Source organism: Dyadobacter sp. HNCC25DJ187 (assembly GCF_056895255.1).
In genome coordinates this window covers 230,687-288,357 of sequence record NZ_JBXHAT010000001.1, presented here as the reverse complement: position 1 = coordinate 288,357, position 57,671 = coordinate 230,687, and the positions used below count along the sequence as shown (strand labels likewise).

At 43.2% G+C, this 57,671-nt stretch carries 45 protein-coding genes (1 of these 45 cut by a window edge); 15 read left to right on the top strand and 30 right to left on the bottom strand.

Translation table 11 applies throughout. The features are described from left to right. The first annotated feature begins 295 nt into the window (after positions 1-295). Entirely contained in the window at positions 296-733 is a 438-nt protein-coding gene (locus AC1XUE_RS01115; protein ID WP_483354084.1) for a hypothetical protein, read from the top strand. 17 nt (positions 734-750) lie between these two features. Here the strand turns inward: AC1XUE_RS01115 and AC1XUE_RS01110 are convergent, their stop codons facing one another. The 9 genes from AC1XUE_RS01110 to AC1XUE_RS01070 form a co-directional block, all read right to left on the bottom strand. Then, positions 751-1,974, bottom strand: a complete 1,224-nt coding sequence (locus AC1XUE_RS01110) for a hypothetical protein (protein WP_483354083.1) — start codon at positions 1,972-1,974, stop codon at positions 751-753. 86 nt (positions 1,975-2,060) lie between these two features. Beyond that, on the bottom strand, positions 2,061-3,221 hold the full coding sequence (locus AC1XUE_RS01105) for a PepSY-associated TM helix domain-containing protein (RefSeq protein ID WP_483354082.1): 1,161 nt from the start codon (positions 3,219-3,221) through the stop codon (positions 2,061-2,063). Positions 3,222-3,326: 105 nt separating this feature from the next. Continuing rightward, a complete protein-coding gene (locus AC1XUE_RS01100) occupies positions 3,327-5,723 on the bottom strand; it encodes a TonB-dependent siderophore receptor (protein ID WP_483354081.1) in 2,397 nt (798 codons plus the stop codon). Between the two features lie 100 nt (positions 5,724-5,823). After that, complete coding sequence (locus tag AC1XUE_RS01095) at positions 5,824-6,507, bottom strand: hypothetical protein (RefSeq protein WP_483354080.1); 684 nt, start codon at positions 6,505-6,507, stop codon at positions 5,824-5,826. 56 nt (positions 6,508-6,563) lie between these two features. Further along, complete coding sequence (locus tag AC1XUE_RS01090; protein WP_483354079.1) at positions 6,564-7,070, bottom strand: RNA polymerase sigma-70 factor; 507 nt, start codon at positions 7,068-7,070, stop codon at positions 6,564-6,566. A 197-nt stretch (positions 7,071-7,267) separates the two neighbouring features. Beyond that, positions 7,268-7,552: a hypothetical protein gene (locus tag AC1XUE_RS01085; protein ID WP_483354078.1), complete on the bottom strand. Its 285-nt coding sequence runs from the start codon at positions 7,550-7,552 to the stop codon at positions 7,268-7,270. Between the two features lie 207 nt (positions 7,553-7,759). Next, on the bottom strand, positions 7,760-8,968 hold the full coding sequence (locus AC1XUE_RS01080; RefSeq protein WP_483354077.1) for a GTP-binding protein: 1,209 nt from the start codon (positions 8,966-8,968) through the stop codon (positions 7,760-7,762). Positions 8,969-9,111: 143 nt separating this feature from the next. Continuing rightward, the gene (locus AC1XUE_RS01075) at positions 9,112-11,421 is read right to left on the bottom strand and encodes a glycoside hydrolase family 95 protein (RefSeq protein WP_483354076.1); all 2,310 of its coding nucleotides are present in this window, start codon (positions 11,419-11,421) and stop codon (positions 9,112-9,114) included. Between the two features lie 28 nt (positions 11,422-11,449). Continuing rightward, complete coding sequence (locus tag AC1XUE_RS01070; protein WP_483354075.1) at positions 11,450-12,517, bottom strand: Gfo/Idh/MocA family protein; 1,068 nt, start codon at positions 12,515-12,517, stop codon at positions 11,450-11,452. Positions 12,518-12,720: 203 nt separating this feature from the next. Here AC1XUE_RS01070 and AC1XUE_RS01065 point away from each other — a divergent pair, with 203 nt between their 5' ends. After that, complete coding sequence (locus AC1XUE_RS01065) at positions 12,721-13,491, top strand: IclR family transcriptional regulator (protein ID WP_483354074.1); 771 nt, start codon at positions 12,721-12,723, stop codon at positions 13,489-13,491. A 3-nt stretch (positions 13,492-13,494) separates the two neighbouring features. On the opposite strand, the gene AC1XUE_RS01060 is transcribed toward AC1XUE_RS01065, so the two are convergent. The 9 genes from AC1XUE_RS01060 to AC1XUE_RS01020 all read right to left on the bottom strand — a co-directional run bounded on the left by AC1XUE_RS01060 (position 13,495) and on the right by AC1XUE_RS01020 (position 28,386). Beyond that, positions 13,495-14,118: a DUF3826 domain-containing protein gene (locus AC1XUE_RS01060; RefSeq protein WP_483354073.1), complete on the bottom strand. Its 624-nt coding sequence runs from the start codon at positions 14,116-14,118 to the stop codon at positions 13,495-13,497. Positions 14,119-14,134: 16 nt separating this feature from the next. Continuing rightward, on the bottom strand, positions 14,135-15,052 hold the full coding sequence (locus AC1XUE_RS01055) for a sugar phosphate isomerase/epimerase family protein (RefSeq protein WP_483354072.1): 918 nt from the start codon (positions 15,050-15,052) through the stop codon (positions 14,135-14,137). Then, positions 15,040-16,119 carry a sialidase family protein gene (locus AC1XUE_RS01050; protein WP_483354071.1) on the bottom strand — a complete coding sequence of 360 codons (1,080 nt, stop codon included), beginning with the start codon at positions 16,117-16,119 and terminating at the stop codon, positions 15,040-15,042. Before AC1XUE_RS01050 ends, AC1XUE_RS01055 begins: the two co-directional genes overlap by 13 nt. A 49-nt stretch (positions 16,120-16,168) precedes the next feature. Continuing rightward, positions 16,169-17,713, bottom strand: a complete 1,545-nt coding sequence (locus AC1XUE_RS01045; protein WP_483354070.1) for an MGH1-like glycoside hydrolase domain-containing protein — start codon at positions 17,711-17,713, stop codon at positions 16,169-16,171. A 5-nt stretch (positions 17,714-17,718) separates the two neighbouring features. Next, complete coding sequence (locus tag AC1XUE_RS01040; RefSeq protein ID WP_483354069.1) at positions 17,719-20,748, bottom strand: DUF6298 domain-containing protein; 3,030 nt, start codon at positions 20,746-20,748, stop codon at positions 17,719-17,721. 157 nt (positions 20,749-20,905) lie between these two features. Beyond that, complete coding sequence (locus AC1XUE_RS01035) at positions 20,906-22,600, bottom strand: pectate lyase family protein (RefSeq protein ID WP_483354068.1); 1,695 nt, start codon at positions 22,598-22,600, stop codon at positions 20,906-20,908. A 62-nt stretch (positions 22,601-22,662) separates the two neighbouring features. Continuing rightward, a complete protein-coding gene (locus tag AC1XUE_RS01030) occupies positions 22,663-24,417 on the bottom strand; it encodes a RagB/SusD family nutrient uptake outer membrane protein (RefSeq protein WP_483354067.1) in 1,755 nt (584 codons plus the stop codon). A gap of 12 nt (positions 24,418-24,429) precedes the next feature. Further along, on the bottom strand, positions 24,430-27,558 hold the full coding sequence (locus tag AC1XUE_RS01025) for a SusC/RagA family TonB-linked outer membrane protein (protein ID WP_483354066.1): 3,129 nt from the start codon (positions 27,556-27,558) through the stop codon (positions 24,430-24,432). A gap of 408 nt (positions 27,559-27,966) precedes the next feature. Continuing rightward, positions 27,967-28,386: a hypothetical protein gene (locus AC1XUE_RS01020; RefSeq protein WP_483354065.1), complete on the bottom strand. Its 420-nt coding sequence runs from the start codon at positions 28,384-28,386 to the stop codon at positions 27,967-27,969. Positions 28,387-28,570: 184 nt separating this feature from the next. Between AC1XUE_RS01020 and AC1XUE_RS01015 the strand changes: the two genes are divergently transcribed. Next, positions 28,571-29,299 (top strand): outer membrane beta-barrel protein, encoded by a 729-nt coding sequence (locus tag AC1XUE_RS01015; protein WP_483354064.1) that lies wholly within the window; start codon positions 28,571-28,573, stop codon positions 29,297-29,299. On the opposite strand, the gene AC1XUE_RS01010 is transcribed toward AC1XUE_RS01015, so the two are convergent. Next, positions 29,296-29,463: a hypothetical protein gene (locus AC1XUE_RS01010; protein WP_483354063.1), complete on the bottom strand. Its 168-nt coding sequence runs from the start codon at positions 29,461-29,463 to the stop codon at positions 29,296-29,298. The two genes, AC1XUE_RS01015 and AC1XUE_RS01010, sit on opposite strands and share 4 nt — an antisense overlap. A 141-nt stretch (positions 29,464-29,604) precedes the next feature. On the opposite strand from AC1XUE_RS01010, the gene AC1XUE_RS01005 reads away from it, so the two are divergent. The 5 genes from AC1XUE_RS01005 (at position 29,605) to AC1XUE_RS00985 (ending at position 35,402) form a co-directional block, all read left to right on the top strand. Then, a complete protein-coding gene (locus tag AC1XUE_RS01005; RefSeq protein ID WP_483354062.1) occupies positions 29,605-30,462 on the top strand; it encodes a hypothetical protein in 858 nt (285 codons plus the stop codon). A gap of 34 nt (positions 30,463-30,496) precedes the next feature. After that, positions 30,497-31,255 carry a MotA/TolQ/ExbB proton channel family protein gene (locus AC1XUE_RS01000; RefSeq protein ID WP_483354061.1) on the top strand — a complete coding sequence of 253 codons (759 nt, stop codon included), beginning with the start codon at positions 30,497-30,499 and terminating at the stop codon, positions 31,253-31,255. Between the two features lie 34 nt (positions 31,256-31,289). Continuing rightward, positions 31,290-32,732 (top strand): S41 family peptidase, encoded by a 1,443-nt coding sequence (locus AC1XUE_RS00995; RefSeq protein ID WP_483354060.1) that lies wholly within the window; start codon positions 31,290-31,292, stop codon positions 32,730-32,732. An 87-nt stretch (positions 32,733-32,819) separates the two neighbouring features. Beyond that, positions 32,820-34,775, top strand: a complete 1,956-nt coding sequence (locus AC1XUE_RS00990) for an ATP-binding protein (protein ID WP_483354059.1) — start codon at positions 32,820-32,822, stop codon at positions 34,773-34,775. A gap of 3 nt (positions 34,776-34,778) precedes the next feature. Continuing rightward, complete coding sequence (locus AC1XUE_RS00985; RefSeq protein ID WP_483354058.1) at positions 34,779-35,402, top strand: response regulator; 624 nt, start codon at positions 34,779-34,781, stop codon at positions 35,400-35,402. An 81-nt stretch (positions 35,403-35,483) separates the two neighbouring features. Here AC1XUE_RS00985 and AC1XUE_RS00980 read toward each other — a convergent pair whose 3' ends face one another. After that, on the bottom strand, positions 35,484-36,437 hold the full coding sequence (locus tag AC1XUE_RS00980) for an aldo/keto reductase (protein WP_483354057.1): 954 nt from the start codon (positions 36,435-36,437) through the stop codon (positions 35,484-35,486). A 406-nt stretch (positions 36,438-36,843) separates the two neighbouring features. Between AC1XUE_RS00980 and AC1XUE_RS00975 the strand changes: the two genes are divergently transcribed. Further along, complete coding sequence (locus tag AC1XUE_RS00975; protein ID WP_483354056.1) at positions 36,844-38,364, top strand: GH3 family acyl-acid amido synthetase; 1,521 nt, start codon at positions 36,844-36,846, stop codon at positions 38,362-38,364. Here AC1XUE_RS00975 and AC1XUE_RS00970 read toward each other — a convergent pair. The 5 genes from AC1XUE_RS00970 to AC1XUE_RS00950 all read right to left on the bottom strand — a co-directional run bounded on the left by AC1XUE_RS00970 (position 38,341) and on the right by AC1XUE_RS00950 (position 41,543). Next, positions 38,341-38,964, bottom strand: coding sequence for a hypothetical protein (locus AC1XUE_RS00970; protein ID WP_483354055.1), 624 nt, complete (start codon positions 38,962-38,964; stop codon positions 38,341-38,343). The genes AC1XUE_RS00975 and AC1XUE_RS00970 overlap by 24 nt on opposite strands. 58 nt (positions 38,965-39,022) lie before the next feature. Further along, complete coding sequence (locus AC1XUE_RS00965) at positions 39,023-39,274, bottom strand: hypothetical protein (protein ID WP_483354054.1); 252 nt, start codon at positions 39,272-39,274, stop codon at positions 39,023-39,025. 558 nt (positions 39,275-39,832) lie between these two features. Continuing rightward, entirely contained in the window at positions 39,833-40,348 is a 516-nt protein-coding gene (locus tag AC1XUE_RS00960; protein ID WP_483354053.1) for a GNAT family N-acetyltransferase, read from the bottom strand. Positions 40,349-40,485: 137 nt separating this feature from the next. Next, positions 40,486-40,920, bottom strand: coding sequence for a hypothetical protein (locus AC1XUE_RS00955; RefSeq protein ID WP_483354052.1), 435 nt, complete (start codon positions 40,918-40,920; stop codon positions 40,486-40,488). A gap of 251 nt (positions 40,921-41,171) precedes the next feature. Then, positions 41,172-41,543: a hypothetical protein gene (locus AC1XUE_RS00950; protein WP_483354051.1), complete on the bottom strand. Its 372-nt coding sequence runs from the start codon at positions 41,541-41,543 to the stop codon at positions 41,172-41,174. Positions 41,544-41,747: 204 nt separating this feature from the next. On the opposite strand from AC1XUE_RS00950, the gene AC1XUE_RS00945 reads away from it, so the two are divergent. Further along, positions 41,748-42,479, top strand: coding sequence for an NUDIX hydrolase (locus tag AC1XUE_RS00945; RefSeq protein WP_483354050.1), 732 nt, complete (start codon positions 41,748-41,750; stop codon positions 42,477-42,479). 365 nt (positions 42,480-42,844) lie between these two features. On the opposite strand, the gene AC1XUE_RS00940 is transcribed toward AC1XUE_RS00945, so the two are convergent. Continuing rightward, a complete protein-coding gene (locus tag AC1XUE_RS00940) occupies positions 42,845-43,489 on the bottom strand; it encodes a hypothetical protein (protein WP_483354049.1) in 645 nt (214 codons plus the stop codon). A 185-nt stretch (positions 43,490-43,674) separates the two neighbouring features. On the opposite strand from AC1XUE_RS00940, the gene AC1XUE_RS00935 reads away from it, so the two are divergent. Beyond that, positions 43,675-44,004, top strand: coding sequence for a hypothetical protein (locus tag AC1XUE_RS00935; protein WP_483354048.1), 330 nt, complete (start codon positions 43,675-43,677; stop codon positions 44,002-44,004). Positions 44,005-44,379: 375 nt separating this feature from the next. On the opposite strand, the gene AC1XUE_RS00930 is transcribed toward AC1XUE_RS00935, so the two are convergent. Continuing rightward, complete coding sequence (locus AC1XUE_RS00930; RefSeq protein WP_483354047.1) at positions 44,380-45,507, bottom strand: glycoside hydrolase family 88/105 protein; 1,128 nt, start codon at positions 45,505-45,507, stop codon at positions 44,380-44,382. 318 nt (positions 45,508-45,825) lie between these two features. Between AC1XUE_RS00930 and AC1XUE_RS00925 the strand changes: the two genes are divergently transcribed. From AC1XUE_RS00925 to AC1XUE_RS00910, 4 genes are all read left to right on the top strand, one after another. After that, positions 45,826-46,233 carry a hypothetical protein gene (locus AC1XUE_RS00925; protein WP_483354046.1) on the top strand — a complete coding sequence of 136 codons (408 nt, stop codon included), beginning with the start codon at positions 45,826-45,828 and terminating at the stop codon, positions 46,231-46,233. Between the two features lie 117 nt (positions 46,234-46,350). Beyond that, complete coding sequence (locus AC1XUE_RS00920; RefSeq protein ID WP_483354045.1) at positions 46,351-47,436, top strand: efflux RND transporter periplasmic adaptor subunit; 1,086 nt, start codon at positions 46,351-46,353, stop codon at positions 47,434-47,436. A gap of 22 nt (positions 47,437-47,458) precedes the next feature. Next, entirely contained in the window at positions 47,459-50,665 is a 3,207-nt protein-coding gene (locus tag AC1XUE_RS00915; RefSeq protein WP_483354044.1) for an efflux RND transporter permease subunit, read from the top strand. Next, positions 50,655-52,088, top strand: a complete 1,434-nt coding sequence (locus AC1XUE_RS00910) for a TolC family protein (protein ID WP_483354043.1) — start codon at positions 50,655-50,657, stop codon at positions 52,086-52,088. Before AC1XUE_RS00915 ends, AC1XUE_RS00910 begins: the two co-directional genes overlap by 11 nt. 128 nt (positions 52,089-52,216) lie before the next feature. Here the strand turns inward: AC1XUE_RS00910 and AC1XUE_RS00905 are convergent, their stop codons facing one another. From AC1XUE_RS00905 to AC1XUE_RS00895, 3 genes are all read right to left on the bottom strand, one after another. Further along, positions 52,217-53,893: a RagB/SusD family nutrient uptake outer membrane protein gene (locus tag AC1XUE_RS00905; protein ID WP_483354042.1), complete on the bottom strand. Its 1,677-nt coding sequence runs from the start codon at positions 53,891-53,893 to the stop codon at positions 52,217-52,219. An 11-nt stretch (positions 53,894-53,904) separates the two neighbouring features. Continuing rightward, positions 53,905-57,327, bottom strand: a complete 3,423-nt coding sequence (locus AC1XUE_RS00900) for a TonB-dependent receptor (RefSeq protein ID WP_483354041.1) — start codon at positions 57,325-57,327, stop codon at positions 53,905-53,907. A 276-nt stretch (positions 57,328-57,603) separates the two neighbouring features. After that, positions 57,604-57,671, bottom strand: the end of a protein-coding gene (locus AC1XUE_RS00895) for a FecR family protein (protein ID WP_483354040.1). It continues 1,009 nt past the right edge of the window; 68 of the gene's 1,077 nt are visible here — the last part of the coding sequence; its start codon lies off the right edge, out of view — the gene reads right to left on this strand; the stop codon is at positions 57,604-57,606.

The following is a 57,671-nucleotide window of genomic DNA, read 5'->3' as shown; positions in this document are numbered from 1 at the left end:
ATAATCGATTTCTTTTATAAACTGATAGTTAAAATCTATTTTGCCTGGTCAGTATTGTGGTTACACTCGTTATAGCTTTGGTTAATCTGAGCTCTTACCAGCCTTGACATCTGGCATTATGCGGATGTAAATCACATCGAGGACATGACAGCAGATCTTCTGTGTAAGCATTTATTGATCTTGATTAAAAGCGAATGTAAAATCAGATATACCCTTGAACGGATCAGGTTTATACGCTGATCATCACAAACTTCTCAGGATGTTGTGTTATGTTTATTGTTCAAAGCGAATAATTATGAAACGACCTGACACCGACGTGACACGCCTGACGCCGACAAACGATTCTCTGACGATTATATTGAAGAACACGCATTTCAATGATCAAATACTGGTAGACAGTTCAAAAGTAAGTTTACATATAGATTACAGCTATCCTATCGCTGTCGCAGTAATAAGATTCACCGAAACTTATTACGACTTTATCCAACCTTTACGTTTTTCAGGCACCGAGCTTTCTACTTCAACCTGGCTGGATCAAAGCATAATCGCTATCAAACTTGTACTTTCGGATTCTGTGATTACGGATCAGCTTTCAACGGTGGTTTTTCAAATTAACCCGGTTGATAGCCTAAAATTGCGTGTGCATGTCAGTGCGCAAAATGAACTTACTGCATCCCATTTGAATGCCGTCGAAAATCAAATTTACGAAAACATGAATACATTTTTCATCTGATGACCCGCCCCAGTTTATCACTTTTGATGAGCAATAATACCATATCCGCGCACATTCTTGGCATCGATCAATGCGCCCGTTCTGAAGGCATCAGGACCGCCTTCACTATCGATTTCAAGAATGTGAACCGTTTTATCTGCATGACTTTTAAGGAAGGTGGTGTATTTACTGTCAGAGATCAAAGGCATTTTGGCAATACGTGCATCTGATTTCTGAACGTTGTATTTCAGGATCTTTTTAGACTCCAGATCAAGCCTTGCAAAAAAGTAATGATCATTTTCCGAGTCAGCCCATCCCTTCATTTTGGTATCATCAAATAAGATGGCCATCGCCTGATCCCCGCCCAAATAATCCAGTTGCATAATATTAGCTGGTTGTTTTAATGCAGCAGACAAATCAAACAAATAGTTGTTGTCGAACGAAGTCTGCCCCTGCCTGATCCTGAGAATCCCGCCATAAACTTTATTATCCGAGATTGTACCCATCACCGCACCACGACAAGCTGCAATATAGAGGTCTCCATGGGCCGATTTTATAAATCCGTTGGTAGAAACAATTCCTAGTTCAGCAGATATCTGATCTGTAGAAACCAATTGCGGGTTGGTCATACCCGGATAATCAAAAACAACAACATGAGCTCCTTTAGCAAAATTCCCCTTGAAGTCATAGTACACAGTCCCCATGATCAATTTGCCTGCATGTAAAACTGCACGGCCTATATTGGATTTCCATGCCATGTCATGACTTTGTTCCATATAGGGCAATTGATAAATTCCGCTGGCCGTTATTTTCAGATCCGGTATACTGATCGTAAGCCATTTGACTTCCGGTTCGCCCCATCTGACGGGATCCATGATTAATATTGTATTATTGTCCAGCAGGTTTTGAGAATATGCCTGCTCTGTTACATAACCTGCAACAGATATACCTGCCTTCTCAACAAGCAAGCCCTTAGGGTCAATTTCGTATTGGAAAAACTTTTTTTCTGGTTGGCTGTAAAAGTAAATATAGTTCTCAGAACGAATCAGGCTCTTAGCATCATATTGCCGTCCCTGATTGCTTACTTCGATTTTCTTTCCAAAAAGGCTATCGGTAGGTATCACACAACTCACGCCATCTATACTTAGGCCTAAAGAATAATGTTTCGGAGAACTGGAAGTATCACGCTGATTAGAATGACATCCTAAAAAAAGCAATAATCCCAAAAGATACCAGCGATGCCTGAACTGATGATAATGCATTGAATGTTGTAGAAAACTTTTTACACGGCAAATTAAAGCAACACTTTGCTTACATACAACAAAGAATACCGTACCTGATCAATGTTTCACACAACTTGCTTGTGTATCATTTTCTTGCGGGGAGCTCTTCCTGATTTTTTTCTTCCCAAAAATATAATAAGACCTGTTACGGGCAGAGAAGCTGCGATCAAACTAGCAAAAAAAGCCAATATTTTTCCCGTAAGACCACCGATGCTGCCAACATGTACAGCGTAATTGATGCGCCTTAATTTCTCTCCGTTTGACTGATCGCTGAAAAGTTGAGCAGCCAGAAATTTTCCGGTATACTGATCATAAAAAAAATCGTCTGTCCGTACATAATGCGCTCCGGTCATTGTTTCTACTGTAAAACGCAAAGGGTCGGTGACCCTGTGGGGACGATATGTTCTCACTGCCCGGGCATCGTTCTGACGTTGCGCTAATTGCAAAAACAACCTGTCTGCTACATGATAGAACGAATGTGTGGTGCTGCCCCTGCCTGATGTATCCGATTTAGGAATTTCAGTAGCAGCGACCGGCTTTTTGCCGCCATTGGCTATAAACTGAACGGAATCATTCATCCATTCGAAAGACCAGACCAGGCCTGTAATGGCAATAAATACCGCGATCCAGGTCATGTAAAAGCCTGGCACGTTATGCAGATCATAGTTGATCCTCTTTGGCTTTGCGTCCCACTTAACAGTAAATCTCTGCTTATATCCCTTTTTACTGGCGGGCTTCCATAGGATAATACCGGTGATCATTAATACCACAAACATCAGTGTTGCATAACTTACCATTTGCTGACCGGTTTCACCCATTCCCAACGATATATGAATATGGGTCATGAGTGTAAAGAATGCATTCTGATAGTCAAACTTGCTGACTACTGAACCCGTGTAAGGATTTTGGAGAACGGCATGGTACGTTCGCGTTGAATCCAGTGCCCACAAGGCACTCACTCTGTTTTCATTCAGATACACTGTGTAATACGCTCTGGCTATTTTCTTATCAGCAAGAACGGAATCTGCCACAGAGAAAATTCGCGAGGGCATTGCCAGCGGCTGATTTTTCTTTTCTATTCTCTGAAAAACACCATAATCCAACAGCGTACAAATTTCTTCTTCAAAAACCAGAATACAACCAGTGAGCCCAACCACCAGAACGACAGCACCGCTGAACAATCCAAGCCATAAGTGTATTTTTCCTGCCCATTTTTTTACAATCATATTTTCTAATCACCATCGTGTTTTTAAAATGATGTCCTGCCAACACGAACACTGGCAGGACATTTATCAGAGCGTACACCCATGTTCAGGTATGAAACAGGATCATTACAGACTATAACCTACCCGGAACACAAAACTCCGGGGCGCTCCTGCATAATAGCGCTCAGTAGCTCTTACAGCACCAGTGTAGTAGCGTTTATTGGTGAGATTATTTAGGTTAAAGTTAAGTGTAACACGGTCAATTTTGTAGGTAAGAGCGGCATCCAGCACGGTGTAAGAAGGTGTAGACAAAGCTGTTGCCTGTAGCATCGGCGTTTCAGATGAAAAGTTGGCTCCAAATCCAAACCCCAACCCTTTCAGGATTCCCTGCCCTACCAATTCGTATTTTGCCCATAAATTCCCTTGATGCTTAGGTGCCAGTCCGAGACGCTGCCCGATATTGACTTCATTCAAATCCTTCGAAATTTGAGCATTATTATAATTATACGCTCCGCTCACTGAAAAGGCCCTGCTCACCTGACCATTGAATTCCAGCTCAAAACCTTTTGAGGTAACTTCTCCAAGCTGCCGCCAGATACGGTCATTTGCGTCAATAACTCCGGGATTAGTAAGTTGGGTTACATTTGTTTTTTTGATCTGGTACACAGCTGCAGTAAGTAGCAGATTCTTACCAAACAGCTCCTGTTTTACCCCGAATTCGAATTGATTGCTATATTCAGGTTTGAGAGCTCCCCCGCCTTCCACGCTACCAAACACAAGAGATCCGGATGATACGGGCTGAAAACCCGTAATGTAGGAACCATATACGTGTGTATTGGAAGGCAGATTGTAGGTAACACCGACCTTTGGTAGCCAGGCGTTCTGTGATACATCGTTTTGTGTGGGTGTCTGATAGGCAAGACGGAACGTGTAAGACTCAAAGCGCAATCCAAGCAGTACCTTCAGTCTGTCTGTAAAACTCACCTGATCCTGAAAATAAATTCCATTAGCAAAATCGCGGGTTTTATTTTCACGATCATAAGTAAAAGCTGCTAGTGGATAAGTTGCACCATCCAATCCAGTACTACTTTTCGATGGATCATACACATTGACGCTCCCAATATCCGTGGTAGTATTCCGGTAGGTCCCCCAGTTGAAAAGTGATGCGTTGTAGTCATAGCCTATGAGTGCCTTGTGCGTAATTTTACCAGAATTAAAATCTGCAGTTAAATAAGCCGTGATATTGTCAGAATCTACTTTGGAGTCCCATTCAGCATATGCCACACTGATGCTGCTGTCACCATCAGACCAAGCACGATCTCCCATGTATATATTCGCCACATGCCTTTTGTCATCCCAGGCCAAGAGATCTTTAAGATAAGATACGTTCAGACTTACATTCTTGCCCAGCTTCTGACTGGCTGACAAATTCAGTGAAGTAGTAGCCGTTTTGTTACGATCTCCAATCTGTAAAACCGAAAAACCTACTGGTGTCTCATCTATAGATTTTCCTTTGAAAGGAAACAGGCCATCATTCTCCATGGTGGTAAGCCGGGTATGATTGAAATCTACATTAATACGGGTTCCTTCCTTGGGCAGGAAGGAAAATGAAGGTGCTATAGTTAATGCGTTGTCCTTCATGTTGGTGTACCAAGTATCACTGTTCTGACCAAATACATTCACCCGATATAATATTTTACCATCTTCGGTTACCTTTCCTGTAAAGTCCAGATCACCTCTTAAAGTGTTGAAGCTTCCTACACTAAACGATACAGCCTGTTTCTTATCTGCCAGTGGTTTTTTGGTCACCAAATTCACCACACCGCCCGGGCTCATATTACCAAACATGGATGATGAGGGTCCTTTCACTACTTCATAACTTTCAACAACCGGGGAAATAGCTGAAAAACGATAGTTTTCATTCAAAGTTCTGAGTCCGTTGATGAGCCTGGTGGTACTTACAAAACCCCGTATTACAACGGAACGCCCGTTGTTGGTCACCCTGACATTGGTGTTACGGGCTATGTCATCAAAGCGCACAGCCTGGCGGTCGCGGATCATTGCCTGTGTAATGGTAGATACCGTACTTGGAATTTCGGTAACCGGAATGGCACTCTTTGTGGCAGCAAAAGAGTAATCGGATTTATATCCGCTATCCCGTCTTCCAGTCACCTCTACCGTCTGAAGTTGAACCATATCTGTTTGCAATGTAATTCTTATCTCCGTTTGCTCGCCTGAAATAATTTCCACCTTTTCAGAAGCACTTGTGTAGCCGACCATACTGACCGTCAGCGTATGGCTTCCAACTTCTAGACCCGAAATAACAAACTGCCCTTCTGAATCCGTAATTGCCCCAATATTCCCTTTTTTGACCACCACTGTTGCTGCCAATGCCGCAGCTCCGTCTGAAGTGAAAACAGTTCCTTTAAGACCTCCTGTTTGTTGTGCCTGTACCTGTCTGATATTTATAAAAATGACACAGAGTAATGTCAATAACCCGTGGATAGTAATTTTCTTAAGCATCGAAGTATATTATATTTAATTAAACTGAATTGAAATAATAAAAATGAGCACGTTGGATGACCGGTAGTTCGATCCTGACCTTCAGCATGAAGATCGGCTGTCAGATACTATAATCTTTAAATGCCATGATACGAATTCTGGGCGGCAGATCCTGAACTTGTTCAGCATTAAGCACCAGGATCTCATCAGGTACATGCTGCTGACTTAATACGCCTACATAATAGGTTTGCTTTGGCTGGATTTTCACTCGTCTGCCTGAAGAGAATTCTGCACTTTGTGCGTTAAAATCTATAAGTAATTCCCCAGCTGATGAACTGACCATTTCAAGAGAGCCACTGAAATCGAGATTTCCCCGACGGCGTTTCAACTCTCCTTTTACACGACTATGAGGTTTCAGATAAAAATCCAGGGACGTTGTGGCGCTTCGGAACTGGTTGGCATGTATTCCTGCGGTGAAATTGATAGATGCCGGCTTATTAGCCCGAAAGAAATAACTTAACATCAAGGCTAATCCTATACATAAAGAAGCTGCAACCAAAAAGCGGAATGCAGGATGGAGAACAAATCTTTCAGTAGTAACTTTCGGTTTTTTCAAATGCTCCGACAATGAGGCCCAAATATCAGAGTCCATGTCAGACAACTCACTGTTGGTAAGCGCAGCAGTTTCATCATCGGCAGAATTTAACCATTGTTCTACCTGCTGTACTTCTTCCGGAGTGCAGTTACCTGATAAATACTTTTCTAAAAGATCCCTATCCATTGCTTTTGAAGACTGTTCTAACATGCCAGCCTTTTATAAGTTGATTAAAGCAACGGTTACCCTTAGCGGACAGGAAAAATTCAGCAGGTAAATTCGCTTAGCTGGCTTCGCAGGTATTTGAGTGCTTTAGATAGGTGTGCTTCAACAGTTTTCTCTGAAATATTGAGCATAGATGCTATTTCCTTATTGGATAATCCTTTATCTCTGCTCAAACTAAATACCAGCCCGCATTGAGGAGGTAGCTCAGATGTTAATGATTCAACCCGCAATTTTAATTCTGAAAAGCCAACATGCTGATCAGTTGTATTTGCCTGAGATTGTTGCTGCAACGCAATGAATGAGAGATGTTTTTGATGGAGAACTGCCGTGCGCAGGTGTTCCAGAGACGAGAGCTTTACGGCACGAATCAGATAATTTTCAATATCAGTATGTAGTTCCAGTACCTCGCGCCTCTCCCACACAGACAGGAAAACATTATGTACGATTTCACTGGCTACTTCCTGATCGCCAATGGCATTGTAACATATCGTACAAAGCTTTTTTACGGATTGTCTGTAAGCCTGTTCAAACCGCTCTCTGGAGATCATATCTTGTACTTAATCAAATAAATAGTGGTTTAAAACGCTTGACGATCACAAATGTATGCGAAAAAACCAACTATTTAGATTAATTACAATTAATAATTTATGCCTTAAATCTGGTACACGCCAAATGATATAGCTATGCGGGACGAGAATACAGCTATTTTTTTAGGTCACTCAGAACACATTCTATCAACATCTTGTCAGCTGGAGGCTACGTGTTGTAATTTCCAACTGTTACTATAGCAACTATGTTTTGTCCTGGCCAAAGAATATACGCTGTTCCCTTTTCCTTTCGCGGCCATACCAGCGTACTTAACACCTTTGGCAATGCGTGATTCACACCGCCAAAGGCAACCGTAATCGATACCATCAACAACCGATTGCTTTGTAAGCGATTGATATACATACGCTTCCGAAATGATTTGTTTTCCGTTCCACTTACTGTGAACGTCGGGGTATGTATCGTCGGTAATACGTTCAGCCATTTTGTTGGTCAGGACCGTATCAAGTCCTAAGCTGAATAGCCACTGGGTAATATACCGGCTGAGCATGGGCTCCGGCCAGACAGACTATTGAGCTGACTACCAGCAAAATCCGGGATAACATATCGTGCTGATATAAGTGAGTTCAAAACCAATTGTCTGCCGACTAATCCCTGACCAAATCTGATATCCTGTTCATATAATATCATTTTAATTCATTACGAATGGATCTTCGAACAAAGCTCCTGCTTCCATCTGCCTGATTTCTTCATCAGTGCATAAACAATCATTCAGTTCCAAACTAATTTCCAGCTGATCAATATCCTGACCAATCATGACAAGTTCATTCAGACGGTCTCCGAAACGTCCCCATCTTACTTCTATAGTTTTGCGATTTTCGATAAATGCCTGGTATTGCAAACGCTCTTTTAAATTCATACTCGCCCACCATACACCAGCAGATTCACTCCTTACAGACCCACCTGCCTGACTCCAGTTGAAAGCCTCTGCCGGCCGCGACGCCAGCCAGAATAAGCCTTTGCTCCTGATAACGCCTGCAGGCCACTCGTGCTGGATATAATTCCAGAAACGCTGAGGATGGAATGGCCTGGCCTGACGATAGACAAATGAGCTGATTCCGTATTCCTGGGTTTCAGGAATGTGTCCTCCCTGATCCGCTAACTCCAGCTCCCGGATCCATCCGGCTGACTGTTCAGCCTTCTCATAATCGAACAAACCTGTATTCACAACCTGCTTCAGATCAATTTTGCCAAAGCTGCTCTCAATGATTTTCGCTCCCGGATTCAACGCCCCAATGATGGCTGATAACTCAGCAAGCCGATGTTTGCTCACCAGATCTGCTTTGTTGAGCAGGATGACATTTGCAAACTCGATCTGATCGGTCAAAAGATTAACAATTGTCCGGTGATCGGGTTCATGATTCAATTCTCTTGACGTTATCGTATCTACAGATCCGAAATCAGAAGCAAAGTTCAACGCATCCACTACCGTCACCATGCAATCAATCGTGGCAAACCGTGATAAATCAATGCCGCTTTGTTCATCTGCAAAGCTGAAAGTTTGTGCCACAGGAACAGGCTCTGAAATTCCTGTACTCTCAATCAACAGGTAATCAAAACGATTTTCCCGCGCCAGTTTTTCGACCTCAATGACCAGATCTTCGCGTAGTGTGCAGCATATACAGCCATTGGACATTTCAATCAATTTCTCTTCTGTCCTGCTGAGTGAATTCTGGTTTTCAACGAGCTGCGCATCTATGTTCACTTCACTCATGTCATTGACGATGACAGCGACTTTTAATCCCTGTTTATTATGAAGAATGTGATTCAGCAAAGTGGTTTTTCCAGCTCCCAAAAATCCGCTGAGAACCGTGACAGGTATTTTTTTCGTGTTCATCATTATTGTTATACAAATGCAACATTGTTGCAAACATAACAAGCAAAGTTCCTTATTTGCAACAATGCTGCAAATTAAAAAATGTATTTTCAGCTCTCCTTTTGGCTGGCTCGTGGAATTCGGTCACCTGGATTTGAAGTTTTCAATCAGAGCAGGTTCAAACTACTGTTCAATTTGTAGGTTTTCCCTTTTTGAGTTGGTACTGTGATCACTTTGTCTTTGTAGCGGAGGAGACATTTTCCTCCTGCTTTTGATCTAATGGTTACCGTTTCCAGCTGGTTGTTTTTCCAGGACATATCCAGTTCATAAGCCCCTCGGGTCACCAATCCTGAAACCTGTCCTTCCGGTAGTGCAGATGGCAATGCCGGAAGCAAATGAATTTCTCCCAAGTGACTTTGAACAAGCGTTTCCAGAATACCGGCAGCACCACCGAAATTACCATCAATCTGGAAGGGAGGATGCGCATCAAACAGATTCGGATAGGAACCTCCGCCACCTTTTTTCACAGAAGCATCCATGATCGGATTAAACAATTTCTGTATCATCGTGTAGGCGTGGTCACCATCCAGAAAGCGGGCCCAGTAATTGATTTTCCAGGCCAGGCTCCATCCGGTTCCGTCATCTCCCCGAAATGTCAAAGATTTTTTGGCCGCGTCCAAAAGTTCCGGAGTTCCCGCAGGAGTAATCTCTTCACCAGGATACACGGCCCATAGGTGGCTCACATGACGATGATGACTGGTTGTATCGTCGATATCCGTCATCCATTCCTGCAACTGCCCGGCTCTGCCGATCTGATTTGGAGCAATCTTTGACTTTAAATCGCTTAATTTTCTAGCAAATTCGTGATCTGTATTCAAAACGGAACTCGATTCAATACAAGCCTGAAATAATCCGCGAATGATCTGGTGATCCATTGTAGGTCCGGCGACCAGCCCGCCTGTTTCCGGAGAATTCGATGGAGAACTGATCAGATAGCCTGTTTTAGGATCTTTAACCAAAAATGAGGTGAAAAATTCTGCTGCTTTTTTCATTAAAGGATACCCCGTCGTTTTTAAGAACAGCTTGTCTTGCGTGAAACGATAATGTTCCCATAAATGCAAACTCAGCCAGGCACCGCCTGTAACCCAGATACCATGATTAGAAGCATTGATCGGAGCAGCACCTCGCCATACATCAGTATTGTGGTGAACAAGCCACCCTTGCGCGTTGTAATATTCTTTCGCTACTTCTGTGCCTGTTATCGAAAGGTCTTTAATCATGTCAAACAGTGGTTCATGACATTCACTCAAATTAGTCATTTCGGCAGGCCAATAATTCATTTCTGTGTTGATGTTGACCGTATATTTACTATCCCAGGATGGCTTCAATTTGTCGTTCCATTTCCCTTGTAAATTGGCAGGATGCGTTCCCGGTCTGCTGCTTGCAATGAGCAAATAGCGCGCATACTGCACATAGAGTCCTAAGAATGAAGGGTCAGAAGGATTGGATTTAAATGCCAGTAATCGCTGGTCTGTTGGTAGTGCTGAATTGGAACCGGATGGAAGTGTAAGACTAAATCGGGAGAAAAGTTGCTGATAATCCTGAACATGCATGCTACGTGCCTGCTCGTAAGACGGTGCTTTAGCAAGTATGTTTTTTACGGTTTGCTCAGGGTTACCGCTTACATTGCTGTAATCAATATAGTTTGTCGCGGCTGTCAGGATCACTGTGGCCTTATCCGCATTCTTGACCGTCAATAGCCCATTTTCAGTTGATAGTTGCCCGTCGCTTATCACTTTTAATTTTGCCACCCCAAACAGAGCACCGTCCTGCACTTTAACAGTTAAACTTACTTCATTACCCTGCACTTTCACTTTTTTATCCTGATGGAGTGCATCCATTGTAACATGAAAGTTTAAAGTACCCTTTTTACTACTTTTCACATGCACATAAATAGCCTTCGAAGGGAAGCTTGCGAATGTTTCCCGGGTGTAACTGACCCCTTCGCTCTGATAAGTGACTGTACTTATGCCGGTAACGAGATCGAGCTCTCGTTTATAGCCGCTTGAATCTGTATGTGTCGGAAAATTTATATAAATGTCACCAAAAGGCTGGTAAGCCATCTGGCGTACAGGATCGCCCATCATTTCTTCGAAGGCAAGTTTTTCCGCCTCTTTCTGATTGCCCTCGTTGAGTAAAGCACGGACCTGATCAAGATGTTTGTATGCGCCTTTTTTTGCATAACTACGTGGTTTGCCGGTCCATAAAGTTTGTTCATTAAACTGAATACGTTCTGATTGAACACCGCCAAACACCATCGTTGCTAATGCACCATTGCCAATTGGCAGAGCATCCTCCCATTGTGTAGAAGGTTTGGTATACCAAAGCTTAAGGTCATTTTGTGCTTTTAGAGTATTCGTTAAAAGACAAATCAGCAGCGTGCAAGCCGAGCTATACTTCCAAAAAGAAAACGACATGAATCTATTTATTTTAAAGCTTGAAAAACTATAATACAGATATTCCTCCCAGCGAACTGGATTTGCAGGCGCATTCTACCCAATACATGGTACGCAGGGCGTCGTCAACCGAAGTGGGCAGGTGCATTGTGACATTTTCAGCGTAGCCCATAAGGCTGTTCATGCTACCAATAAATGCATCTGGAAACCAGGTTCCTGCAATCTCCGGAGCACGCCACTCTCCCTTTCCGTCCTGACCGGATAGATAGTATTCAAATGTGTCGGGCACGCCTGCAGGATAATTCAGCAATACGCCTAACCCTATTTTCACTGCCCCCTTCGTTCCCTCCATCTTAATGTAACTTTCTTGATGCCGGTTCCCGAATTCATGATCATGATTGGTATTGATAACCGCCCTGATTGTGTCGGTGTAATCGAAAATAATTGTACTTCTGGTTGAATCAAATGGTTTGAGTGGATGGGCAAAGGTCTTAGCAAGTACGGACACGGGCTCACCCAGAAAAGACCGGATCAGATCAATGTAATGAATACTGTGATACATGATTTCCAATCTGTCTGCATGTTTTGACAAAGGGAAAATCTCCCAAGGTGTGTGTGTTGTGAGTCTCATTTCCATATCATAAATCTGCCCCAGCAATCCCTGATCGACCAGATAACGCGCTGCAATTATGGCCGGCGCAAAGCGCAGCTGAAAATTTACACATGCGATCAGCTTTTTCTTCTTACATATTTCATAGATATGCTGCGTCTGTTCTATGTTGTTACCAAAAGGCTTTTGCAATAATACTGCGGCGCCATCAGGAAGGGACGGCAGGATATTCAGAAACTCATCTGGTGGAGTCGCAACATCATATACCGTATTGGACGGTAATATACTCACAGCCTCTCTGATATCACTGAAAATGCACTTCACTCCAAATGAATCGGCAAGATGCTGCGCCTTCTCTACGTTGATGTCTGTGATACCGGCAAGTTCAAATCCTGCTTTTTTGTAGGCAGGTAAATGAGCATCCCGCACCACTCCCCCAGCACCGACAATCATGATAGGCCGCTTTGGAGCGTTGTGTTCATATTGGGTAGGTAGTGCAATGTCCATGGCTGTCCGTTTTTCGTATTGTCGCCTTTAAAAGCAATCTGGTCTCGTGAAATAATGAGTCCTTTCCAAATATATTTAGTACTGATCTGTCTGGCAGCGGGGTTTATGGATGCGCGAGTATAATTCCATGGATATAGTAAAAAATTTATGAATAAAGTCTTTCTTTACATGTAAATGAAAATTTATTCTCACTATCAGCACAAATGAAGAACACAGAAGATAAATACCAGGCTCCGGCCCTGGAAAAAGGGTTGGAAATCATGGAGTATCTTTCACTTAAAGCGGTATCTCTTTCTCAGGCAGAAATCGCAGCCGGCATTCAGAAAAAGCCCAATGAAATTTACAGGATGCTGATTTGCCTGCAGAAAAAGGGGTATGTCATGCGTGATGAAATATCAGGAAAGTACAAACTGACACTCAAGCTCTTTCATCTTTCTCACAGGCACTCTCCTGTTGATGACATCAGACGAGCCGCACAACATCCAATGGATGAACTGGCTTCCGATATCAATCAATCGTGTCATTTGGGTATTCTTTATGCCGAGAAATTGATGGTCATTGCTCAGTCGCGAAGTCCTGGACCAGTATCTCTATCCATTGAAGAAGGAAGTTTGTTTCCGCTTCTGCATACCACATCCGGCCGGGTATTGCTCGCTTTCTCGAATCAACAGCAGCAAAGTTATATGCTCCAAAGCAATCAGACCTTTGTGAATCAGACTGGAAAAGATAAAAAACATACACTCGCGATGCTTGAAAAGATACGGCAAACAGGTTACCTGGTGAAAGACAGTGACTCCACCCGCAGCGTGACAGATATTTGTGTGCCTTTACTTACATCACAGGGTGATTTGCTGGCGACGTTGACGGTTGCAGCGCTTACTGCAAGTAATGAACCGTCGGCTGATTTTGAAACCGTAGTGGTCAAGACTCAGGCTGCCGCTCAGAAAATTCTGGTCCGACTTGGCGTTAATTAGTCATTATTTTTGCTCTTTAATTCTATCTTCCCATGCTTTTCTTTCCTTCTGAAGGTCATAACCACGGGCAGAAAGGTAATTGTTTATTCTACCCTTATATTTTCCAAAAACCTGATGTTTCTTATCTGAACTTCCCTGATCCATAGCCAGCTCACGCGCTTCAATCAACCAGGATCGTATCTGTTCTTTTTCTTCTGATTTTAAGGATGGAATCATATCCTGATAGGCCTTGTAGGTGATGGAAAGTACGCTGTAGGTCATTCCATCTTTTATTTTTTCAAGTTGTGGTCCATCCAATTCAGCAGCTAATGCCCTGACGTAAGCGTTATGCAATTCGTATAACTGCCGTTCGGTTTGTCGCACAGAAGCCGTATCACCATTTTTTTTGGCTGCAGCTACAAGCTGTTCTGTTGTATTCAGGTTTTTATACTGATGGACCATCAGGGACTGAACCTTCCTGAATTGAGCAGAATCCGCCAGGTTCAGCTCCTTCAAAATCTTTTCAGCTCTGAGTGTGATCACACGCTCATATTCTGCTGCCTTTTGTTCGCCTGGTGCCTGTGCCAGCAGTTCACCTGAAAAAAGGGTAGTCGTAAACAGAGTAAGTATTCTAAATTTGCCTTTCATCGTTAACGTAGTTTAACTAAACCTGAAAAATTGATTTGAGATATCTTGTATTTGCCCCATAGTTTCCTTTTACGTCCCGCGGTGCTGTTGCGTCTCTCGACCGTTCTACCACCAGCCATCCATCATATCCAATGTCATCCAGCGTTTTACGCACCTTTTTCATATTCAGTCTTGGGTTGTTTTCAAGCCATACGCCATCTTTATCTGTGCAGTGTATCTGGCAAATTCGATTTTTGCCTAAAATCCGAATTTCCTCGCACAGGTCTCTTCCTGCCTCCAGCGGATTGGAAAAGTTGAAGTAAATCTTTACTGCTTTCGATCTGACATCTTTTAACAAACTGACTTCCTTTGAAGCATCCAGGGCAGTTTCAATCCCTATTGTCACACCCGCCTTTTCGGCAAGCTTTCCTACTTTTTGAAGTCTGTCGACAATCATGGGACGTAATTCCGGATTTTTGATCAAATCTCCCTGAACTCCTAATGGTAAAAAAGCCACCTTGATATTCATATGCTGCATCGTGGTGATACAATCCTGAACCATCTGCTCCGCACCATCACGCTTTGCGAAAGATTGGGCATAAAATCCGGTCATGGCTAAAGAGCTAAATTCGAGTTTAAGCTCTTTAGCCTTTTGTAAATAGTCGTTTCTTACTGCCGAGTCGGCCAGTTTGTTATCGAAGGTCGGCCGATCTCCAAGCCCTCCCATATCGATTTCAATGCCGTCTGCACCGATATCGGCGGCCAGTTGAAGTGCACTGATTTTCTGCCTTTTCAGCAACATTAAATCGATGACACCAATTTTGTATCTGTCTGATCTGGGAAGTATATCCAGTCCGTTTGCGTACATCGGAACGGAAAGACCAAGCCCCGCCAACACAGCCAGAAAACTTCTTCTATTTAAATTCAGGTCATCCTGTTCCATTATAGTGGCCATTTTTCTGAAATAATTGGTTTGGTTTTTAGCTTCGATGGGTCAATTTTAACGTATTTGATCCGCTGCCGACGCCATGTATATACCACGTGCAGCATACCATCTTCTGATTGGATTACAGATGGATAGGAATACTGGCTTATCGGAGAATCTTCTAACACCAATGCAGCTTCCCAATGAATTCCATCTTTTGATACCGCCAGATTCAACGGTGTACGCGCTCCTTTCTTTTCTTTTTCCGGCGTTTTTACATGGTTGTACAGCAAAACGTGACGTCCGTCTTTGAGCGTTGTCGCATCCGTGCCCGAGTTATTATTGGGCATGTTTGTCAGTTCCATTTTAGACCATGTTTTGCCATCGTCCTTTGACCAGGACGTCGCAATCATTCGATTCCTGCTTCTGCATAATACCTGTAAATCGCCGTTTCTATGCATTAGGACACCAGGCTGAATTGCATTAATTAATCTATCGCTGTTAATTGAGTTAGTTTTAGTCCAGGTTTCACCCTGATCTTTGCTAAGTTCAAAATGCACATTCCAACCATTTCCTTCGGTGCTGGATGGTGCCAGTATTGTCCCGTCTGCTAACAATACCGGTTTGTTTTTGACCGGACCAAGAAATCCGTCAGGTAATTGCATTGGTTTTGACCAGCTTTCGCCATGATCCGAGGAGCGCGTCATATATCCCTTCCAGCCAGCTACATTTGGTCCTACTTTATAAAAAAGAAGTAAGTCTGATCCCGGAATTTGGAAAAGGACAGGATTCCAGCAAGCATACCGAAGGGTATCATTCAGCATCCCATTCGCCACTTCAACAGGTTTGCTCCAGGTATCATTTTCCATCCGGCTAAGCCAGATACCCACATCCGGATTACGTTCCTTGGTTCCTCCGAACCATGCTGAAACCAGGCCGCCGGGAGTTTCTGCAATAGTAGCAGCATGACTCTCCGGAAATGGGGCTGTTTCAAAAACAAACTCATCCCTCAGGATTCCATCCTTCCATTTTTGTGCAATTCCCTGGATACCGATTAGTGATACGAGTATCAAACATGTAATGAATTTATATCTCATAATCAGATAATTAACTTGCTTTGATTAAATTTTCACTTCATTGGAAACGCTAGTTATATGGTAGCGTAAGTTTAGTCAGCTTGGGTGAAGAACCCAATTTCCTGCCATCGATCAGGACTGTCAATCCGGCTCCTTTTTTGTAATGTGATCCGTCCTTGTCCCATATGATGGTCAGTGTCTTACCATGGTATGAGACATGATCCAGGCAAAACCAATCCCATTTTCCATCGGGAAGCAATGGGTTTATTTCAATTATGTTATCAGCTCGGGGCCTGAGTCCTACAAGACCCGTAATAATAAGATCGTTAAAAGTAGAGTGGTTATAATATCGGCTCCGTTCCTGATCGCCCTTTAACCAATACCCGGTTGTTTCATCCAGGTATTCACCAATATAAGGCCGTCCCCGGTGGTACTGCGATTCGACATAACGCTCCAATTGTTTGAAATAGGTCGTATCGGCAAGCCATTTATTATCAGGTAAATTCAACCTGTTTGCCATCGCAGTAAGTGTTTGAGCTGTGGCAAATGGCCATACAGCCCCGTCCCATTCACATTTACAACATCCATGACTACGGAATTCAGGATGTCTTTGTTCGGCAGTAGTAAGACCATATGGAGCCGAAAATCCTTTTGGCTCAGTAATTTGTTCCCAGGCAAGGTCCTGATTGGGCTCAGCGAGATCGAAATACCAGGGAATATACCCTATTGCTTCACGCACTTGCGCAAACTCGCCCTTTCCGCGTTTTTTGACAGTTTCAAAAAAGGCGTGTTCAGGATTCCAAAGTTTGGAAGTGATCAGATTTTTGATCGTATCGGCTTTGGATGTATACAAATCTTTATCAGCCGATTCTCCTTTCATCTCCGATATCGCCGCTATAGCCTTTGCATTTCCATACATATAACTGTTGATTGTTGGCCGCGCATTTTGTTCTTTTCGGCCCCCACTCAGCGATTCCTCCATCCCATCTTTCACATCCGTTTGCCAGAAAAGCCCACTTTCCGTTCTACGGTCTTTTTCCCATTGTGCATATTCCGATTTCAGATCAGGGAGCATACCGGTGACAAAGCTTTTATCGTGATTCACCTTATATCTGTTGTAGAGCGCATCGGCGGTCCAGCTACTGAAGTTGAGCAGTTTTTTCATTCTGGTTCCCTCGTTCCCACGATACCATATCTGCACGTAATCATCGAGATAGCGCTGATCGTGCAGCCAGCGACCTTCGTAGATATGATGGCCCAGCGCACAACTGATCATATTGTATTTGTCAGCATAATTCCGGTCGACTATAAATTCCGTAAGGATAAATCCCTGAGGCGTCTTGTGAATATGCTTCCGAAAACTCCACCATCGATAATAATAGATTTCACGGAAGTTCTCCTGTGGACAGTCAAAAAGTGGGATATTTGATTTCATCCAGTTCCAGGATTCCGAATTAGGTATGGCGTTTACCTTATTTTCGTCTTCCATGGTATTGAAATAGCTGACGTGCTTTTCGAAATCAGCTGCTTTAAGTACCGCTGGTCCTGTTACCTTACGGCTGCAGGAAAGTGCAAGTAACCCCGCAACCGTACACATTAAGAATGAAAATCTCATTTTTTTTATTTTTTTGAAATCCATAAAATGACTGGCTCTCCCGTGGTTGCTTTTATCATGATACCGTCTTTCGGATTGGTATTTTGAGCTTTTTTTTCAACCATTCCAGTTTTTGCGTTAATAGCCTTCACGGTTACGGTCGATTTAAACCCTTCCAAATTTATTTTGACATCTTGCCTGCCACTATGATAAACCATCATAACATTTCCCGGATCGGCAAGTGTATAGGTCTGGTTTGCCTGTATAGCTGTGCTCTCACGCAGTTGAGCCAACTGTCGGGAGATGGAAGGTTCAGAAATTGCCGGAACATCTGCTATAGATCCGCCTGCCAGAAGTACCGCCCAGCCGTTTGTCTGGGAGCCAGTTGCCGAATAGATCACAGCTTTGTCCGGATACTTTTGACGATAGGTAGAAACTGCATCGTATACCGAATGAAAATCTACCTTACCAGACTTTGTAATACGTGCATGCTGACGAGGCGCCAGATTTTGACCACCTTCAGGCGCATAGTATCCACCATCTGCTTTCTGGTGCCAATATCTGATATCTATGACATCGACTGTGGAAGCATATTGAGGATTTTCCAGAATGGAATCCTGCACATCCTTCGTTGTACTGAGTGCCACCAACGTGTTACTCTTATTCTCATTTTCCCATTCGGATATGGTATTGAGCCAAAACTGAACGAATGACAACGGACCGGTGTATTCGGCACTGATGAATTGAATCACAGCGTTGATATCTTTGAAATTGTCCAGACATTGCCGGATGTAGTTCTTGTGCAGCTTGTATCTATTGGTATTTGTTGTATCGTAAAATTGATCTGCCAGAAAAATACGTTTATCGCCCGCATACGGAGCCGGCTCTGCAAAACCTGTTTCATTAATATTGTTTGCTGTACGCCATGGAAAATCGGCATAGTGAGCCCCTGCTTCCAGAATATTGTGCTGAAAATAATTCTGATGGTATAGCACAAGTCCTTTCTGGCTGGCAATAGTTGCAAAGTCTTTCAGCCGCTTCCAATACCAACTGTTATACCGATTTAAATCGTACTTACTGAGCTGATCAAAAGCACTTCCCTGACCACTTCGGGCAAAGGGTTGCTCATAAAATGGTGGCCATACGTTTGCGTCAATCCTTCGGATCCGTTCATGATCGTCGCGTCGCCTGTCATACCAGAGGCCATAATTATGATCAAGCACAGTCGTGTGTTTACTAACCATCGTATCTGCCACCTCACTGATCACGTCCGTGTAGCCTGTGCCTGTTCTACCAGGAACAAAACGGGTTATATGCGGTTTTGCCTGGGCTATATCCTGCGGTCGCAGAGATCCACGCCACCATGGCACTTCCATACGAGCACCCGTAACAATACCGTCAGCATTAACAACAATACCGTTGTGTACTGTCAAACCCTTCTGTTTTGTTTCAATCAAAGGCGATGTAATCCATTCAGCAGATACTACCTTTTTCCCTGCTTCTGTAGGTACAGGATTTCTTTGAGCAGCCTGATCTATCCAGTCTTTCAGCTGCAACAAAGGTTCTGCAGCTTTTTTGGTCAGTTCTGTAGCTTTCTGTGGTAAAGGGCTACTTGATGCTTCAGAATCGCCGGGCATCAAATTTGACTCCGTTTTTTCTCCTAGCCGGTCTTCCAATTGAGCGTAATACAGACTTGCCGGTTTGATATGCTCATTGTTACTCTCCCAATATCCGTCACCTGCAAACTCAGACCAAATACCGAAAGCGTAATTAGCAGCACCTGGTGGACTGTAATTTTCAACCCGTGATGCCGAACTCTGCCAGATTACAGAGTTTGCGGCACTCCAACCAGCTCCCTGGCCGTCTTGCCCTCGGTTTTTCAGATTGAGGGCATTTCCATCGACATGAACATTGTCAAACAATACACCTGATGCCCAACTATCAACAGCACCGCTGAAACTTTGAGGTAGTACCGACTTGCATTGTACGAAAGCATTCGGACCGGCCGCGCAAAAGCCCGTTGCGAAATCGTGATAGCCATTCTCAGCATAACATCTTTCAAAAAGAGTCTGCTGCCCTTGGGTGAAAAATGTAAATCGCCGTTGCCCTCCTATCTCTGATACAGGGTTTGTAGATTTGCAATCCTGGATGGTGATCTTTGAACAAGACTCATAAACAGCTACAGCGGAGCCAGCCAGATGTTTAAAGTTCACCTGACGTACCCAAGCATTGTCGGTATGTTCAAAAGTAATTCCCATCCAGCGATGATCTTCATCTTTGGGATTGTCACCATCGAATTCTGAACGGATACTCAAATTCTCTATTCCTGACTTGGTGATATGCCCACGCTGATGAATCACAGACACATGCGCTCCACCAAATCGTTGTTCTATAGCGGTTGTCAGAGGTGCATCGATAATTATTTTATTATGGTCCACACCAATCACGTTACGCCGCCATACTATATCACGCTGAGATGGTTTCCAGCCCAACCAGGCAGTTTCACCTCCGAATTGTTCCATCCCCAGGGTGCTGATCCATTCTTTTGTAGATGGCCTGCGGATCAGAATTAAATCTCCTTTCCTAATTCCATGATTGTCAGCAAGTGTGAAACTTCCGGCGTTTACAGGTACATATGCGTCCATCACGCGAAGCGAACCTGCTGTAGCTTTATCAGCTAGGCCTTTAAACTGAACAACAGTTTCCCTACCCGTTCCGGCACCCAATAATACAGTACCTTCCTCCCTGGCTCCACTTCCACGCAACACGACGCCTGAATGTCTGATCAGCAGCGAACCTTCTAACCGGAATATGCCACGACCGAGCAGAACAGCGCCTCTGAAACCAAGCGAATCCGGTTGGAGCGAGCCTACATAATCAATCGCCTGTTGGATTGTAGCAGTAGCATCACCAGACCTGGCCTGCACCAGGATTTTGATACCGACATCATCAATCGGACGGTTTCCTCCCATATAACCACAATGGGAAAAGTCAATGATCCGGTTGCCCAGTGAGTCAGCCAGATAAGAAAGCTTGCCGTTTTCGGAAATACTCAACGGGCTTTTATGTTTTGTTTTGCTCTGGGCGCACACCTTTCTACCAGGAAAAATACACAGCATCAGCAGTATACATCCCGTCAGGTTTAACGATTGAAGCAAACGGTATTTTTTCAAAATCTATAGCGTTCAGACAAAATCATCTGGTTCAACAATTCTATTTTTTCCCTTTTGACCTCTCAGCAGAAGCAAGTGTGTCACGGTTGTTTTTGCGATTTGTCCAGTCGACTTTCTTTTTCGGATCGATGCCATTAATGTACTTTTCAATATTGGAATAGCCGTCACCGCTCATATCCTTCTGTGCGTCGGAGGCATCTTTAGGGTTCAGACCGTACTTCATTTCCCACTCGTCGGGCATACCGTCATCATCTGAGTCCTTGTAAGGTGTCCCTTGGTAATCAGGGTAGCCTCCCACCTGTGCTATATCTGTAATGATCCCATTTTTATAAGAATCGATGGGCAATCGTCTGTGCTCAAACTGGGTTTCAGGCAATTTAACTCCGGCGATAGGATTGATCTGTCCTGTTCTCACCTGTTTGGTTACGCGTTCGTCTACAGCATCTCTTTTAGGAAGCGTAGCACCGGCATTGTCCAGTACGAAAGTGAAAGATTCTTTGGCTGACATAATCGGAAATTCCGGCATGGGCAGTGGTTTATCCCATTTCATGAGTTCGCGGTAAGGTCCTGTATTAGGCAAACTTTCCACTTGTACCCCACCATCCCAATTGTCTTTCGTTACGCGCTCAACGCCCTCCATGATATTTCCATGTACATAAGCCCTTCCGAAAACGAGATGATCCAGTTTACTCCTCCCCGATTCCGGCTTAATGATCCGATAGCCAATGGGTGAATCTTTCGGCGTTTGTGGTCCTGGTTTGAAGTAATTATTGATAATGTTATACATCGCCCTGTAATCGCCCCCGTCTATCGAGCGGTGCACCCAGTTGAAGATCACATTGTTGGTGAAGTTGAATATTCCGTACCAACCGATGGATGGATTTCGTCCTGCATTATTAGCCCACAAATTACGCATGAACGTACAGTTTTCGCCTCCGAGCGTGCTACCAAACGAATGATTCCAGGTATCGAGGGTTTCTGAAAAAATTGAGTTCTGAATGGTGATGTTGACTGTCGGAAGTTTTTGTTCGGCGGCGCCGGTGCTGTCGTTATACATATGCCGGTAAATCGACATGTTCTCATCCAGTCCCCAGCTGGCCGACACATGATCGATCATAATATTACCTACCGGATTTCCACCAATAGAATCGTCTCTTCGTCCGACAAAGGTTTCTCCCCTTCTGAAACGCATATGACGAATCACGACATCATGTGTATTGATCCAAACCGTTTCACCTGCAACGCATACACCATCACCGGGAGCAGTTTGTCCGGCAATAGTAATGTAAGGAGCACGAATAATGAGCGGTGTTTTCAGGCGGATAATGCCGGCTACATTGAATACAATGATGCGTGCCCCACCCTGCTCACAGGCATCACGCAGTGTGCCAGGACCACTATCTTCCAAACTTTTAACCACATATACTTTACCGTTTCTTCCGCCGAAACTGTATGCTCCTCCACCCTCAGCTCCGGGAAATGCAGGTATATCCGACTGTGGTAAATCGACCGGACGGGCGGCCCATGGAATATAAGGTTTGCCATTTTTTGCATCATGCTGGATAATTGGCCATGCCTTCTGCCACGCAATGTCTGATTGTCGACCTGCTTCAGCCAGAAGCGAATCACTCGTTTTTTGAGCGTCCCGAGGAATTTTCGGATACTGTGCCCGGCTTTCCAGATTCATAAATAGTGTAAGTGCAAGTGCGTAACAGGAGATTTTGTATCGTTTCATTTCAGTAAAATAAACTTGATGAATTTTGAGTAATTTGTCTTTGTCAACGGATGATAGCTGTATTATTTCAAAGGATCAAAGGTTCCGGATGGCCATCCGGTGGTCTGAATCAGCCTTGGATTATTGACCAGAGCTGCCGGGGGAATAGCAAAATAATAGTATTCGGGCAACCATTTAATTGCATATTTGGTATCCAGAACCCTCGGTGTGATGTCAAAATATTTACTGTAGGCCGAATCCAGATTCATAGCGTCCCTTTGAGCGGCAAATTCTGCTGCTGAGATGGCACTCGTCTTCAGTTTAACATCTACCCCGTTCCTTCTTTTTCCGTTTAGTACTGTTTCAAACTTTTTCCATCGGCGAAGGTCCCAGAACCTTTTTCCCTCAAAAGCAAGCTCAATCTGGCGTTCGTACAGCACAGCTTCGAACATTTCTGCGCGACTCATGGCAGGTTTAAGACCATAAAGTCCATCGGCTCCGGGCTCTATACCAGCACGTTTGCGAATAGCAGATAGGTGCTCATAGGCTTCGTCCAACCTGTTGATTCCGGTGGCTGCCTCTGCTGCATTAAGCAATACTTCCGCATAGCGTAGTTCGATCCAGTCGTTTCCGCTATTGAGTACTGCACCGCTCGCAAGATTGGGATCAATTGCTTTTCTTGTATAAAAACCTGTAGTAGTTGCTCTGGGTTCTACAGTCTTGTTATCAACCAGATACGTCCATAACCTGTAATTGACGTTTCCATTGATGTGCCATGTTGCACCATTAAAAGCAATGGTTTCATTGAAACGGGGATCACGGTTTTTGTAGAACAGTTTTTCCGAATACCCCGAGCCTGTTTCATTGATTCTCTTTCCATTTTTCATAGGAAAAGCTTGTGTAATTTCCCATGTAGGCTGGTTAGATCCTCCTGATGTTCCCAAGTAGGAAGGACGAGTGCTGTTGTCCCATCCCTGGTTTTTACTGATCTGATCACCAACCTTATTGTTGTAACAGGTTACCCAGACTGCCTCGGGATTATTGGCTTCTTCAAACCAAAGATTTTTAAAGCTGGAATGAAGTTTGAAACCATTGGCGCTCAGCAATTCGATGGCTTGTTTGTTTGCATCATAGGCTGTTTGCCAGCGGTCTGCAAGATCCGTTGGATTAAACTGCGGACTGGCCCAGTTCAAAAGAATACGTCCTTTGTACGCAGCGGCGGCTCCACTCGTAATTCTTCCCCAATCATTTACATTATCCCATCTGCCCGGCAGGTTTGCAATACTGTAATCCAGATCTTTGACGATTTGCGCTATACTTTGTGATGTGGTGCTTCGTGGATAGGCCGCATCGTCTTTTGCCTCATTACCCACTCCCGCTAGAGGTTCTACTACAAGGGGAACACCTCCATAGAGTCGCACCAGATCATAGTATCGATGCGCCCGAAAGAAGGTACTCTGAGCAAGTAGCTCCTTTTTATATCTATCGCTAAGCGAACCCTCAGGAAGTTTCACTAAGAATTGATTTATTGAGCGGATCTTACCGTAATTGTTGGTGGCGTTTACAGCCGTACCAAAATCGGTAACTGTATTCAATTGCACTGTACCTTCGAAAAAGCGCGTTTCTCCGGCTATTTCATCTGTACATTTCAAAAAATCCCCGGTTGGCCATACTGGTAAATTCTGATCATAGATATAATCAACGTATGCTCTGGCTAATAGCGAATCGTTAAAAACCTGCTCTTCATTGAATGCGGAAAGATCGGTTTTGTCCAGAATGTCCTTACAACCCAAAAGTGCTGCTGCGATACATATGGTAAAAATAGGACGCATTTTCATACAATGAATATTTTATAGTGATAGGTTAAGTCCGAGAGACAACGTTCTGAGTACAGGATATGTATTGTAATTACCTCCGGCATCCTTGTAATCATATGGATTAAAGAAATTGACAGGATTCATGGCTACAGCGTAAACTTTCAGAGATGAGACACCCAGCTTTTTGGCGATATTCTGATTTAATGAGTAGGCTACATTAAAACTTCTCATTCGGAATGAAAGCGCGTTGCGGAACCAGAATGAAGAAATAACAGAATAGGTATCCTCATAAAATGGATCCGGATAAGCTGCAGACGTATTCTCTGGAGTATAATGATCAGCCCAGAATACCGGACGTGACATTTGCGTAGTGGCTCTTCTTCTGGCATCGCCTTCCACTACCGCCTGACCATCAAACGAACCGGCAGTAACCACATCTACACTAAACCCTTTGAAATTAAAGCCCAAAGAAAAACCAAAATTGTAATGATTATTTTCTTTGTGTGTGAGCCAATCCAGGTCATCCTCGGTGATTTTACCATCCGGATCAGCGTAGGTGCCATCAGCTGCACGTGGTCCCCGGATATCCCTGTAATAAAGCATTCCCGGCTTGGGAGCCTGCCCGAAAATGGTATAACCAGGATTGTTTTCCAGGTATGCATCCACATCTGACTGCGAACGGAACATGCCCTCATAGTGATAACCCATCACCCCTCTGTCGCCAGACTGACCATTCGGATCACGCCAGCTGCCTGCATTAAGAGCCTCAACATCCACGTAGACATTTTTGCTGTCATTCCACCCCAAATAACCTCCTACGTTGTATCCTGCGTGCTTACCAAGCTGGCTTTTCCAGCTTAAAGAAATCTCAGTACCGAAAGAATTGATGATTGCATAGTTTTCAGCAGGCATTGCCGATCCGATTGTGAGGGGTGCAGAAGCAGATAAAGTGGTTAGTAAATTATAGCCGTGGTCATGAAAAAAATCAAAACCGGCAGATAATCTGTTCTTGAGAAATGTAGCATCAAGTCCTATATTTTTCTTGGTTACATCATCCCAGCGCCCCATGTAGTTGGGTAGCTTTTCCAGTTTGATACCCACTGTCCGATCGCTGTTTCCACCGAAAACTGCTCCATTTGAAGCCTGAGGTGTGTATCGCTGCATCCATTGCCAGTTGGCAGTACGATCTCCACCAAGGAAACCAATTGACGCCCGGATTTTAAGGAAATCGATGACGTGTAATTTGTCCTTGAAGAAATTTTCATGGGAAATCACCCACCCTGCTGAAAAACTTGGAAATGTCCCCCACCGGTATTCCGGGGCGAATTTTGTAGAGGCATCTCTGCGGAATGAGAATTCAAAGAGATACTTGTCAGCATAGCTGTAATTCACTCTTCCTACGTAAGAGAGCACACCCGCTTCGTTGGCGAGATTGGGACCAATATCCTTCACACCCAAAGCCGACATCAGGTAATCATTACCTCCTTCGAATATTCCTTCTTTGGAAGTGGCAATACTTTCCGAGTAAGTTTCAGATTGCTCAATCACAGCCAGTGCACCTACCGAGTGTTTACCGAAATCCCTGGCATAATTTAAATTAAAATTCAGCTGATAGGATTCATTATAACCCGGATTGAACCGAACCATATCTGCATTTTTCAGCCTGGCCGGAGCGTTAGGCGTTCCACCATAAATATGGCGATTGGTTCCGAGCATAGAAAAACTATAAGCTTTATAGTAAGTTCCAAACTGTTTTCCCCAGTCGTTCCCCAGGTTTTTATTATATACCAAACGCGCTTTCAAACCCTGGATAAAAGGCATGCTGTATTCCAGGTAAGCGTTTACATTCAATACCACGTTTCTCGAACGGGTGTAGTTATTCAAGCGCTGACCTTCAAAGAAATGGAAACCCGTTGCACCAGAACCTCCGGGCAAGAGGACAGGCAGACCATCAACATAAGGTGGTATGAATTGTGGTGTATTTAAAAGGTTTGTAATATCCCTTTCCACATTCTCTCCTCCTTGTTTAAGATAGAAAAGCCTATTGTCGGACAAATTACCACTGAGACCGAGTCCGGCTTTCAGGTTGTCGGTCAACTTTACATCAGTGCTGGCTCTGAAGTTCCATTTTTTATAACTGATGTTATCCACATTGCCATCCTGCGCAAAATAAGTTGCACCTGCAAAAAATGTTGCCCTTTCTGATCCTCCACTGATATTGATGGTGTGGCGCGTATTCATGGAAGGCTTCCAGGCCATGTCGAACCAGTTGTAGTTATTGTTCCGGAAATGTTCCAGCTCATCTGCTGAATAGAATTCCTGATTATCCGGTTGCAATCCTCGTGTGGTATTGTAATTGTTCAGATAAGTAGCAAGCTGGTAACCATCCATCATCTTTGACTTGTAGGTAGCATCGGATGCTCCTACCGTTCCACTGTAACTGATTTGGGGCTTTCCTGATTTCCCTCTTTTCGTTCTGACTACAATAACCCCCAATGCTGCCCGCGCCCCATATACAGCGGCAGCGCCATCTTTGAGGATGGAAAAGCTTTCAATCTCTGATGCATCCAGCAGCCTGAAATCTGCTTCTGTTCTCACCACGTCATCTATTACATACAAGGGAGCACTGCTACCACCGTCTTTGGACGCAGCTGGTGGATTTCGGATCACGATTGATGCCTGATTTCCCGGACGCGAGGTTCCTCCGGAAATATTAACACCGGGCAATTTACCCACCAACGCCGAAGTGATATCACCTACAGGAAGTTCGTCGACTTCTTTCATATTGACAGTGGCTACGGCGCCGGTCAGGTGCGACTTCTTTTGTTCACCATAACCGATTACGACCACATCTTCCAGTGCCTTTACATCCGCCTCAAGTTCTACTTCAAGGTTTGTCTGATTGCCGACCTCAATGGTCCTCGCCACAAATCCAACGTAGCTGATCACGACTGCCCCGCCGGAGTTAGGCACTTTAAGTGTAAACTTTCCCTGTTCGTCAGTAATGCTACCATCAGTGGTACCGCTGATCAGAACAGACACTCCAGGAAGCGGTTCCTTCGATACGCCATCCCTGACTGCCCCAGTCAGCTGACGATTCTGTGCCATTGTACTAAGAGAAGCTCCCAGCAGTAGCAAAACAAGTAGAATTTGTCGGGTCATACAATCGCGCTATTTAAAATATAAATATTCCTATAATACCAGAGTTCTCCGTTGTTAAAGTACAATTAAAACTCATTTCAAGTCTATTTACGCTTTCGTATGGTTACAAGTATTTTGACATTTTTATTTCTGCACACGTTACCGGGAACGATTGCGGAAGCAATCGTAAGGTATACCAAAACAAAAGAAAGTGTAAAAAAGACACAATCATTAGTAAACCAAAATATTACAAATTCGGAATACGATTAAGGAAAAGTTGTATTATTTAAATATAAATGATAGGATCAGATATGAATAAGACTATACTGGATAGGGTTCGGTACAGGAGTCGCCCACATTGGGTTCAAAAAAAGAGGAGTACCTGCATATCTTACAGGTACTCCCAACAATGTTGATATTTAATCCTTCTTACCGATCAAACTTCTTTTTCAACGCTTTGGTCAGTTTTCTGACAGATGCTGACTGAGAATTGTATCCATTAGCTCCGTTTGGACTTGCTTTGTAGTATTCGGATTGCCAGAGCTGTTCGCCACCTTTGTCCAATAGCGATGCACTTAAAGCAACAGATTTACCTCCCCAGGAAGTCCAGGTTACCCCACCCGAGACTTTACTGTCGAGTTTCAACACGAAGTCCGCCGATGATTTTGAACCGGCTACTTTCCAATAACCCCATTCTTTGAGTGATCCCGCCAGTTCCTGTGCAGCACTTTGTCCTACATCGCTTTTATTTGCTTCAATATAAACAGCGCTTCCTTTTTTTAGCGACTGATCTTGCGCGAAGGTCATTACCGGAAGTGCGAGCATGAGGACGATCATTATGTTTTTCATAGTGGTGATGGTTTGATGTGATACAAAGCTCGGCATGCGTGAATTCAAAATCTATCCCTGAAAACAGCCATTTTTTGCGATCCTTAAAATGGCTGTTTTCAGGGATAGTGTCGTGATGCGCTATGTACCAACTTTGCAAAACCAATTATTACTCATTCAAAACACACCTTTAAACTTAACGACTATGAAAAAGACACTGATTCTCACACTGATCATGCTATACACACACACCTTTCTGGCCTCGGCCCAAAATGCCTCCGTTTTTGTCGGAGGAATGGGCGGCGGAAATCTTTCGCTTTACAGCTATGCAGGAGACTACGCTAATACCTGGACTTCTTCCAGTGCTAAACCAGGCCTGAACGGAGGCGTCGTTTTCGGAGCAGAATTTGGAAAAATGGCTGTTGTTTCCGGAATCAGCTTTATACAAAAAGGGACCAAGTCTGAAACGGATAACTACCGTCTTGATAACAATTACGTAGGTTATCTGAAAGCCAGGGAAAACACTTCTTTTATTAATATTCCCCTTCTTTTCCGTTATCAATTTTTTGGTGAAAAGTTCGGTCTGGTTGCTTCTGCAGGTCCTACCTTCAACATCGGTCTTTCAGGAAATTCACGTTTGGAGCTGGAGGTTGCTAACGTCGGATCTGAAAGCCGGTCGGGTACAATAAACTTTGGTAAAGGTATTAATAATACATATCGCAGGTTTCAACCCGGCTTTATGCTAGGTCCCGGCGTGTTGATGCGTGTGGGAGAAAAAGGCAAACTAGGGGTTAATATCATGTGGGACTTGGGCTTTAACGCAATAAACGAACGTAACGCCCAGGCGCGAGGTATCAATGGAAAGGTGATGAACGTCTCCACCATCCTGGGCGTGAGTTATACCCACCACTTCACTTTCTCAGACAAGTACTAACCAACTTTGCTATGCTGATTTGCAATAACTGTGGCTGTATACATCAGCAGCACGTTACGATCTGCACGCAATGCCGGATACCGGGCGATTTCACTGTAACACCTGATAGGGAATCCGGAAATGCGGCCATAGACACGATTATGTGCATCAATTGCGGAAATCATATCGGTTCCGATCTACACAGATGTCCCGAATGTCGTTTCCCACAAACCAAACAATCCCGGCAACATCACACGGGAGAGGAACAAAACCCTTTCAGACGTGATCGGAAAACGGGCTAAATCATACGTCAAATCATTTGCTATATGGCCAGAAATCGCGAACCTCAGATTTTCAACATTTCGTTTCTAGACGTGATTTGCGGAGCACTTGGAGCTGTCATATTCCTTTTCATCGCCGTGCCAAAAGGTGGCTCATCGCCATCCGGCAAGCAGCAGCTTGCCATGTCATACGACACGCTTCAGCGCCAGTTCTTTGCTACTATTCACGACAGTTTGAGAAACAAAAAGCCGGGAGATACGCTTCTGGTAGTTTTGGCGGACTATCGCGCACTACCAGGACTTGAAGAGTGTCCTGTCTGCCCTGAATGTGAGGATAATCAGGAGCGTGTGAATGCACGAACCATTGCCACAAATACATCAATTCAGGATAAAAAGGATAAACCAGATTCAGCAATCAGTAAGCCGGCACCGGCTAGCCCTGAAGAGATGAAGCGTAGCAAATACCTGGGAGATCCGCCTGGTGTGCCCTGTAAGGTTTCATTTGAAGTCAGTTGGCCGGATATTGCAGACAATGTAGATTTATTTGTCTGCAAGGGAAGTAAATGCGTTTCAGGAGGTGCGCGGGAAATACGTGATATAGGCCAATGGGACAGCGGAAAATCAAAAACTAAATTTTTTGGCAGCGATCTCCGAACCACCCAGGAAGCTGTACGTCAGTTTGACAAGATTATCCCTGGCGAATACAAGATTTACGCACGTTTCAAGGAAAGTAGTAAGAACAATACTTCGGTACACGTGCGTGGCTTGGTTTACTCGAAAAGTGAATCGGGAGAAGAAAAGGGAGAGCCATTCTCAGGAACATTACAATTGGGTGCAGAAAGAGTATTGTTAGGCACGGTCACTCTACCCGACAACGGCGATTTCCAGCTCATCAAAAACTAAACTTAGTGCAAGGATCACCTAAAGCATATCATCAATGATTACCAGTAAACGACTTTTTCATCTTGCAATCAGTATTGTGGCAGCTGTTATGATCTGGTTTGCGCTTATTCTGCTGACGTCTATGTCATCGGGACCAGGATTCAAACGTTTCTTTGAGGCGTTCGGAGGCTCATTCGGAGGATATGTTCATGCTGTAATCTACACAGCATTCATATTTGGCCTGTTAGAAGTTCTTGATTATCAAAAGTATATTAAAAAACAAAACGAAGGATTTAAGCTAAATCTCTTGCCTGTTCAGGATCAATTGATTCTTTCACCTGAGGAAGTGGCCAAAATCAAACTGAATGTAATTGACCTGGAGAAACATGGATTAAGCTATTTGCTGACCGATTTCGTAAAAAGGGCATGTACGCAGTACCGTAATAATCAATCCATTGGTGAAACCCTTCAGGTTCTCAATGCTCAGATAGACAACAGCAAAACTGAGCTGGAAGGCCGTCTCGAAATAGCCAGATTCCTGATTAGTGCGATTGCGTCCCTGGGATTTATTGGTACGATACTACACCTGGCAGCGGCAATTGGGCTTTTCCATCTGGCCAAAACGGAAGAAGGAATGCCACTTATCACGCAAAGCTTAAACGTATCCTTCGATACAACCTTTATTGCATTGTTTTTAGGATTGATTCTCAGCTACTTCTACCATCGGTATCTGGAAAACCTGGATACATTTTATTCCCGAATGCGGTCCTATATTATTGATAATCTGATCAGCCGCATATACAAGCCACAGTAAATAAGAGTACATGTTTCAAATAAATCCGGAAATCATGAAAGCGCTTCAAAAATTCAATCTTTTCATTATTGCATTACTTACACTTGTTTCTGTATCATGTGGGTTGGAAGATATCAAAACAATAGGTGATAATCTCAATGCAAATAAACAATCGGTTAATGACTGGACCTATCAGCTTATGAATGATGGTTATTTCTGGTATGACCAGATGCCAGCTAAAAGTAAAACCGACGTATCGCAAGATCCGGCAGAATATTTTGAAAAGCTGGTATACCGCAGGTCATCGCATGATCGGTTCTCTATGATCACAGACAACATCGAGGCAGTACAAAAGCAATTTAACGGCGTCAGTAAAGTATTCGGAATACATTATATGATCGCATTCACCGATGCTGGCAGAACCAACGTGGGTGCTTTTTTAAGCCATGTTTCGAAAACGAGCCCGGCGGAAAAAGCCGGATTAAAGCGTGGAGATATCATCACCAAAGTGAATGGAACAATACTTACAGAAAGTAACTACAACAATCTGCTAAGTAGTTCGGAGACCATTCGTGTGAATCTAGGAATCGTTGCTGGCAATCATGTTGAACCTGACGACAGTAAAACAATCAGTATTACCAAAGCCGAAATTACGGAGAATCCTATTGCTTATCATAAGATTATCGCAAAGGGCAACAAAAAAGTGGGTTATTTAGTCTACACCCAGTTTGTACCCGGAACTGATTCGAATAAGGAGCAGTATGATAATGAACTCAGGAATATCTTTGCGGATTTTAAGTCATCTGGTATCAATGAATTGGTGCTGGATCTAAGACTGAATGGTGGTGGTTATATGAGTTCGGCGGTTACGCTGGGATCACTGATCGTGAGTAATAATTCACCTTCCAAGGTTTTTTATAAAGAGCAGTGGAACGACAAATACATCAAATACTGGGAACAAAAGAACGGAGCAGATGCCTTGACATACAGGTTCTCGAATGAGCAAAGTAATGTCGGATCACAATTGGGCAGGATATTTGTACTGACCTCGAAGGGTACTGCTTCGGCCAGCGAATTAATCATTAACGGACTGCGTCCACACATGAACGTCATAACAATCGGTGATCATACAGCTGGCAAGAATCTATTTGGAACACTGTTGGGAGATGAGAAAAAAAGGTGGAATTACGGTTTATATATAATGCTGGGTCAAACTGTTAATGCAAACGGAAAGTCTGATTACGGAACTTCGGACGGAATTAATCCGGATAAACGTGTTGAGGACAACTTGTTGCCATATAAGGTTTTTGGAGACGAAAATGAGACACTTCTAAATGCTGCTTTGAAGGAAATGGGTATTGCAACAGCACCGAATGCCAGAACATCTGCTCCTTTGACCAGCCAGTTCCTCTCATCGAAGCCGTTGAGAGATTCGCCGGCAGTCTGGGACGGACAAATGATCAAGGACATTCAGTTACCCACAGAAACGGACTTGTAGCACCTGCTTTAAATAACCAGCTTATAGCAGTTTAAAACTGATGCAACTTTGAGATATTTAAAAATTATTTTGATAATCAGCATGTTAATGCTGACACGGTTCCAATCCGGCTTTTCGCAAAGTTCGGTTGGAACCGTTCCCTATGCCGATAGTTTACGAGTTCTGATCAACCGTAGTCAGTCAGACACTGCGAGAATAAAGACACTTTTTTTATTATCTGATTATTATAGTGATAAAGACACCACGCTGGCGTTTCGTTATGTGGATCAGGCGGCTGGAGTTGCAAAAAAAAATCCCTATTACCAGGCACTTGCCCATTTTTACAGAGCAGGTGTCTTTTTTGAATTTGATTATGAAAAGAGCCAGTCGGAATATATGCAAGCCGAGCGACTGCTCAGAAATTTTAAAACAAAGGAGGCTTTGGTATACCGGTCACGCTGTTGGGCCAATTACGGAGCCCTGCATCAAAGGCAGGATAATGAAAAGAAGTATGTGCAGGTACTGATTGATCATTCAATACCACTGGCGGTACAGGCTGGTGATAGTATCAGAGTGGCTAGAAATTATCAAAATCTGGGGATCATATTTTCTAATCAACTTGACTATTCTAAAGCCGAAAAATATTTCAAGCAAGCTATATCCATACTGGAAGCTTCAGGTTCCAGATCACTGGAACTGGTGGACGCATACGTCTTCGGTGCTAAAAACTACATCTATCTGAAAGATTATCCGCCAGTAAAACCAATGCTTGATAGCGCACTGGCTATACTGGCGACAGACGCTGAGTCCGCGTATTTGACGGACCTTTATATGGTGGAAGGAATGTATTATTCACGGCTCATGCAGTACAATCAGGCATTTAAAAGTTTTGATAAAGGTATAGCAATCGCTACACGTCTTAAAAGGCCATATGATGTTCATAGTATATCACTTCAAAAGTATTTTACCTATAAAGCCATGGGTAATTACAAAAAAGCGTTTCTGCTTCTCAAAGATCTGACGGCGCAGGAAGAAATATATCCGCATCATAAAAACCGCATGCTTTACTATTATGAGCTTGCGCAAACCTCCGAAAAGTTAGGTGATTTAAAATCTGCTTATAATTGGTTGCATAAGTATTCCGTACTAGCTGATAGCGCCAATGAACATCGCATCAAAGCAGATATTGCAGAAACCGAAACCCGTTATCAGTCCGCTGAAAAAGAAAAACAGATTTATCAGCTGCAGGCTAAAAATGAAAAAGCAATACTGGCGATTAAGAATAATAGGTTGGTCAATTGGTTGCTGGCTGTAGTGTGTTTGTTTCTCGCAGCTGTTACAATCCTTGTGCTGCTATTTTACAGAAACAATAAGCGACTCTGGCAACAACAAAAGCAGTTGCATGATCTTGAATTACAAAAGATTAAACAGGATCATCGCATTTCTATGCTTTCGGCTATGCTGGAAGGACAGGAACAGGAACGAACACGCCTTGCGCGCGACCTGCACGACGGCCTCGGTGGTCTTTTGAGTAGTATTAAGATCGAACTTTCACAGGTTTCGCATCAACCTGTTCAGCAAGTCAATCAAGGTATCAACCGAACATTGTCCCACCTTGATGATGCAGTGAACGAGCTTCGGAGGATTGCACGAAGTCTGATGCCTGAAATTCTGATGAAATACGGGCTTGCGGAAGCAACGAAAGAATTTTGTAAAAGTCTGAAAGAAACAGGCGTAAATCTGGTGTGTCAGGTATTTAATTACAAAGACACTTTGTCTCAGGAAAAACAGGTTGTATTTTACAGAATCATACAGGAACTGGTTAATAATGCAGTAAAACATGCTGCAGCTTCTCAGATTCTTGTAATCATTCAGCAAAGCGGAGACAATCTTTTTGTCACTGTAGAAGACGATGGTAAGGGATTTGATACAACCAAACCCAATACTAAAAACGGAGCGGGTCTAAGCAACGTGAAAGCACGAGCGGATTTTCTCAATGCATCATTTGATATCCAGTCTACTCCGGGCAGCGGTACAACGATTACTGTAGAATGCAGCATATAACTTATGAAAGTATTTATCATAGATGATCACCCTATTGTTCTTGAAGGCTTGAAAAACCTGCTGGAGACGAAACCTGACATAGAAGTAACAGGCATGTATGACCTGGGAGAACCTATGCTGGAGGCCTTAAATGAAAATGTGCCGGACGTCATGCTGATGGATGTCAATCTGCCTGATATCAATGGTATCTCACTGTGTCAGAAGGTAAAGCTTAAACACCCACAGGTGAAGATAGTCGCACTTAGTGTACATAATGAAAAGACGGTCATTATGGGTATGTTACAAAGCGGAGCAAGTGCATATGTTTTAAAAAATGCCATCGGAGAAGATATAATCGGTGCACTACATGCAGCAATGAACGGACAGATATTTTTATGTCAGGGTTCACAGAAAGTCTTAAGTAGCAATGAAAGTAGTGATCTAAAAGAAATCCCCCGATTAACGCGCCGCGAAAAGGAGATTCTTCAGCTTATAGGAAAGGGCTACACAACCCAGCAGATTGCAGGGGCGCTGTTCATCAGCACACATACGGTTGAAAGCCATCGTAAAAACCTGATGGAAAAGTTTGGTGTACCCAACACGGCAACGGTGATTAAGATGGCTACCGATTTCGGTTTGATGAATTGAGCGCCAAATCATTTTAACATGAAGAGATGCAGATCAATAAAGAAGCGCATCTCCTCATTTTGAATAATTGACACCTACATCCTACTCATAGCTGCTGGCACCATGTAGCAAAGCAATATCCTGATCATCCAGCTTAATCTCCACCGCAGCAGTAATCGCCTTCAATTGTTCAATGGACGTAGCACTTGCAATAGGCGCAGCAACATTGGGTCGTGTCAGCAACCACGCTAGTGCAATGGTCGCCGGTATAGTGTTGTGTTTGTCTGCGACCTTATCTAGTGCCCCTATTACGCCCATTCCTTTTGGATTCAGATACTTTTGGGCTCCCCCACCTCGCTGGCTTTTACCCAGGTCCGCTTCTGATCGATACTTACCAGTCAAAAAACCGGAGGCTAACGAATAGTAGGGTAAAACAGCCAGATCATACTTCGAAATAATCGGTGCATACTCCTTCTCAAACTCTTTACGCTCTACCAGATTGTAAAGCGGCTGATAAACCTGATAGGATGAAATCCCGTTTTGCTTCGCATATTCAATGGACGCTATCAAATTCTCTGTACTCAAATTGGAAGCCCCAATCGCGCGGACTTTTCCCTCCTTCACCAATTGGTGATGCGCTTCCAAAGTTTCTTCCACCGGGGTTACGCCATCATCTTTATGGGTGTAATAGAGATCGATGTAATCAGTTTGTAGCCTCTTTAATGATTCTTCTACAGTTGAGAGAATCGTCGCCTTACTGATATCTGCCGGTCGTTTCCCATTTTCAAATCCTACCTTTGTTGCAATTACGATGTCCGAGCGATTGCCTCTTGCTTTAAGCCACTTTCCTATAATGGTTTCAGATTCGCCACCCGTGTTGCCATCTGCCCAAAATGAGTAAGTATCAGCCGTATCAACGAAATTGAATCCATTGCCGACAAATTCATCCAGAATTTCAAATGATTGCGTTTCGTTGAGTGTCCATCCAAAAACATTACCACCCAAATTGATAGGTGCTATATGCAGATCTGTTTGCCCGAATTTAACTTTTTCCATCACAATGTACTTTTGTTGATTTGAGTTAGTTCAAAATTGGGAATGTAAAGATACGGGCGTTGATCACCCTGGCCTTTTCCGAAACAAATTTTCGGAATATTACATTGCCTTTTTACCAACTGATTTCTCAAAACTTTCTTGCCAATCGAAAATGAGCATTGTTTGAATCATCATGTCTTCACATTAAACCTGCTAACTCAGGCACACCCCTATCTATATCTGAATCCTAACCTCACTCTCATTCCAACGTTCAATTAATGCGATAGGGTTGATATTTCCATGTTTTTACTACAACATAACTTTTACTGATGGCATATTGCGCATAACGCCCAACCAGTATGCTGTTGTGTAAACGATCTGGCACAATTTTATCGGACAGGCAATATCATCTAACTTTATAGCGACAATGGCAGTAATTGGTGATCTGATTAAAAGAGCACTCGATATCACAGGCAAAATTATTTCTGAGCCTGATGCAGTGGAAGCCCAGGAAAATGTACTGAGAAAACTATTGGAGAAAGCAAAATTGACTGCCTTTGGCAAAGCTTATCATTTCTCTGATATTTTAAATAGTCCAAACCTGATTTCTGAATTCCAGAAAAAGGTACCGGTTCATGACTATGATAAACTGAACTCCGAATGGTGGCAATATCTGATGAAAGGGCATCAGAATGTAACCTGGCCGGGAGGACAGCAATACTTCGCTGTGAGTAGCGGCACCACCAGCAGTAACAAGCATATACCCGTTACGGAAGATATGCTTACCTGTATCCGAAATGCGGGAATATCTGAAATCACTAATATTTCAGCATTCAATTTGCCCGGAGAATTCTTTACAAAGCAGATTTTAATGCTTGGAAGTAGTACAAATCTAATCAAGAAGGACGATTTTCTTGAAGGGGAAATCAGCGGAATAAGTGCATCAAACTTACCTGCCTGGTTCAATGGGTTCTACAAACCTGGTGCAGAAATTGCCTCTATTACTGATTTTGATCAAAAGATAAAGGCGATTGCTGAACAGGCTCCGAAATGGGATATAGGATGCCTGTCTGGAATTCCGGCTTGGATAGAGCTGATGCTCAAAGAGATTATCCGATACCATAAGTTGGACAATATTCATCAGATATGGCCTAATCTGATGGTGTATACAACAGGTGGTGTAGCGTTTGAACCTTATCGTAAAAGTTTAGAGAAACTGTTTGCGCATCCGCTTATATACATTGATACCTATCTGGCATCCGAAGGTTTTATAGCGATTCAAAAACGCCCTGACACCTCCGCCATGGCGCTATTTCCGGACAATGGCATTTTCTACGAATTCGTACCATTTAATTCGGATAATGTGGATGAAGATGGATTGGTTAAAGAAGGGGGAATTGTACATGCGCTTGCCGATGCAGAAGAAAATGTGGAATACGTATTACTGATATCAACCGTTTCCGGTACTTGGCGGTATATGATCGGCGACACCGTCATGATCACAGACAAGGCCAGGGCAGAGATAAAAATTACAGGCCGTACCAAACATTATCTCAATGTAGCAGGTGAACAACTATCGGTAACACAAATAAATGAGGCTCTTTCTGTACTGGAGCAACACTTTGACGTATGTGTGAAAGAGTATGTTGCTGCAACAGTTCATGAGCAGGATCAATTTACATTAAAAATATTTTTAGGCTGCGATGAAAACCAGGATGCTTTTAAAGTGGCAGAAGTACTTGATGCCGCTTTAAAAGAGAGAAGTAAGAACTACGCAGTGGCCCGTACCCGCGCTCTTCATGACGTTCAGGTCCGTTTGGTTCCAGAACATATCTTTCACCAATGGAGTGAGGAAACCAAGAAAAAAGGTGGGCAAGTGAAAATACCCAGGGTAATGAAACAGGAGGATTTTGAACAACTGGACTTATTCATATCCAGTCGTCTTTGAGTCGATGCGTTGCTGTTCAAGCTTTGTGATCTGTTCTACAATGTCGTCAGGAGACAAGTACAGGCGTGCAATCTTTTGCTTGTACTTGTCGGGAAGTGATGTGTGATCGAGAATATAATGTTTTGTGGCGATAATGTATTTGCCCAAGCCGTGATTAACGGCATAGGTGTCAGCCACTCGCTCAGCTTTTCTTACGTATCGTGGCGAAATTAAGTAGCCAATTCCGAAACGCATCATACCCCAAACACTCCTGCTTTCATAATCCATGATGTGTCCCAGTTCATGGCCAATCCAGCCTACGAGTATATCCGGAGGCAATTGATGAATTGGCTCTGCAGCATGGGTAAGTCTGAAAAGGGCACTGATATTAATTTGATAGGCTCGTTGCTTAGTAAAAAATGAGCGAATCACTGGCTGAGCCTGCATGACAGATCCCTTGATTCGCTGGCGAAATCTAAAATTAATAGGCGTTTGGGCAAGTTCAGGGTAAAACGAAAGGGCCTTATGGATCTCGTTGGACAGAACCGAAGGAATTCTTTTATTAGTATAACCCGGATTGGGAATCTGCTCAGAATTACCTTCGTGATGACTCGTTTTCATGACTAAATGAATTTTACAAGAAGTCAGAAAATATCGTACCGAATCGACCTCATGCTTATTAGATCTGCATTAATCTTCTTCTAACCGGATCAGCCTGGTCGTCTGAAAGACATAGCAGATAGGAAACAAAGTCATCAGAATCGATTCTTATGTGATACCCCTGGTCTGCTTTCGACATTATCCATGTAAAATGGAGGTGTTCGTGCTCAATTTGTTCGACCGGATAGCAATGGCCGGTAGCCAATACACAAAAAAGTTGTGATTTGAATTGCCTGGCCAGATTGAGAATATCTTGAATGTGATTGTTCATTTTAACGAGTATGGATTGAGAATTGATTAGACTGAAATGCAAATCGGTTTAAGTTGATGATTCATACAATAGAAATACTTTGAAGTCACATCGGGTAATAGATGACAGGTTCGAAATTTCCTTACTGACGCCGAACTACTATTCAACAAAATTTAAACCGTAAATAATTCTAAAAAGATCAATTACCAGAGACAACGGAAACTTAATGATGTTGTCGGGGGAAAATCACTTTATACACATTTACTTCACAAAAAATGGTATTCAAGTGATCACCTGAACCTAGGCTTCTGAATGAGGCGCGAAAGATAGCTGATATAATGATTTGAAACTAAGTTGTCTATGAAAATCATGGTATTCCATGAAGAGTTAAGGTAGGCAGAATCAATTGTACAACTAAATGGAGTAAATTCAGCTGAAACGCTTATTGATTTAGGCAAGTCAAAAGTGGAGCGCAGACATTCCTTCCATATGTCTATACGTCGAGCCTTATCAGCAAGCAGATATAAATACCCGGAAGGATCATATACATTTATTTCTACTTTACTCAGGATCGCTCAGTCAAAAAAGGAGCTGTTTTTTCATCATTACATCAACCTGCTCGTCTGAGCCCAATTTAAAAATGTGTCTGTCAAAAGCAATAAATCCGTTCTTTTCATAGAAGCGAATGGCTCTTTGATTCTGCTCCCATACACCCAGCCATATGTACGACAAACCTTTCAGGCGGGCGACTTCAAGTGCTTTTACATAGACCTCCTGCCCCACCCTCTTTCCTTGACATTCCTTTTTGACGTAGATACGTTCAATTTCCAATGCATGTCTATCCTGGAGTTCAGTTTGCTCCGATCCTGAATTGACTTTCAAATATCCCAATACCTCGTCCTCCTCAACCGCGAGGTAAAATTCAGAATTGATGTTTAGCAATTCACTTTCGATCTTTTCTTCGGTCAGATTCAAATCTGCGTATTGAGCCATATCCGAATCGCTATTATGCTCACGGAATGTTTCAAAAAACGTATCCCTGGCGATGTTAAGCACAATGGATAGGTCCGCCAAGGAAGCCTTTATGATCTTCATAATGAATTATCTGTAATGAATAATGATTTATTCGCAACAATGCCTGTCTATATGTCGCTCATGGCACCTATAGACAGGCATTGTAATTTCACGAGATCTCGGAAATAGTTATTTTCATAGAATGAACGACCAAGTTACTATCTGCCTCCATCGTTCCTTTTTGATTCCTGATTTCCGTAATTGCTGGTTTTGCCCGTATGATTTTTCGTATTCTTTGGAGCAGATCCACTTCCTTTCTTCATCGTAGTATCTGGCTCGGAAAGGTTTTTTTTGCGTGTTTCCAAGGCTTCTTTTGTTGTCAAGATAGACTTGGGGTCATCCATTTTGGATTGCCTACTGCGTTTGGTTGCCTTGCCTGATGGTGTCGGTGCTACAGGTGAAGACTCTGCATTACCACCTCCTACAGCTCCATTTGCAGAAGTTGTGTCTGAAGCACTACCTGCTGCTGATACTGACTCCTTACTTTCTGTATTTTGTTTGCCCGTTTCAGCCGAATTTGTGGTAGTCTGTGAATAGCTCACTGTACCTGCAAATAACATGAATGAAAGCGAAATTATTGTTGACTTTTTCATAGTATCCTTTATTTAGCTTGCTGAAAATATTACTTAGGAAAATAAATACTCATGATCCTTTTTTCGAATTTATGCTTATCATTTTCATCGGACAAGCATTTGTCGGCAAGTGATAAAAACATGTGCCAGCAATACTTTGAATTTAGTTTGACCGTAAAACTTCACAGCCCGGAATAATGATCCCGGGCTGTGAAGTAACGCTTACATGCATTTACTTTTTGTTCTTCAAATTGGCCAGAATGACCTGATGGCTACTGGATACGCTTGGCATTAGCCTCAAATGTATATAGCGTGCCTTTCAAATTGTCCTGATCGACCTTGATCAGATCAATCGCGATCTCACCAACTTGTTCAGAATCAAAATACAAGATAATTTTGTCATCCGTTTCCTCCACCCGGGTAATAGGCCTTTTTTGAGCGGTTGCATCAGCAGGAACGGATAACTCTCCAGTCAGTTTACCATCTCGTCGCACCAGATCTGTTAAGAATTTCATATCACCCATGGGCGTATCTTTGACAGCAATTTCCCATTTCCCAGCAAAAAAGTCCGGCGCATTTTGTGCGTTACTCAACGTAGCTACCAACGTCGCAAAAATCAATAAGAAGTAATTTATTTTTTTCATAATAACTTATGTTAAAGTGATTAAACAAAGGTAAAATATAATTTATATTATTATCTAATTTTTAGATAATAATTATACGCTGTTATATTTGTAGATAGGAATAAGAAAAACAGAGAAAACTAGTTGAAAGGAGTAAGTCCGGTTGTTTGCAGTAAACTGGGAAATTGTAGTTTTACTTCCTCAGAAAAATTAATGTAGACATAAATGCAATCACCCAGCGAACAAGATTACGTACAACAGATTTCAATAGACTGTGTGATATTTGGTTATCAGAACGAACAACTACACGTGCTGATCCCAAAACTTATTTTTGAAGGAGATTTTTTCGCTTTACCCAGTGGCTTTGTGTATCAAAACGAAGATCTGAATATGGCTGCCAACCGCATTTTACAGGCACGAACACAAATCGCGGAAGTAACTCTCCATCAATTTTATTGTTTTGGAGATGCGGATCGCAATAGCCGTGTTTTTTTGGATCAACTACTTAAAATGAATCCAGGCCTGAATCCGCTTCAGGAACAGAGCCGCAGAGAATACGATTGGTTCACTCGCCGCTTTATTTCGGTAGGATACTATGCATTAGTTGATATTCAGAAAGTTGTGATTCATAAAAGTAGTCTGGATGACTCTGTGGCCTGGCATCCATTGACTGACTTGCCAGCGATGATCATGGATCACAATCAGATTGTGGAACAGGCAGTGAATAGTTTAAAGCTTTCGTTTGACACCAGATTAAGTGCCTTCAGTTTGTTGCCCGAGACCTTTACAATGAAAGAACTACAGCGTATGTATGAGTCAATTTTTGATCGATCATTTCCGATGAATAATTTTCAAAAGAAAATATTGGACATGGATGTGTTGGATCGACTCGATAAAAAATTCACCGGTGCTGCTCATAAAGCTCCTTATGTATACAAACTGAAGAATGATTTGTAGATACGCTAAGCCTACTTGATAGATTTCACCTCCAGCTTACCTGGCGTATTTGTCTCAGGAAGTATGATTTGGAGCAAACCTTCATTTAATGTAGAAAACGCGATTTTTTTTCCTCTGAAAAAAGCTTCATATTTTTTGTCAGAATTCATCCCTACCAATACACATCTTTGATGGGCTTTTGTCGCATTATCGAACATGAGATCGGCCGAAAAAGTAGTATGCACCTATTTACACATGATTATATTACGACATATTTCCTGCAATCGTACCTCTGCTGGGGTCAAACAAGTGATTAGCCTGAAAACAAGTAACCCGGATTCGAGATTTCAAATCCGGGTCAACTAACATATGGTGGTCAATAAATCTTACTGTTCTTCCAATGGATGTTCGGTCAATCTGGTTGTCAGGTTATCATATCTGAGAATTCCTTTCCATGTTCCGCTCAGGTCATAAGTCTGTCCGGTAGCTTTGTTCTCGACTACGGCTTTGAATGAGCAGCTCATCCATTGGGCCTGAACACTGCGATCCATCACAATTTTTGAACGCGCCGGAATATTTACGCTCACCGAGTCGGACCAAAATTTTCCGTAAGGCACATGTAACGAGTCCTGGCTGATTGGCACCTTAGTCGCAAAATAAGTGAAGGAACCATTCCCATTCCATTGGGAGGGCACATGTACCATAAATTCCTGAAGCTGAAGATCAGTGGGAAGAAGCTCCGAATTTGCTACCTCGAAATAGGAGGTTTTCATCAGCTCCGAATAGTTATCCGCAAACCTGCTTAGCACTTTTACGTTGCTGTAATTGTAAATGGTGGTGTCACCCATATCAACGTTCAGCGTATCTATATGATCGGCTTCAGTCATCATATACTGCATATCGCGGAGCTGATACTCAGCCTGTGGCACAATTTCAGGTTCGTTTTTTGAAGGTTTTGAACAGAACATCAGGCTAATTGCACACGTGCCTAATAGCGAAAGACTTAATAATTCTGAATACCATTTCTTCATATTCACATGTAGTTTAATTATAAATTTGTAACCAAAAGGTTATTTAATAGTAAGCACTTATGGCTGAAATTTTACTCCTGATACAGATCGTAATTATAGGGTATGTTAAACATTGGAATACTTTTTGTTGCGTCCGGCACAACCTTTATATCAAAGGAAACCAAAATCACTAAACACCAGAAACCATGCCAGATAACAATCAAAGAGACGAGGAGCAATTCGACGAAGAACTACCTGGAAATTATCCACCCAGTGAAGATATATTTCGCCAGGGATTAATTGAATCCGAAATTGATCCGGAAGATGTATCCCGGACCAAAGATCCGTTGGATGTAGATGCCGAAGAATGGAATGAAAAATCATTTGCCAATGATCTTATTGGTGACGACTTGGATGTACCAGGTTCAGAATACGATGATGAAGATGAAAAAATTGGTCGTGAAGACGAAGAAAACAACTATTACAGTCTCGGCGGCGACAACCACGAACGTCAGGAGGAAAATCAGGGCGATTAATTGTGTTATGCTTAAAGCTTACACTATTTGCGATAAATTGGGCTGGGTTGTTTCTGTAAACAACTCAGCCCAATTCTTTATATCAGGAGTCGCAATCAAGAATATTACTAAACTGGATTACTCGCTACGATTGTCTTATTTCAGTTTCAGATGATTTGCGTAAACATGGCAATAATAGCTATGGTTGTTTCGATATAAGTAGGTAGAGACCTGTAACTGCGCTCATGACCCGCCATCGAAAAATAATGCTTTGTCTTTTCACGATCATTGTAACACGCCTGACATCTGATGCTCAGTCTCGTTACACGCCAATGAGAGCCGGATTCTCAGCGGGCTTTGGCTGGAAATGATAGTGCTCCGGCCCGGGCCGCATGTTTACTTCTTCAGATACTTATATACCTCACTACCTGCAAGCAGGAATGCACCCACACCAAAATCAGCCGCAGATTCGGCATTCACCACCTGCCCGGGAATGGCCTTCTCTCCTATTGGCTGCACATAACCAAGTTTTCCGTCAGGCTGTAAAGCCACTGTAGAAAGATAATTCCAGCCTTTCTTCACTGCCGGCAAATATGCTTTCTTGTTTAATATACCATTATTAATTCCCCACATCAGTCCATAGGTGAAGAAGGCCGTGCCGCTGGTTTCCGGTCCTGGAGCGTGTTGCGGATCCAGTATAGATCTTGTCCAATATCCTTCAGGCTGTTGAGATTTCAGAATCGCTTCTGCCATACCTTTGTATTTAGCCAAATATTCTGCGCGATGCTGATCATTTTTAGGTAAGTCTTGTAACACCTTTGCCAGTCCTGCAATCACCCAGCCATCTCCGCGCGCCCAAAAATCCTTTTTCCCATTCGCACTCTTGTGTTTCGGGTAAACGTATTTGGCATCCCGGTAATACAGCTTTGTTTCGCTGTCGTACATGATACTGTTCGCATAGGTAAAATACCCATAAAGTTTGTCAAGGTATATCTGCTTTCCGGTAACTTTGTACAGCTTCGTCATGACCGGCATCACCATATAGAGGCCATCTGCCCACCACCAATAGTCGTCTGCCGTGGTGCTCATCTGGTATTCCATCACCTCAATGGCCCTCGCAATTTTATGCGGCTCGTTGTCAATATTATACAAATCAATGTACGTCTGGAAACAAATTTGCCAGTCGCCGAAAAGAACATAATCATCCTTTTCTCCATAGCTGTATTTCCAGGTTGATTTGTCGTCAGACTTCGCACCTTTCCATTCATTATGGATAGCCCAGTCTTCAGAATATTTACGGTAGGCTTCATTTTTTGTCAACTTATAAAGCTCCATGTTCCCCGTATGATATGCAGCATGATCCCAGAACGCACGTTTCTGTGCAGGATGATTTTTCTGCCAATAATCATTTGCCTTTTGAATCGTGGTTAATACTTGTTGAGCAGCCGGCAGTGACTGGCCGTAAATTTTTGAAACTGTTACAACAGATAACAGTACCAGAAAGTATTGAATAGACTTTGTCATTTTGCAGTAAATAATGAACAACAAAGATACATACCTCTTTTTCTTCACGAATCCTGTAATTTGACCAAAATCAGTCAATAAAAAACATACAGCTCGGCCTGTGCAAGTGGCTCGGTTCCACATGAACCATGTTCATGTGGAGTCCATGCTTCCTAATCATATCCATTCTATAAACATTACAATATTAATTTAAACTCATTTATTACGCCATAACGTACACCTCGTATTTTAATGTCCTTTTAACACGGTTTTAACGCTGTATTAACGGTAAATGACTGTTTTTGTACCGGAATTCACTCCTCCAACAAGTTCAGTTTAATGTCCAGAGCATTTAAAAAATATTTCCACTACGTTGTTATACTCCTGCTAACTGCATGGGGCTATCACCACGCCCATGCGCAGGAACAAACTGCAGGAATTGGCGAGCTACATGTAGCCAACATCTGTACAGGTCCCAGTCTGGAATGCAATGATCTGACAATTGGCCACGGTCATTCCAAAAAGGTATTCAGGGATCGCGTTAAATATATTACTGAAGAAAACTTCAGAGCTGTTTTTAGGTCGTCAGATCAAAAACAGGTGCAAGCTGTCACCAACTACTTTATGTCAGCGTTGGTGAGTCTGCCTCATTACCTGCTCCGCCTGCATGTGATTACCTTAACCGGGCACCATCCGGTACCTGTAAAATCTTCCCTTTACATTCTGCTCCGTGTCCTGAGAATTTGATAACTGGAGGCATATTATAATCTTACTACACTGATTTCCATAGTTCTTACTTAGCTATAAACTGATCCTTCGTGTAGTTACACTTCGAATTTCACTATTTCATATAACACCATCATCATGAATAAGCTTATCATGTGTCTGAGTCTGTGCGCCTTGTTTTTCCAGACAAGCTGCGACTCAAAAAAAGAAGAAAAAGAAGAAGAACACATTCAATACCTTGTGACAAGTCCGCTGGAAAGAGACACGCTGGTAATTAAAGAATATGTGAGCCAGATCAAATCCATCAACCATATTGAGTTGCGCGCGCTGGAAAGAGGTTATCTCCAGAAGATATATGTCGATGAAGGACAAGCTGTTAGAAAAGGACAACTCATGTTTCAGATTATGCCTTTGATTTATCAGGCTGAAACCCAGAAAGCGCAGGCAGAAGCTAACTTCGCTGAGATTGAATTTAAAAATACAAAATCGTTGGCTGACAGTAATGTTGTATCTAAAAATGAGCTCGCCCTGGCACGTGCCAAATTTGATAAGGCGAAAGCTGAGTTGAGACTTGCTCAGACGCATCTGGGTTTTACCGAAATCCGTGCGCCATTTGACGGAATTATGGATCATTTCCAAGTCCGTTTGGGTAGCCTTGTAGATGAAGGAGATTTGCTGACGACACTTTCTGATAACAGCCAGATGTGGGTTTATTTCAACGTACCGGAAGCAGAATATCTTAATTATAAAACCAACGAAACCGGCAAGGATCCCCTGAAAGTTGAATTGGAAATGGCTAATCAGAAACTTTTCGATCATCCGGGTGTGGTAAAGACCATCGAAGCCGACTTCAATAATGAAACAGGTAACATCGCATTCAGGGCGACATTCCCAAATCCCAAAAGATTATTAAGACATGGGGAGACAGGAAATGTCCAGATCAAAGAAGAGCTGAAAAATGCGCTGATGATTCCACAGAAGGCGACGTTCGAAGTTCTTGATAAAAAGTATGTATACATCGTAGACAAGGACAACGTAATCCGTTCCAGAGAAATTACCATTTCTTCAGAGCTCCCACACGTTTTTGTAGTATCAGGCGGATTGAAAAAAGATGACAAGATACTGCTCGAAGGTCTTCGCCAGGTACACGAAAACGATAAGATTCAATACAAGTTTATGCAGCCTGACTCGGTGATATCTCATTTAAATCTGTACGCTGAATAAGCGGCATTTCAAACAAACAGACATGTTTAATCAATTCATAAAACGACCTGTTTTCGCTATCGTAATATCCATTATGATAGTCTTTGTAGGAGTATTAGCCATCAAGAAACTACCCATTTCACAGTTTCCTGACATCGCTCCTACCACAGTCAATATCTTTATTGCCTATCCCGGAGCAAGTGCCGATGTACTGGTAAAATCGACACTTATCACACTTGAACAGGCCATTAACGGGGTGCAGGACATGCGATACATCGCCACAGATGCAACCAGTGCCGGTGAAGCAACGCTCAGGATTATTTTTGAACCCGGCACAGATCCTAATGACGCGGTAATTCGTGTGAAAACAAGGGTCGATCAGGTAATGCCTTTGCTGCCTGAACTGGTACAGCGGGAAGGGGTGGTGATTACGCCTATTCAGCCTAGTATGCTGATGTACGTGAACCTGTATGCAAAAGATAAAAGCATCGACGAGAAGTTTCTTTTTAACTATGCCACCGTCAACATGATCCCGGAGATCCAACGGACCAAAGGGGTTGCAAGAGCTCAGATTCTGGGTAGCCGTCGTTATGCCATGCGTGTTTGGCTCAATCCTGACCGTATGCGAGCTTACAGTATTTCTACTGAGGAAGTCATGAAGGCGCTTGGTGAACAGAGTATCATAGGCCGTCCCGGACGACTTGGACAGAGCTCAGGTATTGCTGCTCAATCTTTGGAATATGTACTTACGTATAAGGGTAGATACAGCGAGCCAAAGGAATACGAAGACATTATTATTCGTGCCAATGCAGAAGGTGAAAGTATTCATCTGAAAGATATTGCAACCGTCGAACTGGGTAGTGAGTTTTTTGACATATACTCTAATCTGGATGGTCACCCTTCGGCTGCTATTGTACTTCGCCAGAACTTTGGTAGTAATGCCAGCGACGTAATCGAAGAAGTAAAAGCAAAGCTGGAGGTCATGAAAGGCTCATTCCCTCAAGGCATGGACTACAAAATCAGTTATGACGTATCTCAATTCCTGGATGCATCGATTGAACAGGTGATTCACACACTCCGGGATGCTTTCATTCTGGTTGCTATTGTTGTATTTATCTTCCTTGGCGACTGGCGTTCTACTTTGATTCCGATTCTGGCCGTGCCGGTTTCTTTGATCGGGGCCTTTTTTGTGATTCAGGCTTTTGGACTATCTATTAACCTGATTACATTATTCGCGCTTGTATTGGCTATTGGTATTGTAGTTGATGATGCGATTGTCGTCGTCGAGGCCGTTCATGCCAAGATGGAAGAAGAGCCTCACCTCACTCCTTTCAGCGCGGTTAAAAAAGTACTTGGAGAAATCAGCGGAGCTATTATTGCAATCACCATGGTAATGGTATCGGTTTTCTTGCCTATATCATTTATGTCAGGGCCTGTCGGAACATTCTATCGCCAGTTTTCAATCACCATGGCAAGCTCTATCGTCATTTCTGCACTGATTGCGCTTACGCTGACACCCGTGTTGTGTGCCATGTTACTGAAAAACCATCATGGTCATGAAAAGAAGAAAAACCTGCTGACCAAAGCACTGGACAGCTTCAACCGTGGTTTTGATAACCTGACCGGGAGATATGTAAATCTATTGAAGAAAATTGTAAGCCGTCGCGTTCTTACGTTCATTATTCTGGGTGTTTTTTGCCTGGGTATCGCTTACGAAAATCAGATACTCCCGTCGGGATTTATTCCCAATGAAGATCAGAGTACCATTTATGCTATTGTTCAGACACCTCCCGGATCTACACTTGAAAAAACCAACGAGGTATCACAACGTCTTCAGAAAATTTGTGAAGAGGTACCAGGGATAGAGTCCGTTTCTTCGCTCGCAGGTTATGAAATCATGACAGAAGGCCGTGGCTCTAATGCAGGTACTTGTCTTATCAACCTGAAACCATGGTCCGAGCGGGAGCACAATGTAAAAGAGATCATGGAAGAACTGGAAGAGAAATCAAGAGGATTGGGCGCGATTGTCGAATTCTTCGAACCGCCGGCTATTCCCGGATTTGGTACTTCCGGTGGTTTTTCTATGCGTCTCCTTGATAAAAACACGAATACCGATTACGCCGAGTTTGATAAAGTGAACAAGGAATTCCTCGCAAATCTGGGTAAACGTAAGGAACTGACCGGCCTGTTCACATTCTTTGCAGCCAATTACCCTCAGTACGAACTGGAGATCGACAATAAGCTGGCTATGCAAAAAGGTGTGTCTATCGGGAAAGCGATGGATAACCTCAACATCATGATCGGTAGTACTTACGAGCAGGGTTTTATCAAGTTTAACCAGTTCTTCAAAGTTTATGTACAATCAGATCCGAAATTTAGAAGGTTGCCATCTGATCTGCTCAATCTATTTGTAAAAAATGAAGCAGGTGAAATGGTACCTTATTCAGCCTTCATGAAACTGAAAAAAGGCCAGGGACCGAATGAGATCACGCGTTTTAACCTTTATAATTCTGCAGCGATCCAGGGTCTGCCTGCCAAAGGATATACTACTGCCGATGCGATTCAGGCGATTCGGGAGGTTTCCGCTAAGACTTTACCGAAAGGTTATGATATAGCTTTTGAAGGTCTTTCCTACGATGAAGCGAGTCGGGGAAACGAAGCACTGGTCGTCTTCATGATCGTACTGGCATTCGTATACTTTGTGCTTGCTGCGCAATACGAAAGTTTCATCATTCCTCTTGCAGTAGTCCTTTCCTTGCCTGTGGGTGTATTCGGATCTTTCTTTATGCTGAAGATCATGGGCCTCGAGAACAACATTTACGCACAGATCGGACTGATCATGCTGATAGGGCTGTTAGGTAAAAATGCAGTACTGATCGTGGAGTTTGCCGTCCAGAAGCGGCACGAGGGTATGACCATTCTGGATGCTGCAATAGAAGGTGCGAAGGTACGTTTCCGCCCGATCTTAATGACCTCTTTCGCCTTTGTTGCAGGTCTTATTCCACTGATTATCGCGACTGGTGCAGGTGCGATAGGAAACCGGACCATTGGTGCATCGGCGCTCGGCGGTATGCTCTTCGGGACTATTTTCGGTGTAATAATCATTCCCGGCTTGTATTACATTTTTGCCAAGATGGCCGACGGCCGCCAATTGATAAAAGATGAGGAGGACGGCTCACTGACAGAAGAGCTCGTACATGCTATTGATACATTCCCTCAAACTGACCAAAACCAGGATCATGAAAATTAAGAAAATAGTAAATTGGGTTGGACTCTTATGCATGGCCCTTGCGTATACCGCCTGCCACGTTCCGCCAGCGACCCAGAAAAGTGAGAACAATAGCGTTCCGGCGCAATTCAGCAATTCCCTCGATTCGACCAACTCTGGCAAAGTAAGCTGGAAGACATTTTTCTCGGATCCGAACCTGAATGCTTTGATTGATTCAGCATTCAGCAATAACCAGGAGCTGAATATTACTTTGCAGGAAATTGAAATTTCCAGAAACGAGATCAGCGCACGCAAAGGTGAATACCTGCCATTCGTAGGACTGAAAGGCGGATTAGGTGTAGAGAAAGCGGCAAGGTATACCAACATCGGCGCGAGTGAAGCAACGACGGACATCAAGCCGGGAAGAGAAACACCCGAGCCGCTTCCGGATGCACAAATAGGTGCTTACGCACGCTGGGAAGTCGACATCTGGCATAAGTTGCGCAACGCCAGGAAGTCGGCAGTACAGCGCTATCTGTCATCGGTCGAGGGTAAAAACTTTATGATGACCAACTTGGCGGCGGAAATTGCGACATCGTATTATGAGTTGCTCGCTCTGGATAATCAGCTTAGTATCGTACAGCAAAATATCGAAATTCAAAGCAACGCATTACGTATCGTGAGGCTTGAGAAAGAAGCAACCCGCGTAACAGAACTTGCTGTCAAACGATTCGAAGCGCAGGTACTCAAGACACAGAATATGCAGTTTGGTATTCAGCAAAAAATCGTAGAGGCCGAAAACCGCATCAATTTTCTTGTGGGAAGGTTTCCACAAAGGGTTGTCCGAAGCACGCAAAGCTATGAAACGCTCATACCTGATGTAATGAAGGCAGGTTTACCGGCACAGTTGCTAGCAAACCGTCCGGATATCAAACAGGCAGAACTGGATCTTTCCGCCGCCAAACTGGATATAGCCGTAGCTCGCGCCGCCTTCTACCCTTCTCTGGGTATATCTGCAAGTATTGGCTTGCGTGCTTTTAATCCGGCGTATCTGGTAAAACTTCCTGAATCTTTAATGGGTTCTCTGATTGGTGATATGGTGGGCCCTTTGATCAACAAAAATGCGATCAGAGCCACTTACTTCAATGCTAACGCTAAACAGATTCAGGCGGTTTACAACTATGAACGTACTATCCTGAACGGCTATATTGAAGTGAGTAATCAGCTTTCCAACATTGATAATCTGGAAAAAAGTTATGATCTCAAAAAGAGAGAAGTAGAGACTCTTAATCAATCTACTGCCATTTCAAACAGGTTGTTTATGTCGGCGCGTGCGGATTACATGGAGGTATTACTGACCCAACGCGAGGCACTGGAAACCAAATTCGAATTGGTAGAAACCAGAATGCAGCAAATGAATGCGATGGTGAATGTCTACCGTGCGCTGGGAGGAGGCTGGAATTAATCCTGCACATGTAGTGTAGCAATAAAAAGAATGGGTGATGCTTCTGAATGGCATCACCCTTCTTTTTTAGTTCCCCTTAAAGTAAACTCTTAGATAACGTTTTCAAGGGAAGCGCTATCTGACTATGATTAATAGCCGGGATTCTGTACAATTTCTGCGTCGTTCAGGTTAATTGCATCCTGTGGAATCGGACGGTAGATTTTGTCTGCCCCACCCAAACCACGGAACGCCGCATCAACTCCAATTCTTTTAATATCAAAATTGTAGCGTCCTGTCAGCGCTTTCAATCTCTTTGTACGACGCAGCTCCGGCCAGCGGTTGTACTCACCTACAAATTCCTTTGCAGTTTCGATATGGTAAGCGTCCAGTGCAGCAACCTGACTTCCGGCAGTGGCGATGTCCACATTAGGTAACAATTTACCTCCATTTTTTGCATTACCCGGACGATCCAATACCCTTTGAACATACTGAGCAGCAGTTGGCAGATCATTCAAACCGATACAAGCTTCGGCATAAATAAAATAGGTTTCAGCAACACGTGCCAGAACAATATCTTTTACACTTGCATGCGTGTTGAAGATGGCACGTGTGGAAGGACTATCAAATTTCTTCACCACCGGCATAAACATATCACTTTCGAAAGAAGCACGGTAACGGTTTTCGTCAGAGCGGAAAGGGTAAAACCGGAAGTTGCTTGCGATCTGCCCTGCATGTGCTGTACGGTAAGCAAGTGAATCAGCGCTGGTATATTCCCTACCCCACACACGCGGATAATGCGCACGAATAGGAATGGTATTCTTATTTTTTGATGCATCGTAGTAATCGAAGTACTGATCATAAATGGTCAGCATGAAGGTAGCTTCATAACGTGCATCATTCTCACCGAAGAAATTGTGCAGGTTCCATGATGGAAAGATATTTCCGTTCATATACTTATGATTCAATTCTGACCCTCCCAGATACGGACCAAAAATGCCTTGCTGGTTATTACCATCCGACTCCGAAGCAATTGATTTTGCATCATATTGAACTGCAAAAATAACTTCCTCATTATTCTGGTTTGTAGGAGACCAGAGTTGTTCAAATGGAATGGTGATGCCCTGACCAGCTATTGCAGCAGTTGCATACGTTTTTGCCCTTTCAAAATCAGCGTTACTTCCCAAATCCCAGCCACGTGTGAGATACACCTTCGCAAGATAATGATTCGCTGTTCTTTTGTTTACTTTCGCTTTGGCAGTTCCCAGATCAGGAAGTGCTGCTTCCATTTCAGAAATAATAAACTGATAAGAATCTGCTAATGAGGCACGCGGCAGATTCATTCTTGGAGCAAAAGTGGCCTCATTGTTAATCACAATACCACCAAATTGCTCCACAAGGATAAAATGATAATAAGCCCGCAGGAACACAAGTTCTGCCTTTAGAAGCTTGCGGTTTGCATCACTAAGTTCTGCTATATCGCTATAGTACAGCGCCATGTTTATTACCTGAATAGCATTATAGCTATTTTGGTAAAATGTTTTTACCGGGCCATTCTCCGGATACAACTGCTCATATTCCATGATCCCTCTTTCAGCGAATCCGCGGGATAGATTATATATGTCCGTACCGGCAAGTTGTAACCAAGGTGTATTCCGATACGAAGTCCGAAGTGTATTATAGGATGCTGTTACCAGTGTCTGATAACCCGTTTCCGTTTTATAGAAGTCTTCGTTAGAGATACCTCCTTTGTTATCTTCCTCTAAAAAGTCGCTGCACCCTGTTAGCAAAAGCGCTACGACAACAAGTGGTTTAAATATTTTCTTCATTGTAATTTCGCTTAGAATTTAACATTAACACCTAACTGGTACGTGATGTTGCTTGGACCATTGCCACTTGCCAGAGCGGTGGTAGCGTATTCAGGATCCCATCCCTGGTATTTCGTAAAAGTCAGAGGATTCAGCACATTTCCATATATTCTCAGTTGACTCATTTTAAGTCTCTCCAATACTTTGGCTGGCAGTGTGTAACCAAGTGTGATGTTACGCAGTTTCACAAATGATGCATTGGTATAGTTTCCATTGCTTCCATTGTAAGGCCCTGCATTAATGGAATGCGGATATTTTGCATCTTCATTACCTGCACCACTTGTTCCCCACGTCGCCGTAGGATTACCATTAGCACCTGTTCCCCATGTATTCCAGTCATAACGATCTACCCCTGGTGGTACATAGTAATCAAAATTGATTTTTGGCCTTCCACGCTGATTGTTACCAGGGCCGAATTCTTCTAAGAAACGGTCGTTCACAAACACTCCCTGACGAGTAAAGAAGTTAAAAGAGAAGTCCCAGTTCTTGTAACGGATGTTGGACGTAACACTCCCAGTCCAAGTCGGATCAGGACTACCCAGTATTACTCTGTCATCTGCAGCGGTAATTCTTCCGTCGCCGTTCTGATCCTGAGCGATGGATTGACCTGGTTGTTGTCCCCATTTGAGCGCTTCTTCAGCTTCCGACATTTTCCAGATTCCGATTAGGCGGTAATCATAAATCACATTGATAGGTTTTCCGATGAAACGAGCTTCTCCCGGAACATCTTCTTTTTTTCCATACAGAGACTCAATGGCGTTTTTGTTGTGAGAGAATACGAAGTCGGTACTCCACTGGAAATTGTTTGTACGTACGTTCACCGTCTGTAAAGAAAGCTCGATACCCTTATTGCTAACCGATCCGATATTATCGGTCATGCTTGGTACACCCGATTCAATTGTCAGAGCGCGACTCATTAATAACCCGTCAGATAATTTATCATACAGATCAATAGCACCGGATACGCGGTAGTTAAACAAGCTATAATCAATACCGAAGTTTAATTCGCGTGTTTTTTCCCAGGTAATACTTTGATTAACCGGACGACCAGGAGCAAACCCGGATACAGCCGTTCCATCGTAGTCGTACCATACAAGACTTCCTGTTTCCGGAGTCTGCTGCGCGCCGTAAGCGCTTATACCGTTGTTGTTTCCTGAAAAACCTACACTGACACGCGCTTTCAGATCAGACAAAAAGTTGGCTTTTGCAAACTGCTCTTCTGAAATTCTCCATGCCAAAGCTGCTGACGGGAACGCTTTCCACTTGTCTCTCAATTTCGAACTACCATCGTAACGCAACGTTCCTGTTACAAAATATTTGCCTTTGTAATCGTAGTTGGCGCGTGCGGCATAGGAAAGCAGAGCTGTTTCTGAATATGCGGTATTCGAACTACCGTTCACCACTGTTCCGCTAAACAGGTTATACCATTGCGAGTCATAAGGCAAATTGTTGGACGCTGCCTGTATCCGCTCAAAACGTGTTTTGAAGGCACTGTGGATCAGCGAAACATTTATATTATGTCCACCGTTCAGGCTTTTTGTGTAGTTCAGTACATTATCCCAAGTGAATTCAAAGTTTTCTGTATTGGATTGAAATGCATGATCCTGGCTGCGGTTTCCATTGACGATACCATAATAGCGCCCTGTTCTGCTTCTGTTGAAACGCGGAAGCAAGGATGAGCGGAATGAAAGTCCGTCAAATGGCCGAATTTCAGCGAAAATGCTTCCAAGAATGTCGTATCTTCTGATTTCTTCTGTTCCACTATTAATTTCAAGAAGTGGATTTGGCGAACTGGTGAAATTACCCGTCCCCTGAATAGAAGCTGCAATACCCGGTTGCTCGATCAAATTTCCGTTTTCGTCGTAAGCACCCAGGATATTTGGCATACGCAATACATCACGGTACCCATTCTGGCTTCCAGAATTATTGATGCCCATTGTCATGTTCACACTTCCTCCTGCAGAAAAAAACTTAGATGCCCTGTGTTCAGCAGAAAGCTTTACTGTATAACGGTTCAGATCTTCATTAATAAAGTTTCCTTCTTCATTCTGATATCCCAAACCCAGGTTGTATGAAAGCTTATCGCTGTTTCCGGATATACCCAGGTAATGATTTTGCTGCTGCCCGCTACGTGTTCCGAGTTTCAACCAGTCTTCATAGTTTTCTTCGTACAAACGACGTTCAAGCAACGGGCTGTTTTGCAATATCGGGCCTCTCTGCGGCAGTGAGTAAGCTCCATTTGCATATTGGTAATAAGCTGAAGTACGGAAATCCACCCATTCTCTTCCATCCATAAAATCAGGGATCCGGGCCAGCTCTCTGATACTGTAATATCCGTCATAGGTTACCTGTGTACGTGTCCCTCCTGGCTTTCCGGCATTTTTGGTACGCACAATGACAACTCCATTTGATCCCCTAGAACCATAAATAGCAGTAGAAGATGCATCTTTAAGAATGTCAATCTGTTCAATATCATTTGGATTCAGAAAGTTGATATCAGACGTAACCACACCATCTACAACGTACAGGGGGCCGCCACCTGCCAATGAGTTCTGTCCGCGTATCTGAATAGAAAAGCCACCACCGGGACGTACAGAATTACTGCTGATATCCACACCGGCAACCGCACCCTGGATTGCACCCAAAGCTGAAGTAGTACCTCTTGACGTGATTTTTTCTGCGTCCACAGAACCTACTGAACCTGTCAGATCTTTCTTTTTCACTGTTCCGTAACCAACTACCACTACCTCGCTAAGACTTTTGGTATCAGGTGCAAGGTTAATTGTGAGTTCATTACTATTCGCAATTTCAGCCTCCTGGGTGATATAACCGATGTAGGAAAATATGAGTGTTGTCACATTGTCGGGGACGGAAATAGTAAACTTACCATCTACGGAAGTACTTGTTCCCAATGTGCTTCCTTTTGCCTGAATGCTCACACCAGGTAAAGCTTCTCCATTTTCGTCCACAACCACACCGGATATCGTTTTCTCGACAGCCGATGTGCTTGTGGCTGCTGTTTTTACTTTATTCGTTGTTTGTGGTTTAAGAATGATCGTCTTTCCCGATATTTCATAGCTTATCTGTAATTTCTGAGACAAGCCCTCGAGGATATCCGAAAACCTGGTGTTGGCCATGTCAAACGAAATTTTCCTGTTTGCATCGATCAACTCAGGACTGTACAGAAAGCTGACACCAGCTTTTCCTTCCAGGTACTCCAGCACTTTTTCAACCTTTCCCTGCTGAAATGATACCGAAATCCGTTGATTCATGAACTCCTGAGCTCGCAAATCCTTTGCTTGCGGGGCTCCCAGCATTACAAACGCAAGTCCTAAACCCATCACCATTCGGCGAAATGTTCTGGATCGATTGTGGTAAAAGTTTAGTTTTCTCATAAACGGCTGTTTTTTAAATAAAGAGTTACGTGATCAGCCTTTGGACTGACACCAATAGATGAGCTATTAAATGGTATAAAAGGCATATATTATTGATTTATATATCGATTAGAGTGAATGGGTGAATCAATACCCTCCAAAACTCATTTTTTTTCAATAAATGATTCAATTTTTTTCGGAGTAGCAGAATGACTTGTATTTACTGCAGTGAGGGGTCGACAAAGAACTAAGACAACGTTCTTCTAATCAATTACTTAGAAAAAATGTAATACTGAATCAATTACATCCGTCGCTGGAAATGACCACCAGGTTATTTTTTTCAATTGTAAAGTGGAGATTGAGGC

Excerpts from the sequence above, each read along its gene's own strand:
- AC1XUE_RS01115 (WP_483354084.1), top strand. The coding sequence starts at position 296 with ATGAAACGACCTGACACCGACGTGACACGCCTGACGCCGACAAACGAT.
- AC1XUE_RS01110 (WP_483354083.1), bottom strand. The coding sequence starts at position 1,974 with ATGCATTATCATCAGTTCAGGCATCGCTGGTATCTTTTGGGATTATTG.
- AC1XUE_RS01105 (WP_483354082.1), bottom strand. The coding sequence starts at position 3,221 with ATGATTGTAAAAAAATGGGCAGGAAAAATACACTTATGGCTTGGATTG.
- AC1XUE_RS01100 (WP_483354081.1), bottom strand. The coding sequence starts at position 5,723 with ATGCTTAAGAAAATTACTATCCACGGGTTATTGACATTACTCTGTGTC.
- AC1XUE_RS01095 (WP_483354080.1), bottom strand. The coding sequence starts at position 6,507 with ATGTTAGAACAGTCTTCAAAAGCAATGGATAGGGATCTTTTAGAAAAG.
- AC1XUE_RS01090 (WP_483354079.1), bottom strand. The coding sequence starts at position 7,070 with ATGATCTCCAGAGAGCGGTTTGAACAGGCTTACAGACAATCCGTAAAA.
- AC1XUE_RS01085 (WP_483354078.1), bottom strand. The coding sequence starts at position 7,552 with ATGGCTGAACGTATTACCGACGATACATACCCCGACGTTCACAGTAAG.
- AC1XUE_RS01080 (WP_483354077.1), bottom strand. The coding sequence starts at position 8,968 with ATGATGAACACGAAAAAAATACCTGTCACGGTTCTCAGCGGATTTTTG.
- AC1XUE_RS01075 (WP_483354076.1), bottom strand. The coding sequence starts at position 11,421 with ATGTCGTTTTCTTTTTGGAAGTATAGCTCGGCTTGCACGCTGCTGATT.
- AC1XUE_RS01070 (WP_483354075.1), bottom strand. The coding sequence starts at position 12,517 with ATGGACATTGCACTACCTACCCAATATGAACACAACGCTCCAAAGCGG.
- AC1XUE_RS01065 (WP_483354074.1), top strand. The coding sequence starts at position 12,721 with ATGAAGAACACAGAAGATAAATACCAGGCTCCGGCCCTGGAAAAAGGG.
- AC1XUE_RS01060 (WP_483354073.1), bottom strand. The coding sequence starts at position 14,118 with ATGAAAGGCAAATTTAGAATACTTACTCTGTTTACGACTACCCTTTTT.
- AC1XUE_RS01055 (WP_483354072.1), bottom strand. The coding sequence starts at position 15,052 with ATGGCCACTATAATGGAACAGGATGACCTGAATTTAAATAGAAGAAGT.
- AC1XUE_RS01050 (WP_483354071.1), bottom strand. The coding sequence starts at position 16,119 with ATGAGATATAAATTCATTACATGTTTGATACTCGTATCACTAATCGGT.
- AC1XUE_RS01045 (WP_483354070.1), bottom strand. The coding sequence starts at position 17,713 with ATGAGATTTTCATTCTTAATGTGTACGGTTGCGGGGTTACTTGCACTT.
- AC1XUE_RS01035 (WP_483354068.1), bottom strand. The coding sequence starts at position 22,600 with ATGAAACGATACAAAATCTCCTGTTACGCACTTGCACTTACACTATTT.
- AC1XUE_RS01030 (WP_483354067.1), bottom strand. The coding sequence starts at position 24,417 with ATGAAAATGCGTCCTATTTTTACCATATGTATCGCAGCAGCACTTTTG.
- AC1XUE_RS01025 (WP_483354066.1), bottom strand. The coding sequence starts at position 27,558 with ATGACCCGACAAATTCTACTTGTTTTGCTACTGCTGGGAGCTTCTCTT.
- AC1XUE_RS01020 (WP_483354065.1), bottom strand. The coding sequence starts at position 28,386 with ATGAAAAACATAATGATCGTCCTCATGCTCGCACTTCCGGTAATGACC.
- AC1XUE_RS01015 (WP_483354064.1), top strand. The coding sequence starts at position 28,571 with ATGAAAAAGACACTGATTCTCACACTGATCATGCTATACACACACACC.
- AC1XUE_RS01010 (WP_483354063.1), bottom strand. The coding sequence starts at position 29,463 with ATGATTTCCGCAATTGATGCACATAATCGTGTCTATGGCCGCATTTCC.
- AC1XUE_RS01005 (WP_483354062.1), top strand. The coding sequence starts at position 29,605 with ATGGCCAGAAATCGCGAACCTCAGATTTTCAACATTTCGTTTCTAGAC.
- AC1XUE_RS01000 (WP_483354061.1), top strand. The coding sequence starts at position 30,497 with ATGATTACCAGTAAACGACTTTTTCATCTTGCAATCAGTATTGTGGCA.
- AC1XUE_RS00995 (WP_483354060.1), top strand. The coding sequence starts at position 31,290 with ATGAAAGCGCTTCAAAAATTCAATCTTTTCATTATTGCATTACTTACA.
- AC1XUE_RS00990 (WP_483354059.1), top strand. The coding sequence starts at position 32,820 with ATGCTGACACGGTTCCAATCCGGCTTTTCGCAAAGTTCGGTTGGAACC.
- AC1XUE_RS00985 (WP_483354058.1), top strand. The coding sequence starts at position 34,779 with ATGAAAGTATTTATCATAGATGATCACCCTATTGTTCTTGAAGGCTTG.
- AC1XUE_RS00980 (WP_483354057.1), bottom strand. The coding sequence starts at position 36,437 with ATGGAAAAAGTTAAATTCGGGCAAACAGATCTGCATATAGCACCTATC.
- AC1XUE_RS00975 (WP_483354056.1), top strand. The coding sequence starts at position 36,844 with ATGGCAGTAATTGGTGATCTGATTAAAAGAGCACTCGATATCACAGGC.
- AC1XUE_RS00970 (WP_483354055.1), bottom strand. The coding sequence starts at position 38,964 with ATGAAAACGAGTCATCACGAAGGTAATTCTGAGCAGATTCCCAATCCG.
- AC1XUE_RS00965 (WP_483354054.1), bottom strand. The coding sequence starts at position 39,274 with ATGAACAATCACATTCAAGATATTCTCAATCTGGCCAGGCAATTCAAA.
- AC1XUE_RS00960 (WP_483354053.1), bottom strand. The coding sequence starts at position 40,348 with ATGAAGATCATAAAGGCTTCCTTGGCGGACCTATCCATTGTGCTTAAC.
- AC1XUE_RS00955 (WP_483354052.1), bottom strand. The coding sequence starts at position 40,920 with ATGAAAAAGTCAACAATAATTTCGCTTTCATTCATGTTATTTGCAGGT.
- AC1XUE_RS00950 (WP_483354051.1), bottom strand. The coding sequence starts at position 41,543 with ATGAAAAAAATAAATTACTTCTTATTGATTTTTGCGACGTTGGTAGCT.
- AC1XUE_RS00945 (WP_483354050.1), top strand. The coding sequence starts at position 41,748 with ATGCAATCACCCAGCGAACAAGATTACGTACAACAGATTTCAATAGAC.
- AC1XUE_RS00940 (WP_483354049.1), bottom strand. The coding sequence starts at position 43,489 with ATGAAGAAATGGTATTCAGAATTATTAAGTCTTTCGCTATTAGGCACG.
- AC1XUE_RS00935 (WP_483354048.1), top strand. The coding sequence starts at position 43,675 with ATGCCAGATAACAATCAAAGAGACGAGGAGCAATTCGACGAAGAACTA.
- AC1XUE_RS00930 (WP_483354047.1), bottom strand. The coding sequence starts at position 45,507 with ATGACAAAGTCTATTCAATACTTTCTGGTACTGTTATCTGTTGTAACA.
- AC1XUE_RS00925 (WP_483354046.1), top strand. The coding sequence starts at position 45,826 with ATGTCCAGAGCATTTAAAAAATATTTCCACTACGTTGTTATACTCCTG.
- AC1XUE_RS00920 (WP_483354045.1), top strand. The coding sequence starts at position 46,351 with ATGAATAAGCTTATCATGTGTCTGAGTCTGTGCGCCTTGTTTTTCCAG.
- AC1XUE_RS00915 (WP_483354044.1), top strand. The coding sequence starts at position 47,459 with ATGTTTAATCAATTCATAAAACGACCTGTTTTCGCTATCGTAATATCC.
- AC1XUE_RS00910 (WP_483354043.1), top strand. The coding sequence starts at position 50,655 with ATGAAAATTAAGAAAATAGTAAATTGGGTTGGACTCTTATGCATGGCC.
- AC1XUE_RS00905 (WP_483354042.1), bottom strand. The coding sequence starts at position 53,893 with ATGAAGAAAATATTTAAACCACTTGTTGTCGTAGCGCTTTTGCTAACA.
- AC1XUE_RS00900 (WP_483354041.1), bottom strand. The coding sequence starts at position 57,327 with ATGAGAAAACTAAACTTTTACCACAATCGATCCAGAACATTTCGCCGA.